General features: G+C 55.9%; 53 protein-coding genes, 1 pseudogene and 3 other annotated features (2 of these 57 running past the window's edge). Of the genes and pseudogenes, 8 read left to right on the forward strand and 46 right to left on the reverse strand.

From position 1 onward, the window contains the following. Positions 1 to 83: the 3' end of a prephenate dehydratase gene (pheA, locus tag CAFE_RS17070; RefSeq protein WP_156991281.1), read on the forward strand. It extends 1,033 nt beyond the left edge of the window; 83 of the gene's 1,116 nt are visible here — the last part of the coding sequence; the start codon falls outside the window, past its left edge; it ends in the stop codon at positions 81 to 83. A gap of 284 nt (positions 84 to 367) precedes the next feature. Beyond that, positions 368 to 2,122, forward strand: coding sequence for a methyl-accepting chemotaxis protein (locus CAFE_RS17075; protein ID WP_066650192.1), 1,755 nt, complete (start codon positions 368 to 370; stop codon positions 2,120 to 2,122). Positions 2,123 to 2,217: 95 nt separating this feature from the next. Here CAFE_RS17075 and prmA read toward each other — a convergent pair whose 3' ends face one another. After that, complete coding sequence (gene prmA, locus CAFE_RS17080) at positions 2,218 to 3,144, reverse strand: 50S ribosomal protein L11 methyltransferase (RefSeq protein WP_156991282.1); 927 nt, start codon at positions 3,142 to 3,144, stop codon at positions 2,218 to 2,220. A 121-nt stretch (positions 3,145 to 3,265) separates the two neighbouring features. On the opposite strand from prmA, the gene CAFE_RS17085 reads away from it, so the two are divergent. Together CAFE_RS17085 and CAFE_RS17090 are read left to right on the forward strand one after the other, a co-directional pair. Then, the gene (locus CAFE_RS17085; RefSeq protein WP_066650188.1) at positions 3,266 to 4,651 is read left to right on the forward strand and encodes an MATE family efflux transporter; all 1,386 of its coding nucleotides are present in this window, start codon (positions 3,266 to 3,268) and stop codon (positions 4,649 to 4,651) included. A gap of 56 nt (positions 4,652 to 4,707) precedes the next feature. Continuing rightward, positions 4,708 to 5,514, forward strand: a complete 807-nt coding sequence (locus tag CAFE_RS17090) for a putative ABC transporter permease (RefSeq protein WP_156991283.1) — start codon at positions 4,708 to 4,710, stop codon at positions 5,512 to 5,514. Between the two features lie 7 nt (positions 5,515 to 5,521). Here CAFE_RS17090 and CAFE_RS17095 read toward each other — a convergent pair whose 3' ends face one another. The 4 genes from CAFE_RS17095 to ilvB all read right to left on the reverse strand — a co-directional run bounded on the left by CAFE_RS17095 (position 5,522) and on the right by ilvB (position 9,373). After that, a complete protein-coding gene (locus CAFE_RS17095; RefSeq protein ID WP_156991284.1) occupies positions 5,522 to 5,995 on the reverse strand; it encodes a GNAT family N-acetyltransferase in 474 nt (157 codons plus the stop codon). A gap of 74 nt (positions 5,996 to 6,069) precedes the next feature. Then, positions 6,070 to 6,450 (reverse strand): RidA family protein, encoded by a 381-nt coding sequence (locus tag CAFE_RS17100; RefSeq protein WP_066650182.1) that lies wholly within the window; start codon positions 6,448 to 6,450, stop codon positions 6,070 to 6,072. A 14-nt stretch (positions 6,451 to 6,464) separates the two neighbouring features. Then, positions 6,465 to 7,694, reverse strand: coding sequence for a threonine ammonia-lyase (gene ilvA, locus CAFE_RS17105; RefSeq protein WP_233452850.1), 1,230 nt, complete (start codon positions 7,692 to 7,694; stop codon positions 6,465 to 6,467). A 2-nt stretch (positions 7,695 to 7,696) separates the two neighbouring features. Continuing rightward, the gene (gene ilvB / locus CAFE_RS17110; protein ID WP_156991285.1) at positions 7,697 to 9,373 is read right to left on the reverse strand and encodes a biosynthetic-type acetolactate synthase large subunit; all 1,677 of its coding nucleotides are present in this window, start codon (positions 9,371 to 9,373) and stop codon (positions 7,697 to 7,699) included. A 52-nt stretch (positions 9,374 to 9,425) separates the two neighbouring features. Then, positions 9,426 to 9,666: a binding site (T-box leader), on the reverse strand. A gap of 201 nt (positions 9,667 to 9,867) precedes the next feature. After that, positions 9,868 to 10,121, forward strand: a binding site (T-box leader). 90 nt (positions 10,122 to 10,211) lie between these two features. Between ilvB and CAFE_RS17115 the strand changes: the two genes are divergently transcribed. Further along, positions 10,212 to 11,906 carry a carbon starvation CstA family protein gene (locus CAFE_RS17115; protein WP_156991286.1) on the forward strand — a complete coding sequence of 565 codons (1,695 nt, stop codon included), beginning with the start codon at positions 10,212 to 10,214 and terminating at the stop codon, positions 11,904 to 11,906. 71 nt (positions 11,907 to 11,977) lie between these two features. On the opposite strand, the gene ybaK is transcribed toward CAFE_RS17115, so the two are convergent. The 18 genes and pseudogenes from ybaK to CAFE_RS17205 form a co-directional block, all read right to left on the reverse strand. Then, positions 11,978 to 12,463 (reverse strand): Cys-tRNA(Pro) deacylase, encoded by a 486-nt coding sequence (gene ybaK, locus CAFE_RS17120; RefSeq protein ID WP_156991287.1) that lies wholly within the window; start codon positions 12,461 to 12,463, stop codon positions 11,978 to 11,980. A 31-nt stretch (positions 12,464 to 12,494) separates the two neighbouring features. Further along, entirely contained in the window at positions 12,495 to 13,715 is a 1,221-nt protein-coding gene (locus CAFE_RS17125) for an NRAMP family divalent metal transporter (protein WP_156991288.1), read from the reverse strand. Positions 13,716 to 13,770: 55 nt separating this feature from the next. Next, positions 13,771 to 15,177 carry a cysteine--tRNA ligase gene (gene cysS, locus CAFE_RS17130; RefSeq protein ID WP_156991289.1) on the reverse strand — a complete coding sequence of 469 codons (1,407 nt, stop codon included), beginning with the start codon at positions 15,175 to 15,177 and terminating at the stop codon, positions 13,771 to 13,773. Positions 15,178 to 15,191: 14 nt separating this feature from the next. After that, positions 15,192 to 15,866: a serine O-acetyltransferase gene (gene cysE, locus CAFE_RS17135; protein WP_066650170.1), complete on the reverse strand. Its 675-nt coding sequence runs from the start codon at positions 15,864 to 15,866 to the stop codon at positions 15,192 to 15,194. A gap of 44 nt (positions 15,867 to 15,910) precedes the next feature. Next, positions 15,911 to 16,117 (reverse strand) — a binding site (T-box leader). A 79-nt stretch (positions 16,118 to 16,196) separates the two neighbouring features. After that, on the reverse strand, positions 16,197 to 16,799 hold the full coding sequence (gene pgsA / locus CAFE_RS17140) for a CDP-diacylglycerol--glycerol-3-phosphate 3-phosphatidyltransferase (RefSeq protein WP_066650169.1): 603 nt from the start codon (positions 16,797 to 16,799) through the stop codon (positions 16,197 to 16,199). Positions 16,800 to 16,811: 12 nt separating this feature from the next. Next, a complete protein-coding gene (gene rimO / locus CAFE_RS17145; RefSeq protein ID WP_156991290.1) occupies positions 16,812 to 18,140 on the reverse strand; it encodes a 30S ribosomal protein S12 methylthiotransferase RimO in 1,329 nt (442 codons plus the stop codon). Positions 18,141 to 18,158: 18 nt separating this feature from the next. Then, positions 18,159 to 18,584: a pyridoxamine 5'-phosphate oxidase family protein gene (locus tag CAFE_RS17150; protein WP_207708897.1), complete on the reverse strand. Its 426-nt coding sequence runs from the start codon at positions 18,582 to 18,584 to the stop codon at positions 18,159 to 18,161. Further along, positions 18,538 to 19,188, reverse strand: a complete 651-nt coding sequence (locus CAFE_RS17155; protein ID WP_066650158.1) for a regulatory protein RecX — start codon at positions 19,186 to 19,188, stop codon at positions 18,538 to 18,540. The genes CAFE_RS17150 and CAFE_RS17155 overlap by 47 nt, the downstream gene beginning before the upstream one ends. Next, positions 19,185 to 20,333, reverse strand: a complete 1,149-nt coding sequence (recA, locus tag CAFE_RS17160) for a recombinase RecA (protein ID WP_083210284.1) — start codon at positions 20,331 to 20,333, stop codon at positions 19,185 to 19,187. Before recA ends, CAFE_RS17155 begins: the two co-directional genes overlap by 4 nt. Before the next feature lie 89 nt (positions 20,334 to 20,422). Continuing rightward, positions 20,423 to 21,277: a peptide chain release factor N(5)-glutamine methyltransferase gene (gene prmC / locus CAFE_RS17165; RefSeq protein WP_156991291.1), complete on the reverse strand. Its 855-nt coding sequence runs from the start codon at positions 21,275 to 21,277 to the stop codon at positions 20,423 to 20,425. Further along, positions 21,274 to 22,242 carry a DUF1385 domain-containing protein gene (locus CAFE_RS17170; RefSeq protein WP_066650153.1) on the reverse strand — a complete coding sequence of 323 codons (969 nt, stop codon included), beginning with the start codon at positions 22,240 to 22,242 and terminating at the stop codon, positions 21,274 to 21,276. The genes prmC and CAFE_RS17170 overlap by 4 nt, the downstream gene beginning before the upstream one ends. A gap of 27 nt (positions 22,243 to 22,269) precedes the next feature. Beyond that, complete coding sequence (locus CAFE_RS17175) at positions 22,270 to 23,703, reverse strand: sensor histidine kinase (protein WP_066650152.1); 1,434 nt, start codon at positions 23,701 to 23,703, stop codon at positions 22,270 to 22,272. A 47-nt stretch (positions 23,704 to 23,750) separates the two neighbouring features. Then, positions 23,751 to 24,461, reverse strand: a complete 711-nt coding sequence (locus tag CAFE_RS17180; RefSeq protein WP_156991292.1) for a response regulator transcription factor — start codon at positions 24,459 to 24,461, stop codon at positions 23,751 to 23,753. Between the two features lie 21 nt (positions 24,462 to 24,482). Further along, positions 24,483 to 25,832 carry an FG-GAP repeat domain-containing protein gene (locus CAFE_RS17185; protein ID WP_166525173.1) on the reverse strand — a complete coding sequence of 450 codons (1,350 nt, stop codon included), beginning with the start codon at positions 25,830 to 25,832 and terminating at the stop codon, positions 24,483 to 24,485. A 269-nt stretch (positions 25,833 to 26,101) separates the two neighbouring features. Beyond that, complete coding sequence (locus tag CAFE_RS17190; RefSeq protein ID WP_156991294.1) at positions 26,102 to 26,479, reverse strand: hypothetical protein; 378 nt, start codon at positions 26,477 to 26,479, stop codon at positions 26,102 to 26,104. Positions 26,480 to 26,603: 124 nt separating this feature from the next. Further along, entirely contained in the window at positions 26,604 to 27,026 is a 423-nt protein-coding gene (locus CAFE_RS17195; RefSeq protein ID WP_156991295.1) for a hypothetical protein, read from the reverse strand. Continuing rightward, the gene (locus tag CAFE_RS17200; RefSeq protein WP_066650136.1) at positions 27,023 to 27,427 is read right to left on the reverse strand and encodes a PadR family transcriptional regulator; all 405 of its coding nucleotides are present in this window, start codon (positions 27,425 to 27,427) and stop codon (positions 27,023 to 27,025) included. The genes CAFE_RS17195 and CAFE_RS17200 overlap by 4 nt, the downstream gene beginning before the upstream one ends. 321 nt (positions 27,428 to 27,748) lie before the next feature. Beyond that, positions 27,749 to 27,949 (reverse strand): annotated as a pseudogene (locus tag CAFE_RS17205) (IS110 family transposase); the annotation flags it as partial. A 285-nt stretch (positions 27,950 to 28,234) separates the two neighbouring features. Here CAFE_RS17205 and CAFE_RS17210 point away from each other — a divergent pair. Together CAFE_RS17210 and CAFE_RS17215 are read left to right on the forward strand one after the other, a co-directional pair. Further along, positions 28,235 to 28,690 (forward strand): hypothetical protein, encoded by a 456-nt coding sequence (locus CAFE_RS17210; protein ID WP_156991296.1) that lies wholly within the window; start codon positions 28,235 to 28,237, stop codon positions 28,688 to 28,690. Between the two features lie 16 nt (positions 28,691 to 28,706). Next, positions 28,707 to 29,123 (forward strand): hypothetical protein, encoded by a 417-nt coding sequence (locus CAFE_RS17215; protein WP_083210023.1) that lies wholly within the window; start codon positions 28,707 to 28,709, stop codon positions 29,121 to 29,123. Between the two features lie 44 nt (positions 29,124 to 29,167). Here CAFE_RS17215 and CAFE_RS17220 read toward each other — a convergent pair whose 3' ends face one another. From CAFE_RS17220 to CAFE_RS19810, 9 genes are all read right to left on the reverse strand, one after another. Beyond that, positions 29,168 to 30,439 carry a M14 family metallopeptidase gene (locus tag CAFE_RS17220; RefSeq protein WP_139104048.1) on the reverse strand — a complete coding sequence of 424 codons (1,272 nt, stop codon included), beginning with the start codon at positions 30,437 to 30,439 and terminating at the stop codon, positions 29,168 to 29,170. Between the two features lie 57 nt (positions 30,440 to 30,496). Continuing rightward, complete coding sequence (gene pfkB / locus CAFE_RS17225; protein ID WP_066644646.1) at positions 30,497 to 31,429, reverse strand: 1-phosphofructokinase; 933 nt, start codon at positions 31,427 to 31,429, stop codon at positions 30,497 to 30,499. Between the two features lie 248 nt (positions 31,430 to 31,677). Further along, positions 31,678 to 33,189, reverse strand: coding sequence for a 4-alpha-glucanotransferase (gene malQ / locus CAFE_RS17230; protein WP_156991297.1), 1,512 nt, complete (start codon positions 33,187 to 33,189; stop codon positions 31,678 to 31,680). Positions 33,190 to 33,215: 26 nt separating this feature from the next. Further along, positions 33,216 to 34,052 carry a carbohydrate ABC transporter permease gene (locus tag CAFE_RS17235; protein WP_066644618.1) on the reverse strand — a complete coding sequence of 279 codons (837 nt, stop codon included), beginning with the start codon at positions 34,050 to 34,052 and terminating at the stop codon, positions 33,216 to 33,218. Then, positions 34,052 to 34,897, reverse strand: a complete 846-nt coding sequence (locus tag CAFE_RS17240; protein ID WP_066644617.1) for a carbohydrate ABC transporter permease — start codon at positions 34,895 to 34,897, stop codon at positions 34,052 to 34,054. Before CAFE_RS17240 ends, CAFE_RS17235 begins: the two co-directional genes overlap by 1 nt. Positions 34,898 to 34,979: 82 nt before the next feature. Then, positions 34,980 to 36,386 (reverse strand): ABC transporter substrate-binding protein, encoded by a 1,407-nt coding sequence (locus tag CAFE_RS17245; protein WP_066644616.1) that lies wholly within the window; start codon positions 36,384 to 36,386, stop codon positions 34,980 to 34,982. A gap of 300 nt (positions 36,387 to 36,686) precedes the next feature. After that, complete coding sequence (locus CAFE_RS17250) at positions 36,687 to 39,053, reverse strand: glycogen/starch/alpha-glucan phosphorylase (RefSeq protein ID WP_233452851.1); 2,367 nt, start codon at positions 39,051 to 39,053, stop codon at positions 36,687 to 36,689. Between the two features lie 194 nt (positions 39,054 to 39,247). Beyond that, complete coding sequence (locus CAFE_RS17255; protein ID WP_156991298.1) at positions 39,248 to 40,243, reverse strand: LacI family DNA-binding transcriptional regulator; 996 nt, start codon at positions 40,241 to 40,243, stop codon at positions 39,248 to 39,250. Positions 40,244 to 40,406: 163 nt separating this feature from the next. Further along, positions 40,407 to 41,519, reverse strand: a complete 1,113-nt coding sequence (locus CAFE_RS19810; protein WP_207708898.1) for a uridine kinase family protein — start codon at positions 41,517 to 41,519, stop codon at positions 40,407 to 40,409. A gap of 132 nt (positions 41,520 to 41,651) precedes the next feature. On the opposite strand from CAFE_RS19810, the gene CAFE_RS17265 reads away from it, so the two are divergent. Next, a complete protein-coding gene (locus CAFE_RS17265) occupies positions 41,652 to 42,620 on the forward strand; it encodes an FkbM family methyltransferase (RefSeq protein ID WP_228724946.1) in 969 nt (322 codons plus the stop codon). A 72-nt stretch (positions 42,621 to 42,692) separates the two neighbouring features. Here the strand turns inward: CAFE_RS17265 and CAFE_RS17270 are convergent, their stop codons facing one another. The 14 genes from CAFE_RS17270 to CAFE_RS17335 all read right to left on the reverse strand — a co-directional run. Then, positions 42,693 to 43,328, reverse strand: coding sequence for a GH25 family lysozyme (locus CAFE_RS17270; RefSeq protein WP_156991299.1), 636 nt, complete (start codon positions 43,326 to 43,328; stop codon positions 42,693 to 42,695). Then, positions 43,319 to 43,879, reverse strand: coding sequence for a GH25 family lysozyme (locus CAFE_RS17275; protein WP_156991300.1), 561 nt, complete (start codon positions 43,877 to 43,879; stop codon positions 43,319 to 43,321). Before CAFE_RS17275 ends, CAFE_RS17270 begins: the two co-directional genes overlap by 10 nt. 170 nt (positions 43,880 to 44,049) lie before the next feature. Next, a complete protein-coding gene (locus tag CAFE_RS17280) occupies positions 44,050 to 44,511 on the reverse strand; it encodes a GNAT family N-acetyltransferase (protein WP_321173041.1) in 462 nt (153 codons plus the stop codon). Positions 44,512 to 44,514: 3 nt separating this feature from the next. After that, a complete protein-coding gene (locus CAFE_RS17285; RefSeq protein WP_066644591.1) occupies positions 44,515 to 45,807 on the reverse strand; it encodes an MFS transporter in 1,293 nt (430 codons plus the stop codon). Positions 45,808 to 45,992: 185 nt separating this feature from the next. Beyond that, positions 45,993 to 47,504 (reverse strand): AAA family ATPase, encoded by a 1,512-nt coding sequence (locus CAFE_RS17290; RefSeq protein ID WP_156991301.1) that lies wholly within the window; start codon positions 47,502 to 47,504, stop codon positions 45,993 to 45,995. Then, positions 47,494 to 48,861 carry a vWA domain-containing protein gene (locus CAFE_RS17295; protein WP_330594083.1) on the reverse strand — a complete coding sequence of 456 codons (1,368 nt, stop codon included), beginning with the start codon at positions 48,859 to 48,861 and terminating at the stop codon, positions 47,494 to 47,496. Before CAFE_RS17295 ends, CAFE_RS17290 begins: the two co-directional genes overlap by 11 nt. 24 nt (positions 48,862 to 48,885) lie before the next feature. Next, a complete protein-coding gene (locus tag CAFE_RS17300; protein WP_156991302.1) occupies positions 48,886 to 49,851 on the reverse strand; it encodes a leucine-rich repeat protein in 966 nt (321 codons plus the stop codon). Between the two features lies 1 nt (position 49,852). Then, on the reverse strand, positions 49,853 to 50,872 hold the full coding sequence (locus CAFE_RS17305; protein ID WP_156991303.1) for a M42 family metallopeptidase: 1,020 nt from the start codon (positions 50,870 to 50,872) through the stop codon (positions 49,853 to 49,855). Positions 50,873 to 51,009: 137 nt separating this feature from the next. After that, entirely contained in the window at positions 51,010 to 52,119 is a 1,110-nt protein-coding gene (locus CAFE_RS20525; RefSeq protein WP_083210022.1) for a GGDEF domain-containing protein, read from the reverse strand. A gap of 309 nt (positions 52,120 to 52,428) precedes the next feature. Next, positions 52,429 to 53,310: a 3-hydroxy-5-phosphonooxypentane-2,4-dione thiolase gene (lsrF, locus tag CAFE_RS17315; protein ID WP_066644560.1), complete on the reverse strand. Its 882-nt coding sequence runs from the start codon at positions 53,308 to 53,310 to the stop codon at positions 52,429 to 52,431. Positions 53,311 to 53,395: 85 nt separating this feature from the next. Further along, the gene (locus CAFE_RS17320; protein ID WP_156991304.1) at positions 53,396 to 54,529 is read right to left on the reverse strand and encodes a substrate-binding domain-containing protein; all 1,134 of its coding nucleotides are present in this window, start codon (positions 54,527 to 54,529) and stop codon (positions 53,396 to 53,398) included. 62 nt (positions 54,530 to 54,591) lie between these two features. Further along, positions 54,592 to 55,632, reverse strand: coding sequence for an ABC transporter permease (locus tag CAFE_RS17325; RefSeq protein ID WP_066644541.1), 1,041 nt, complete (start codon positions 55,630 to 55,632; stop codon positions 54,592 to 54,594). Beyond that, positions 55,629 to 56,639 carry an ABC transporter permease gene (locus CAFE_RS17330; protein ID WP_066644539.1) on the reverse strand — a complete coding sequence of 337 codons (1,011 nt, stop codon included), beginning with the start codon at positions 56,637 to 56,639 and terminating at the stop codon, positions 55,629 to 55,631. The genes CAFE_RS17325 and CAFE_RS17330 overlap by 4 nt, the downstream gene beginning before the upstream one ends. Then, positions 56,636 to 57,671: the 3' portion of a sugar ABC transporter ATP-binding protein gene (locus tag CAFE_RS17335; RefSeq protein ID WP_066644536.1), read on the reverse strand. It continues 503 nt past the right edge of the window; only the last 1,036 of its 1,539 coding nucleotides appear in the window; its start codon lies off the right edge, out of view — the gene reads right to left on this strand; it ends in the stop codon at positions 56,636 to 56,638. The genes CAFE_RS17330 and CAFE_RS17335 overlap by 4 nt, the downstream gene beginning before the upstream one ends.

Consider the following 57,671-nt stretch of genomic DNA (forward strand, 5'->3'; position numbering starts at 1 on the left):
CGAAAACCCTGGACCTGCTCTGCGCGCTTTCGGAGGAGCTTACCCGCTTCTCCTTCCTCGGCAATTACTCTGAATTAGAATAAAGTACAAAATTATCATGCAATTTGGCAGAAAAGGTCCCTGTATTTTTTACAGGGGTCTTTTTTTATTATTTTCTTCTACAAAATTCTTATCCGTAATTTGTTATTTTTCCGAATTGAATTATTATTAATATTTTACTAAAATAGAATAACAAAATAAAGCGCATTTGTAAGTAACCACTAATTTATGCGGTAATCAAGGAAGCATTTCGTCGTAATTCGGTCTTTATTGCAACGATCCCATCAACAAACATCGCTGAATTTAATTGCAAGGAGTCTGACGCCTTATGAAAAGCAGATTCAAAAAGCTGCGTCTGAAATCAAAGCTGGTATTGTCCTTCAGCATTCTGATTTCGTGTATTATCCTGATTCAGTCTTTCCTGTCTTATCAAAGTCTGAACGCGGCGTACAAAACGATTTCCGACTCGACCATGCAGGGGCTCGACACTTTGATCAAAACCGAGGTTCAGAGCATGATCGGGGTGCTGACCGCAAATTACAACCGCTACAAATCGGGAAAGATCTCTGAGCAGGAAGCTCTGGAAACCGCCAAAACGCTCGTGCGCAACACGCGCTACAACAACGGCGGCGGATATTTCTGGGCCGATATGTCCGACGGCAAATGCGTGGTGCATATGAATGCCGATTATGAGGGACAAATGCGCCTGGGCAATCAGGATGAAAAGGGAAACTACTATATTAAGAACCTGATCTCAGCCGGCGACAAGGGCGGCGGCTTTACCGATTTCTGGTTTACCAAACCGGGCAAATCCGGCAATTTTCAAAAACGGGCCTACACGCAGAAATTCGAGCCGTACGGCTGGTACATCAGCACCGGGAATTACCAGGAGGACATGACCCCGCTGGTTCAGGCGGAGCTGAACGACTGCAACCGGAAAAAGACCAACGCAATGCTGCTGCTCCTCATTTCGAGCATCGCGGCGGCGATTCTGAGCATTCTGCTCATCCTCTCCGTCGCCGGCTCCATTACCAAACCTCTGAAGCTCATCACCGAGCGTCTCCGCCTGCTGTCGCAGGGCGACCTCCACACGCCCGTTCCCGTGATCGATACGGAAGACGAAACAGGCATTCTCGCCAAAACCGCGCAGGCGACCATCGACCGGCTCCACGGCTCCATCACCGATATTACAGAGCATCTTTCAAACATGTCCCAGGGCGATTTCAGCATGGATCAGTCCTATGAATACGTCGAGGATTTCAGGCCGATCGGCGAGGCACTTTCGCGCATCACCGACTCGCTGAGCCAGACGCTTTCGTCCATTCACGATTCCGCTGAGCAGGTCTCCGGAAATTCGAATCAGGTTTCCGCCGGAGCAAAAGAGCTGGCGCAGGGCGCGACCAACCAGGCCGCCTCCATTCAGGAGCTTTCCGCCACCATTGCCGAAATCAGCCGCCAGGTGACGCAAAACGCAAAGAACGCCGAGACCGCGAGCAGAATTTCAAACAAAGCCGGCGAGTCGCTCAAGGCCGGCAACGAAAAGACGGAGCAGATGCTGGCCGCCATGAAGGAAATCAGCGAGACCTCCGAAAAAATCGGCCAGGTCGTAAAGACGATCAGCGATATCGCGTTCCAGACCAACATCCTCGCATTAAACGCCGCTGTGGAAGCCGCCCGCGCGGGAGAAGCCGGAAAAGGCTTTTCCGTTGTAGCCGACGAGGTTCGGAGTTTGGCGGCGAAAAGCTCGCAGGCCGTGAAAAACACCACCGACCTGATCGGCAGCACCGTGGCGGCCGTCGGGCGGGGCGTGGAGATTGCCGAAGACACCGCAAAAACCATCAACTCCGTGATCGGCGATTCTTCGGAATCCATCCGGCTGATCAACAGCATCGCGAAGGCCTCCGAGCTTCAGGCGCAGGCCGTCACCCAGGTGACGCAGGGCATCGACCGCATTTCCGGCGTCGTGCAGAACAACTCCGCCGCCGTGGAGGAAAGCGCGGCGACCAGTGAGAAGCTGAACGAGCAGGCCCGGGAGATGGAGAATCTGCTGACCCGTTTTCGCCTGAAAGCACAGTACGTCTGAGCTTCTTCCATACAAAGCGCCCGCCGGGAAATCCGGCGGGCGTTTCCAGTTTATTTTGCGCTCCGGCATACCCATCATCCGCCGCGAAAGCTATTTTAAATCTCTTCTTTTTGCTTCACGGCAAGCGCCACCCAGCCGCGCTCCTCTTTGCGGCCAATCACCGTAAAGGAATCCTTAAGTCCATCCAGAACATCCTGCTCCCGCTCGTCGATGATGCCGCTTAAAATCAGCACCGCGCCGGGGGCCATAAAATTCCCGATGTTTTTGAGCAGTTCCAGAATCACGTCGGCCACAATGTTTGCCGCGACAACCTCGTACGTTCCCTCCACCTGTTCGGTCAGGCTGCCGCAAATGCCGGTGAACCGGTCTTCCACATGGTTGCGTTCCGCATTCTGACCCGCTGTCTTGACCGCGAGCGGGTCGATATCCACCCCGACGGCGCGTTCCGCGCCGAGCAGCAGACCCGCAACGGAGAGGATTCCGCTGCCGCAGCCGACGTCCAGCATCGCGCATCCGGGCGTGACAAATTCCTCCAGAAGCTCCATGCACAGGCGCGTGGTCTCGTGCGTGCCGGTTCCGAACGCGATGCCCGGCTCCAGGTCCAGCACCACGCGGCCCTCCGGATTTTCGGTCTGCTCCCAGTCCGGCCGGATCAGCAGCTTCTTCCCGACCGGAATCGGGTGAAAATACTGCTTCCAGTTATTCATCCAATCCTCCTGCGCACAGGAGGCCGTTTCAATTTGATGCCGGATTCCCTCGGACGCGTACCGCTCGCTTAAAAACGCGATCGCCTCGGCGGGGCTGTCTTCCGGCGCGATATAAACATGCACGACCGCTTTCGAGCGGTCTTTTTTTAACAGCTCCTCGTCGATCAGGTCGATGTGCGCGATCTGCCCGACCTCCTCCCTCAAATGGGAATAGTCCTCCATATAAATTCCGTACGGCACCGTCATCTGCGCGATGTCGCCCGCCGCGTCCGCATCGGCCGCGTCCACCGTGATTTTTACTTCCGTCCAGTCCATTCGTTTCCTCCGCGTTTCTGATGATCTCTCTACCATTATAACGGAGCCCCCAAAAAAAATACAGACTTATTTTGCCCAATACGCGAATACATTTGAGTAAAAGATAAAAAGGTGGACTCAGATGAATCAAAAACGCGTATTCCTCAAAAATGCGGTCTTTATGACTTTGGGTTCCGTCGTTCTGCGGTTTTCAGGCCTGTGGTTCCGTTCCTGCATCTGCTCCTGGATCGGCGCGAGCGGAGTCGGGGTTTACCAGCTGATTTTCTCCATTTTCTCGCTCGGCATCACGGCCTGCACCTCCGGAATCGGTCTGGCGGTCACGCGCATGGTCGCGGAGGGAAAAGGCTCGCGGCGGTACCTGCGGGGCTGCCTGTGCTTCGCGCTGGCCATGAGCTTTGCCGCGGGCGCGGTTCTGCTCGCCGTTTCTGACTTTGCGGCCTGCCGCCTGATCGGCGCCCCGAAGGCCGCCGCGCCGCTGCGCCTTCTCGCGCCCGGTCTTCCGTTTATCGCAGCCTGCGCGTGCCTGAAAGGGTATTTTTTCGCCAACCGCAATATCATTGTTCCCATGATCGGCGAACTGTGGGAGCAGGTCGCGACAATCGGGATTTCCTATCTTCTTCTGACCCGCACCTCCCTGCCGGAGCTGGATTCGCTCATGATCGGCAACACCCTGGGCGAGGTAGCCGCGTGCGCCTATGTTGCCGCCGCGTTTCTTCTCTATGTCCGCCGGCACGGCTTTGCAGAGGAGGACGGAACAAGAACGCGTGTGCTGCACAATATTTTACATATCGCGGGCCCGATGCTGGTCGGCTCTTTTCTGCGCAGCTCCCTGTTCAGCGCGGAAAATCTGCTGATCCCGGCCGGCCTGCGCAAATACGGCGCCGGCGGAACCGCGGCGCTGGCGCAGTACGGCGTGATGCAGGGCATGGTGATGCCGGTGATTTATTTTCCGATGTCCTTTGTCAGCTCGGTCGCCATGCTGCTGATTCCCGAAATTGCCGAAGCGGCGGCGCGGGGAAAGCGAAATACGGTGCGCTACTCCGCGGAACACGCGTTCCGGACCACGCTGATGTTCGGTTTTCTGATCAGCGCGGGAATGATCGTTTTCGCGGACGAAATCGGCAGAATCTTTTTCGGAAACGAACAGGCGGGAAACATCCTCCGCATTATGGCCCCGATCGTCCCTCTGATGTATCTGGACAATGTGGTGGACAACATGCTCAAGGGGCTTGACCAGCAGATGTATTCCCTCAAGTACAACTTCAGCGATTCCATGATGCGCGTCGCCCTGATCAGCGCCCTGATCCCCGTCTACGGGATCCGCGCCTACCTCGCCATCCTGTTTTTCAGCGAAATTTACAACGCCTCGCTCAGCATCAGCCGCCTTCTGAAGGTGACGGAGCTGAAGGTGGATATCCTCGGCTGGATCGTCTTTCCCGCGGTGTCGGGCGCGCTGCTCTATTACGTGCTGACTCTTCTGAAAAAGACGGTAACTTTTTTTATTTGACAAACTCCTCCCGAATCGTTACACTTTACTTTGAATCCAAGGTAGGAGAAAAACAAATGAACGATATCCGGATCCTGTTTCTTCTGTTTCTGCTGTACAGCTTTCTGGGCTGGGCGGCCGAAAGCATTTACTGCTCCGTTCCCGCGGGCAAACCGATCAACCGCGGGTTTCTGACCGGACCGTTCTGCCCGATCTACGGCGCCGGGGCCATTCTTACCGTTCTGATCCTCTCGCCGCTGAAGGACCGCATTTTCCTTTTGTTCCTTTTCGGCGCTCTTCTGGCCAGCCTGGTCGAATACGGGACGGGCTTTCTGCTGGAGGCGCTGTTCCACACCAAATACTGGGATTATTCCGATCAGCGGTTCCAGCTGCAGGGGCGGGTCTGCCTGAAAAACAGCCTGATGTTCGGAATCATGAGCGTCGCCGCCGTCTATTATTTTCAGCCTTTGCTGCTCGGTTTTCTGGGGCTGATTCCCGCAAAGGTTCTTCCGTTCCTTTCGGGCGGGCTGGCGCTTTATCTGCTGGCGGATACCGTGCTGTCCGTCATGGAAATCACCACCCTGAACGGAAAGCTGGCCGAGCTGCAGCAGGTTCTGGACGAAATCAAGGAAAAGGCGCACACGGCGAGCGTGGAAAAGCTGGAAGTCCTTCAGGACTCGATCGCCGCGCGTCTGGATGAAAATACAAAAGCGCGCCTGAGCGCGCTTTATGAGCGGAAAGAAAAGCTGGAATCCGATTTTCACCTGTTTCAGCGCCGCATCATCCGCGCATTCCCAACCATGCGCACCGTAAAAAGCAACGAATCGCTTCAGCGCATCCGCGACCGTGTGCAAAATTACAGCAGATTCATCCGCCGGGGCTGATCGCTTTTTAGAAAAGCAGCTCAAACCTGATTTCATGCCGGATCGGGATTCCATCATCCCCGGTCGGCGGGATCTCAGGTTTGATTTTTCGCGCCCGATCGACCGCACCCCGGTAGAACCCCGTCATGTCGAAACCGCGTTTCTGGTAAAAACGCATCGTCCGGGTATTGTCGTTTGTGGTATAGAGGTATACCGCGCGGCAGCCTTTCTCCTTCGCCGCTTGGACGGCGGCGGAAAGCAGCGCCGTTCCGGTTCCCCGGTTTTCGTTCACGCTGTCCAGCGAAACGACTTCACACGCTCCGTTTTCCGCAAGGTATGTGACGGCCCCCGTGATTTTTCCGTTTTCCACCGCGAGAAAGCCGTCCGGCTCCGTGAGGGAAATCGCCCTGCCGCCCGACACCATGACGTCCGACCCCCACTGCCCAACGAGAAACGCGGTCGCTTCCCCGCGATTCAGTTCCGTAATCTGATTGAGTTCCATCTGTTTCCTCCGTTCCGTAATGGACGATTTCAGGCCCGATGCCCTCGGAATTCCTGAAGAAAACGCTTCCCCCTTTATTCGCCCAGCACCGCGACGGCTTCCACTTCAACGAGCGCGCCCTTCGGCAGCTCTCGCACCGCGACGCAGGAGCGGGCCGGTTTGCCTGTAAAGTATTTGGCGTATACGGCGTTGAACGCCACGAAATCATTCATGTCCTTTAAAAAGCATGTTGTTTTGACCACGTCGCCGAATCCCGCGCCCGCGGCCTTGAGAATTTCGCCCACATTTTGAATGGACTGTTCGGCCTGCGCGGAAATATCCCCCTGCGCAATCGTTCCGGTTTCCGGAACAATGGGAATCTGCCCGCTCGTAAACACCAGATTCCCTGCGACGACCGCCTGGGAATACGGGCCGATCGCTTCCGGCGCCTTGCCGGTATATACGGTTTTTTTCATGATAAGTTCTCCTTTCAGCTGTCCAGAATGCGGTACCCCGCGCGCACGACGGCGTCGCGGATTCGGTTCAGATGGTCGCGGTCCCGTGTTTCCACGCCGATGGACAGCGTGCAGGCGGTGATATCCGCCTCGTCGCCGGAGTGGTCGTGGCGCACGGAAATAACATTCCCGCCCAGCTCCGCAATGACGGCGGAAACCTCCCGCAGCTCGCCGGGCTTGTCGACCAGCTCGATCACCAGCCTGCCCTGCCGGCCCGCGCGGGTCAGTCCGCGGCTGATCACGCGCGACAGGATGGTCACGTCGATATTGCCGCCGGAAACCAGGCAGACGGTTTTTTTGCCCCGCACGTCCACGCGGTTGAACATTGCGGCCGCAACCGCGACGGCGCCCGCGCCCTCCGCAATCAGCCGGTGCTGTTCCATCAGTGCCAGAATTGCCGCCGCCGTTTCATCGTCCGTCACGGTGACGATTTCGTCTACATATTTTTCGCACATCCCGTAAGTCAGCTGCCCCGGGCATTTAACGGCGATTCCGTCCGCAAAGGTTGAAACGCGCGGGAGCGGCTCTATTTTTTTGTTCCGGAGCGCCCGCGCCATGGAGGGTGCGCCGGTTACCTGCACACCGTATACCCTGCACTGGGGCCGCAGAGATTTGACCGCGCAGGCGACGCCGGAAATCAGCCCGCCCCCGCCGACCGGAACGATCACCGCGTCGGCGTCCGGCAGCTGTTCCATGATTTCAAGGCCCACGGTTCCCTGCCCGGCGATCACATCCGGGTCGTCGAACGGGTGGATGAACACCGCGCCGCTTTCCTTCTGGAGCCGGCAGGCCTCGCGGTAGGCGTCGTCGTACACGCCTTTGACCAATCGGACCTGAGCCCCGTAGGACTTTGTGGCCTCCACCTTGGAAATCGGAGCGCCCTCCGGGATGCAGATCAGTGCCGGGATTCCGCTTTTTGCGGCGGCAAGCGCCACGCCCTGCGCGTGGTTTCCGGCGGAGCACGCGATCACGCCTTTTTTCTTTTCCTCTTCGGACAGGCGGCTGATTTTATGGTACGCCCCCCTGACCTTAAAGGACCCGGTAACCTGCAGGTTTTCGGGCTTGAGATATACCTGTCCCTCCGGATGAATACGGGGGGCCTCTACCAGGTCCGTCCTGCGGACCACGCCCTCCAGGGCGCGGGCAGCTTCCTTGATTTGCTCGAGCGTCATCTCATCCACATCCTGTCGTGTATATTTTACCATCTTCATTCGTCCATTGCCAGGATCGGCTCTTCCACCGAACCGGTCGAAGGAACCATCGGCAAAACATTCAGGTCTTTGCCGACCGGGCAGTTCACCAGCACGGGTTCGCCGCAGTTCAGAGCTTCGCTGAGCACCTGCTCAATTTCCGATTTGCAATGAATCGTCATCGCGCGCACGCCGAACGCCTGAGCCAATTTTTCGCAGTCGATCGCGTCTTCTACGTCTGATGCGGAAAACCGTCCGCCGTAGAACAGCTTCTGCCACTGGCGCACCATGCCGAGGGTGGAGTTGGAAAAAATCAGCTCTAAAACCGGAATCCGTTCCCTTGAAAGCGTGGAAAGCTCCGCGCAGTTCATCCGGAAGCTGCCGTCCCCCGCAATGTTGACGACCGTGCGTTCCGGCATCGCCGTTTTCGCGCCGATCGCCGCGCCGAGGCCGAAGCCCATGGTGCCCAGCCCGCCGGAAGTCAGAAAGGTTCTGGGATTCCGGAAAGAAGCGAACTGCGCCGCCCACATCTGGTGCTGGCCGACTTCCGTGGTCAGAATCGCCTCCGGCCCGGCAAGGCGGCAAAGCGCTTCCATCACGTCCTGCGGCAGAACGTCCTCCGCCCCCTGCCCTTGCTGCCGCATCGGGTAATCCCGTTTCCACTGTTCGGCGCATTGCATCCAGGTTTCATGCCGCCGCTGCGTCAAAAGGGGCAGCAGCTCCCCCAGAACAGCTTTCACGTCTCCCTGAAGCCGCAGGTCCACCCCCACGTTCTTGCCGAATTCCTTCGGGTCGATATCGATTTGAAGAATGCGGCAGTTTCTGGCGAACCGCCCCGCGTCGCACAGCACGCGGTCTGAAAAGCGGGTTCCGACCGCAATCAGCAAATCGCAGTTTTTCATCGCCTCGGCCGAGGCCTTCGTCCCATGCATCCCCAGCATGCCGAGGTAGCGGGCATCCTTCTGGTCGAAGCCTCCCTGGCACATCAGGGAACAGGAAACCGGAGCGTCAAGCGTCTCTGCCAGACGAGCGAATTCCCGTTCCGCATCCGCGGCAATCACTCCGCCGCCTCCGTAAAGGAGCGGCCTTTCGCTTTCCGACAGCATCGCGGCGGCGCGCCGAAGAGATTCCCGGGAGGGCGGCGGAGACTGCTCCGGGCTGCGGCGCGGCGCGGGAACATATTCCGCCGTCTGTGCGGAAACATCCTTCGGGATGTCGATCAGCACAGGGCCTTTCCGCCCGGAATTTGCAAGGAAAAAGGCCTCGCGCACTACGTTCGCCAGCTCCGAAACATCCTGCACCGGAATGCTTTTTTTCGTCACCGGACGGGTGATGGCAGTGATCTCCACCTCCTGAAAGCTGTTTTTGCCCAGGAGGGGCCTTGCGACATTTCCGGTAATCGCGACCATCGGAACGGAATCCGCATAGGCCGTCGCGATGCCGGTGACAAGGTTCGTCGCGCCGGGGCCGGAGGTTGCGATACAGACCCCCGTTTTTCCGCTCGCACGGGCATATCCGTCCGCCGCGTGGGCGGCCGCCTGTTCGTGCGCCGTGCGGACGTGCCGGATTTTGGCGCGGTATTCAAACAGGGCGTCGTAAAGGTTCAGCACTGCTCCGCCGGGGTAGCCGAAAACGGTATCCACCCCCTGCTCCAGCAGGCATTCCATCAGGATTCGGGCTCCGGTCAGCATCATCAAAACTCCTCCTTCTCTCTCGCCGCGCGGCAATAAAAAAAGCTTTCGCCTCCAAAGAGGCGAAAGCTGAAAGCTCCGCGGTACCACTCTTATCCGCCGCCAAAACGGCGGCATCTCGTCACGCATCCAACAATGCGCCCTCCTGTAACGGGGAGTTCCGGGACGGCTTACTCGGCAAACCTTTCAGCCTCCTGCTCAAGGGCGATTTCGTGCAGACTCCGCGCCGCCTCGCACCACCCGGCAGCTCTCTGAATGCGGAGGGACCCGCAGTCCTTCCCTATCAACGCAATTTAAAATATATTTTTATTATCATATTTGACTTTCGGCGATTTGTCAACAGAATTTTCTTTTATTTTTTAACGAAGAAGCAATTTCGTCGAACTTCACAAATTTCATTGAATGTAATGTGCTTTTCTGCGAATAATTTCTAAAATGCAAAAAAATAATTGACAACGGAAAATCCCCGTGCTAAGATGATGCACAACAGAATATCAAAAAATGCAGTGAGCGGGCAAAAGTACGGTTCCAACTCCTTTTCAGAGAGCCGCTGGGGGTGTGAAGCGGCAGGAAGTTCCGATATGACATCACCCGTTAGCAGCCGGTTTGAAAGGCACCCGCCGATTAGATCCGGACGGTTCCGACCCGTTAGAATCGGACGTATTTGGTGGGCCCGCCTGATACGGTTGAGGTGGCCGCGACGACGCGGCAAGCAGAGTGGTAACGCGGAGAACAATCCTTCGTCTCTGATTTAAAAAATCAGAGACGGGGGATTTTTTAGTTTCCTGCGCAAACGGTATTCTGACGAACCTGTGACGATTGAGGAAGGAAGCAAAGCATTATGAGCGGATTGGCTATCATCATCGTTTCCATTGCCGTTTTGGGCGGCGGCTATCTTTTTTACGGCAGATGGCTTGTAAAAAAATGGGGGATCGACCCGGACGCAAAAACCCCCGCCTATGTTCATGAGGACGGGCAGGATTATGTTCCGGCCCCAAGGGGAATTGTATTTTCCCACCAGTTTTCCACCATTGCGGGCGCGGGCCCTGTCACGGGACCGATCATCGCGGCGATGTTCGGCTGGCTGCCGGCGCTTTTATGGATTCTGGTCGGCGGCGTGTTTTTCGGCGCGGTTCAGGACTTCGGCGCATTGTACGCCTCCGTGAAAAACGAGGGCAAATCGATCGGCCTGATTATTGAGCAGTATATCGGCAAAACCGGCAAGCGACTGTTCCTCACCTTTTGCTGGATTTTCTCGCTGCTGGTCATCGCCGCCTTCGGCGACATGGTCGCCTCCACGTTTAACGCTTTTTCCGTGGCCGGCCAGGTCAGCAGACCAAGCGCCGCCGCTGGCTCCATTTCCCTGTTTTACATTCTCGGCGCGGTTCTGTTCGGCCTTTTCATGAAATATGTTAAGCCCAACCAGGGCGTTTTATTCCTCGTCGGGCTTGCTCTGTTTTTCGCCATGATGGCCGCCGGGATGGCACTGCCGGTCTATCTTGACAAAGCGCAGTGGCGTCTGGTTGTGTTCGCCTATATTTTCTTCGCCGCGGTGGTTCCGATGTGGATTCTGATGCAGCCGCGCGACTACCTGAGTTCTTTCCTGCTCATCAGCATGATCCTCGGCGCGGTCGTCGGGATTTTTATGACGAATCCCAGCATGAACCTGCCGGCTTTCACCTCCTTTAACGTCAAGGGGACAATGCTGTTCCCCATGCTGTTTGTCACCATCGCCTGCGGCGCGATTTCCGGGTTTCACAGCCTTGTTTCATCGGGGACCTCCTCCAAGCAGGTGAAAAATGAAAAAGATATGCTCGGCATCGGCTACGGCGCAATGATCGTCGAATCGCTGCTTGCGGTCGCCGCCATTGTGGTTGCGGGCGCCGCCGCCACGAACGGGAAGCTGCCCGGCGGCACGCCGTTCCAGATTTTCTCCGCGGGCGTCGCCGGATTCTTCATGAAGTTCGGCATGTCGGAATATGTCGCGACCTGCAGCATGACGATGTGTGTTTCCGCGCTCTGCCTGACGACTCTCGACTCCGTCGCCCGCATCGGCCGCATGTCGATGCAGGAGCTGCTTTACGACGAGGACGGCAAGGCGCACACCCCGGTTACAAAGTTTCTGACCGACAAGTATGTCTCCACCATTATCACGCTGATTTTCGGCTTTGCCCTTTCGCTCGGCGGATACAATAACATCTGGGCTTTGTTCGGTTCGGCCAACCAGCTGCTCGGCGCTCTCGTGCTGATTGCGCTGGCGGTGTTCCTGAAAACAACGGGCCGTCAGGGCTGGATGCTCTACATCCCGATGTCCATGATGCTGGTCGTCACCATGACCGCGCTGGTTATGGCGGTCGTCAATATTTTCCGTAAAATCGGCGCGGGGCAATTCGTGTTCCTGACCGACGGGCTCCAGCTGATCGTCGCGGTGCTGCTGATGTCGCTGGCGGTTATGGTTGCGTTCCACTGCCTGCAGAAGCTGTTCGGAAAAGAACCCAGCAAGACTACACCATCCGTCGCTGAAAAAGCGACCTGATTTTCCTCCAATATTGAGAAAACCGGCGAGCGGGTACACCCCGCCGCCGGTTTTCCATTCGGTTCGCCGATTCACGGACGGATCGCGACGGGCGCGGTCTTCGCGCCGGCGACGCGCATCAGGTCCTTCGGCGAGAGCTCCACCTGCGTGCCGATTTTTCCGCCGCTGACGATCATGGTCTCCAGCGCTTCGCAGCTTGCGTCCAGAACGGTGACATACTGTTTTTTCATCCCGACCGGGGAACAGCCGCCGCGGATATATCCGGTAACCTTGTTGATCTCCGTCACATGAATCATTTCGACGGATTTTTCCCCGACGCTTTTCGCCGCCGCTTTCAGGTTCAGCTCTTCCGCAACCGGTACCACAAAAACAAAAAAACCGCCGGAAGCGCCGCGGGTCACCAGGGTTTTATACACCCGATCAACATCCTGCCCCAGCTTTGCCGCGACGGAAACGCCGTCGATTTTGCCGTCGTGATTCTCATAATAGTACGGATGGTAAGCGACCTTTTCCGCTTCCAGAATCCGCATGACGTTCGTCTTGTTTTCCTTCGCCATTTAAAAATCCCCTTTTGCTGTTTCCCCTCTATTATACCGCCGCCCTGAGAAAAGTAAAGACGCAGACCGCCGTCAGAACGGCGACGCAGAACCACGCGCGGATTTTCTGCGCCCCCGTGTTCGCGCACTCGCCCATCACCTGCCGGCTGGAGGTCAGAAGAGTCAGAAAAACTAACACCGGCGTCATCAGAACGCCGCCCGCGACCTGAACAAAAACGGCGGCCCAGTTCAGCGGCAGGCCCGGAATCAAAACCGCGCCGGCCGCCGCCAGCACGCTGATTCCGTAAACGGCATAGAACCCGGGCGCGTCGCGGACGCTGTCGTTCAGGCTGTTCGACCAGCCGAACGCTTCCGCTACGCTGAACGACGACGACAGGGATACGGTGATTGCGGCAAGAAGCCCGGAGTTAAACAAACCCAGCGCAAACAGAATCCCCGCGAGCGGGCCAACCCGCGCGGAGAGCGCGGAAACCAGCTCGGCCGGCCCGGCCGCCTCCAGATTCGGCACCGTCCCGAAAACGGAGGATCCGACGAAAATCAGCGCCGCCGCGACGGCAACCTGACAGACGCATCCCGCCAGAACGTCTTTTCTGCCGTCCCGGATGCGGTGCGACCGGGCGCCGTGGTCCGCGTAGGCGGAGTTCTGATAAAAAATCATCCACGGCGCAACCGCGTTTCCGATCAGCGCCGCCGCGTACCAGCGGAAATCCCCGCCCGAGGAAAGGCGAAGGCTTTCCATCGCGCCGACGCCGGACTTCACGGCGAATGCCAGAAAAAGGAACACCAGATTATACATTCCGATCAAAAGGCCCATGCGTTCTTTTTTCCGGTACCCGCTGAGCAAAGTAATCGAAAAAACCAGAACGGTGCTGATCAGCACCGCCGGAACACGGGGCAGACCGACCAGATGAAGGCCCGCGGACATCCCGACAAATTCCGTCAGCAGTGTCAGGAGGTTTTCCATCATCAGCGCGACGATCTGGCAGACCATCCATCCACGCCCGTACCGCTCCCGCAGCAGCCGGGTAAAACCCGCGTTTGAAACGACTCCAAGCCTCATCGCCATTTCCTGAACGGTGTATGTAACCGGCATCAGGCAAAGCGTCAGCGGAACAAATACGGCAGGGCCGAACTTTGCGCCCGTCAGGGCATAGGATAAAATTCCGCCCGCGTCGTTGTCGGCCATCGCGGCCAGCATGCCCGGCCCAAGAAACAGGAACAGGAAAAAGGGACCGCGTTTCCTGTTAAACATGAAAACACCCCCATGGGCAGTTTATGCCCGCGGGGGTGTTTGTGCTCCTGTGTAATTATCCTTCGATTTTCCACTTCACGCCCTGCGGCGTGTCTTCCAGCACCACACGGCGGGCTTTCAGCTCGTCGCGGATACGGTCCGCCGTCGCCCAGTCCTTTTCGGCGCGCGCTTTTGTCCGTTCGGCGATCAGCCGCTCGATCTCCTCATCGGCGCCGGTCTCTTTTTTCGCGTACAGCAGGCCCAGCACCTCCGCGAGATCGTTGAATAAATCGAGGGCGGTGCGGCACAGGTCTTTGGACGGATTCTTTTCCGCCGTCAGGTTTGTGTTGATGTCCTTCGCAAGGTCGAACAGCGCGGAAATCGCGTCCGCCGTGTTCAGGTCGTCCTCCATCGCCTCAATGAAACGGTCCTGGCGGGACTCGAACAGGCGGCGCAGTTCCCGTTCGCCCTCCCGTTCCCCGGCCGGAGCGTGTCCGAGCAGGAATTCAAGATTTTCACGGCAGTGATAAAGCCGGTCCAGAGCGGATTTGCACTGCTCGATGATCTCGATGCTGTAATTGATCGGCGTGCGGTAATGCGAGGAAATCATCAGGTAGCGGATCGGCTCATACCCGTATTTTTCGGCTACGTCCCGCACGGTAAAGAAATTGCCGAGCGATTTCGACATCTTTTTGTTGTCCACATTGATGTAGCCGTTGTGCATCCAGTAGTGTGCGAACGGCACGCCGTTGCAGCACTCGCTCTGCGCGATTTCGTTTTCGTGGTGCGGGAAGATCAGGTCCTGCCCGCCGCAGTGGATATCGATCGTTTTGCCGAGGTACCGGCGCGCCATGGCGGAGCACTCGATGTGCCAGCCGGGCCTTCCGTGCCCCCAGGGGGAGATCCAGCTTGGCTCCCCGGGCTTTGAACCCTTCCACAGGGCGAAATCGAGCGGGTCCTCCTTGTGTTCGCCGACCGCGATGCGCGCACCGGATTTCAGGTCGTCCAGCGGCTGGTGCGACAGCTTGCCGTAACCGGAATCCTTCAGCGTGCGGAAATAAACGTCCCCGTTTTCCGCCGGATAGGCATAGCCTTTTTCGACCAGGTCGGAAATAATGGAGATGATTTCATCGATATTCTCCGTCGCGAGCGGATGAACCGTCGCGGGGCGCACGTTCAGCCCCGCCGCGTCCGTCCGGTATTCCTCGATGTACTGCTGCGACACCGTGAGATAATCGGTTTTTTCCTCGTTCGCCTTCCGGATAATCTTGTCGTCGATGTCGGTGAAATTCTGCACAAAGGTTACTTTCATCCCCCGGTACTCCAGGTACCGGCGGAGCACGTCGAACACGCAGATCGGTCTCGCGTTCCCGATGTGGATATAATTATACACGGTCGGGCCGCAGGCGTAGATTTTTGCCTCTCCGGGCTCAATCGGAACAAATTCCTCTTTCCGCCTTGTCAGCGTGTTGTAAATTTTCATTTGATTGTCCTCCTTTATGAGCTTTTCGCCGCTCTTTTTCCGCCCTGATGCGAGACGGTTTTTTCCATCATGTCAAGCTGCGCATGGATCTTCCGAAGCTCCACCCCCATGTAGCAAAGCTGCTGGGAGACCGGGTCGCCGATGTGGATCTGATCCAGATTGGCCGGGCGCACTCCGTCCAGGCGAACGATGCGCGCCGGCACGCCGACCGCTGTGGCGTTCGCCGGGACTTCTTCCAGAACGACCGCCCCCGCCGCCACGCGCGCGTTGTCGCCCACATGGAAGGGACCGAGGATCTTCGCTCCGGCGCCGACCAGCACGTTGCTGCCCAGCGTCGGGTGGCGCTTGCCGTGGTCTTTGCCGGTTCCGCCAAGCGTAACGCCCTGATACAGGGTGCAGTAGTCGCCGATTTCAGAAGTTTCTCCGATCACCACGCCCATGCCGTGATCGATAAAAAGCCCTTTGCCGATTTTTGCGCCCGGGTGAATTTCAATCCCCGTTTTATGCCGCGACCTCTGGGAAAGATACCGGGCGATGAATTTGTGATTGCGCTCATAAAACCAGTGGGCGATTCGATAGGAACGGACCGCCTTGAACCCGGAATAGAGGAAAAACACCTCCAGCCGGGAACGCGCGGCGGGGTCGCGGTCGATGATGGAATCAAGGTCTGCCTTGAGACTGGAAAACATAAAAACCTCCTGTGGAAAAAAGCCGCCTCCGTCCCCAAACAGGGGACGGAGGCGGCGTCTGCCGCGGTTCCACTCCGCTTTATTTCTCATGAATGCCGGTAACGGGGCTGCCCGTGCGGGGATACTGAAAGTTCCCCCCGCATGCTCGCGGACGCATTTCGTTCCTCCGCATGGCAAAAAGCGCTTTCAGCCGATGACGCTTTCTCTCTTTTGCAGCCTGAGGAATTACTTCTTCCGGTCGTCGCATGTTCCGTTTGTTTCATAATAGCCGGAATCGATCCCGGCGTTACACAGTATAGTACAAAAAAAGCATTCTGTAAACACCCTGCTTTATTTTGTGGTGTCAATCAGCTGAATATTCTGCATCAAATAGATCATTCCGGAAACCACCGCGAAAACGGCGGAAATCAATACCAAAAAACTGCCGAGCCACGTCAGGATGAAGGCGCCGTCCGAACCGAAAACGGTGAACTCCGGCAGAATTCCGTCGCGGACCAGCTCCAGAAGAAACTGGAACAACAGCACCGCCGTGATCGCCACGACCTGGCTGACCGTTTTCGCCTTTCCCCACTTGTTCGCCGCAAGGACGCGTCCGTTTTCGGCGGCGATCAGACGGATCCCCGTTACCATGAATTCCCGCGCAAGGATAATAACGACTACCCAGGAATCCGCCAGGCCGAACTGCACAAAGCAAACCAGTGCGGACAAAACCAGAATTTTATCCGCGAGCGGGTCCATAAACTTGCCAAAATCGGTGATCTGATTCGTTTTCCTTGCGATTTTGCCGTCCAGCCGGTCGGTGTAGGAAGCCGCGGCAAACAAAATCAACGCCCAGAAATAATGCAGGCCGATGTAATCCTGGGCCAGAAGCGCGACGAGGAAAAACGGAACGATGCAAATTCTCGCGATGGTCAGCTTATTGGGCAGATTCAAGACAACTCCCCCTTACTCCACGGCGCGCCCGGCCGGGTCGCCGTCGATGCAGTCGGTGATTTTTACGTCGGCAAACCGGCCCGGCTCCGGCTTACGGCGCGCCGAAAACCAGACTCTTCCGTCGATGTCCGGCGCGTCCGCCGTGCCGCGCCCGTAACAAAGGCCCGCTTCCCGGTCAAAGCCCTCCGTCAGCACCCGAAGGGTTTTCCCGACCAGAGCTTCCGCCTGCTCCTGCATAATATTCATCTGGAGCTCCATGACAAGCTCCGCGCGGCGGCGCTTGACTTCCTCTTCCAGCTGGCCCGGCAGCTCCGCCGCCGCGGTGCCTTCCTCCTGCGAGTAGGCAAAGCACCCGAGCCGTTCAAACCGGATTTCGCGGACAAACCCGCAAAGCTCCTCAAAATCCTCTTCCGTTTCGCCGGGGAACCCGGCGATCAGGGTCGACCGCAGAATGATTCCGGGAACCGCGCCCCGGATTTTGTGCATCAGCGCGGTCAGGGAGGCGCGGTCGCCGACCCGGCGCATTGCTTTCAGAATTCTGCCGCTGCAGTGCTGGAGCGGTAAATCAAGGTATTTTACGATTTTTTCTTCCGATGCCATCGTCTGAAGCAACTCGTCGGTGATGGAATCCGGGTAAGCGTACAGAACACGGATCCATTCCGGCCCGTCGATCCGGCAAAGGCGGCGCAGAAGCTCCGGCAGCATCAGCTTGTGATACAGGTCGTACCCGTAACGGGACGTGTCCTGCGCAATCAGGATCAGCTCTTTTGCCCCGCCGGCGGCGAGCGATCGAGCTTCCTGCTCAATTTCCTCCATTGCGCGGGAACGGTACGGGCCGCGGATCGCCGGAATCGCGCAGTAGGAGCAGCGATTGTCGCACCCCTCCGCGATTTTCAGGTAAGCCGAGTATCGCGGGGTCAGCAGACTGCGCTCTCCGCACAGAGGCAGCTTTGTCTTTTCCGGGAACAGCTCTGTTTTGTCCCCTTCAAGCGCCTTTTGAACGACCTGGGCAATATTGCTGTTCGCCCCGATGCCCGCGACCCCGTCAACCTCCGGCAGCTCGCGGAGAATCTGCTCCCGGTAGCGTTCCGCCAGGCAGCCGGTCACAACGATCGCCCTGACTTGCCCTTCGGCCTTTTTCTTCGCAAGCTCCAGAATTTCACCGATGGATTCCTGCTTCGCCGCGTCGATAAATCCGCAGGTATTTACGATCGCGACATCCGCTTCCGCCGCGTCCTTTTTCAGTTCATAGCCCGCTTTCAGCAAAATCGCGAGCATCAGCTCCGCGTCCACCTGATTTTTGGGGCATCCAAGGTTCACAAGTCCTACCGAATATGCCATATCTTCTCCTGATTTTGTTCAGACGATAAAATCCTCCGAATGAAAATTACTATAATATCTGCCAGCCATCGCCGTGAATTTCAGCACGCAGTAGTCGGGGTCCGCGACGCCCTCCGGATAGTATCTGTCATCGCCTTCCTGCCAGATCATCGCCTTGGACTCCGCATCCTCCAAAACCTGCATGGTGCCTTTGAGCATCACGCCGCGAAAAAAACGCTTGTCGCAGAAATAAATGCAGGCCTTGGGATTTTCACGGTATTGCGCCGCACGAAGCGACGATGTGTTGGTCGTAAAATAAAACGCCCGGATTCCCTCGCGTTTTCTGGGGGAGAACATCGCCTTCACGTTCGGAAAGCCGTCCGCGTCGGCGGAACCGACGTACGCCGTTTTCTGTTTGTCAATCAGATTGCCGATCGTCTTCTCCGCATCCCGCAAAGCTGTCATCCTCTTCCTCAAATTTTCTGAGCCCGCTTTTGATGTCATCCCACCGGTAACCTAACCTTTGCAGCGCCGCCACAACGCGGCGCCGCCCCTTTTCGTCGCCCAGAAGGCGGGCGTATTTCTTTTGGAGAAGCCTTTGGACGGCTTCGACCGGGTCCGGCTCGCTTTCTTCCACAATGCGCTCCGCCAGATCGCGTTCGATCCCCCGTTTCGCCAGCTCCCATTTTACACGGGAAGCGGAGCAGCCCTTGCGTCCGAACAGTTCCGCTGCAAGGTTCCGGGCATACTCCTCATCATTGACCATCCCGAGTTCAACCAGTCGCGAGGCGGCCCGCTCGGCCGCCTCGCGCGAAACGGTTCGGGCAATTTTGTCTGCAAGCTCCTTTTGGGAGTGGGCGCGGTGTTCCAGAAGATAAAGGGCCTTTTCCTGCGCGCGCCGCGCGTCGCTTTTCCGAATCAGCTCGTGCAGCCGCTCATCCGACAGTTCCGCGCCCGGTTTCAGCCCGGAGAGGACAAAGGTCTCCGTATCCACGCTGACGGCGTATTCCCCGTCGACAAAGAGGGCCGTCAGGCCCTTTCTGCGGGGTTCCGCCGCGGAGAGCATCATTCGTCGTCCGCCTCAATGTCAATATCGGAATTGGCGCCCGCTTTCCCGTTTCCGGCGTCCTCTTCCTTGACGGCGGTTTCCACGGGATGAATTTTCGATCCGGGCGTCGGCTTATTAAACAGCTCCGTCATATGCTGCCGAATCTGTTTCTCCAGTTCTTCCGCCGTATCCGGATGTTCCGCAAAAAAGTTTTTCGCGTTTTCGCGCCCCTGCCCGATTCTGATGTCCTGATAGGAAAACCACGCGCCGCTTTTCTGCACAAGGTCAAGCTGAACGCCGAGGTCCAGCAGCTCTCCGTCGTGCGAAATCCCCTGTCCGTACATCACGTCGAACTCCGCGGAGCGGAACGGCGGCGCAATCTTGTTCTTGACCACCTTCGCCCTCGTATGCGAACCGATCATTTCCGTTCCGTTTTTCAAGGTTTCGACCTTGCGGATATCGATTCTGACGGAAGCGTAGAATTTCAGCGCTCTGCCGCCCGGGGTCACCTCGGGGTTGCCGTACATCACGCCGACTTTCTCGCGCAGCTGATTGATAAAGATCGCCACGCAGTTTGATTTGGAAATCGCGCCCGCCAGCTTGCGAAGGGCCTGGGACATCAGGCGGGCCTGCAGGCCGACGTGGCTGTCGCCCATTTCGCCCTCGATTTCCACCCGCGGTACCAGCGCCGCCACCGAATCCACCACGATAACGTCGATCGCGCCGGAGCGCACCAGTGCCTCCGTGATTTCCAGCGCCTGCTCGCCGGTGTCCGGCTGAGAGACCAGCAGGGAGTCCACATCCACGCCGAGCGCGCGCGCGTAAACCGGGTCCAGTGCGTGTTCCACGTCGATGAACGCGGCGTTGCCGCCGTTTTTCTGCCCCTGCGCGATGCAGTGCAGCGCCAGCGTGGTTTTGCCGGAGCTTTCCGGCCCATAGATTTCTATGATCCTGCCGCGCGGCAGGCCGCCGATTCCAAGCGCCAGGTCAAGCCCGAGCGAGCCGGTCGGAATCGCCTCGACATGCATGGCCTCGTTCTGTCCCAGGCGCATGACCGCCCCTTTGCCGTACTGCTTTTCGATCTGCGCCAGCGCCGTTTCCAGCGCCTTCTTTTTATCGGTTCCCTTGCCGACCAGCTTTTCCGGCATCTTTTTTCCCGCCGCCATACTGAATTCCTCCCGTCAGGCTCTTTCATTTCTTCCAATTCATTATAATCGATCGTCCGGGGAAAAGCAAGGACTTTACGAACAAATGTTTATCTCGCTTTTCTTGCGGAAACGACCCGGTCAATGTTGTTAAAATCCTTGTAAAAGCGGATTTCGGAGAGACCGGCATCCGCAAAGAGGGCGGCAACCCGCCGTGCCTGATCCTCTCCGCACTCCACGCACAGAACGCCGCCCGGCCTTAGCCGGGGCGCCCAGATTTTCGCGATCGCGCGGTAGAAGTCAAGGCCGTCCTCACCGCCGTCCAGCGCTTCGCGCGGTTCCCGCCGGACCTCCGGCTGAAGGCCGGGCAGCTCCTCCGCACGGACATAGGGCGGGTTGGAAACGATGCAGTCCAGGTCCCGGAACCGCTCCGCGGAAGCGGGATTCAAAACATCGAGGCGAACGGCCCGAATATTCGAAAGCCCTTGCCGCTCCAGATTGAGGTTCAAATAATGAAACGCGGGCTCCAGCCATTCCGCCGCGCCGACCTTCGCGCCGGGGAATCGCGCCGCGAGCGTGAGCGCCACCGCCCCCGTGCCGGAGCACAGATCAAGAATTTCCGGTTCGGAGGAGTCCTCAAGCAGTTCCGCGGCGGTGCCGACCAAAAGTTCCGTCTCCTCACGGGGAATCAGCACGCCCTCCCCAACCAGCAGGTTCCTCCCGCAGAACGGCCACTCCCCCAAAATATACTGAAGCGGCCGCCCGTTGATGCGTTCGCGCAGAAATCCCCGGAGCTGTTCCGTTTTGACGGGGTCGGCCGCCTGAGCCGAGCGGAGAATCCGTTCCTGCCGGTCCAGCCCGAACGCTTTTTGAAACAGGCATCCGGCTTCAAAATCCGGGCCGTCGATCCCCGCGTCGAACAGAGCGCGCCGCCCCTCCCGGTAAACCTCGCCGACCGTGCTCATGAATCGCTTTTCAGCGCGATTTTGTCCTCTCCGTTTTCGGGAATGACTTCCTTCATCGCGGCAATCGCGGCTTCCATCATTGAGTCGTCCGGCTCCTTGGTCGTGATGCGCTGTACCCAGAGCCCGGGCGCCGCGATGATCCTCGTCAGCATGTTTTCGTTTCTGCCGCAGTAACGAATCAGTTCATACCCGATGCCCATGACCAGCGGAATGCACAGGATTTTGACCGCTGTGCGGAGCAGCGGATTGGAAAACGGGATGAACAGGCCGATGAAAATGCCGACCAGCAGCATCAGCACCAGAAAGCTTGTGCCGCAGCGCGGGTGGAACCGGCGGTGCCGCCGCACATTTTCCACGGTGAGCTCCTCGCCGCTTTCATAGCAGAAAATCGTTTTATGCTCCGCTCCGTGGTACTGGAACAGGCGGCGGATGTCCTTCATCTGCGAAATCGCCGTCATGTACGCGAGAAGGATCACCATTCTCATCAACCCTTCCACAGGCGAGCGCCAAACGGCAAAGTCCGGCCCTGCTGCCCCCGGAATCAGGTTGAAAAGCCAGGTGGGCAGAATGTAAAACAGCGCGATAGCCAGCAGGATGCCGAAAACGGTCCCGATGGTCATCACGATATTTGTGATCTGGTCGCCGAACTTGTCGTTCAGCCATTTGTCGAACTTGGATTCCTCCCCCTCTTCCACCTCCTCCATGCCGGAAATTTCGGCGGAGCGGGACAGGGCGCGGTATCCGACCGCAATGGAATCCACAAAGGCGGCCACGCCGCGAAGAAAGGGCAGTTTTAAAAGCGGATGACGGGTGCGCGGATCTTTCGCCGGCAGCTCTTCCAGCGTGATTTCACCGTCCGGCTGACGCACGGCAAGGACCGTTTTTTTCGGGCCTCGCATCATGATTCCCTCGATCAGGGCCTGTCCCCCGATGGATGTAATGCACTTGATCTTCTCTCTGGGCATAAACTCCTGGTTTCCTTTCTAAGTAAGTTATGTCTCCTGCAGTTCGTTTTCCAGTTTATCATAGGTGGGAATTCTGATGGTTACCGCCGTGCCGATGTTTTCATGGCTTTCAACTTCAAGGCTGCCGGAATGCAGATTCATAATTTCATCCGCGAGCGCGAGGCCGATGCCCGACCCGCGCACGGTCTGGTTTGCCTTGTAGAATTTCTTTTTCACGTTCGGAAGATGCTCCGCAGGGATTCCGCAGCCGTTGTCGCTGATGACGACGCGGATGAAGCCGTCCTCCTCGTCGGCGGTCACGCTGATGGTGCCGCCCTCGCTGGTATATTTCAGCGCGTTGTCCAGAACATTGACGAACACCTGGCGCAGCCGGTTGATGTCGCCCAGCACGGGGGAAAGCATTTCCGGCTCTTCATACAAAAGGAATTTACGCTCCGACGAAGCTCGCTCACTGAACATATAGACGGCTTCGCCCAGCTCCGCCAGAAGATCGATTTTGTCCATGGTCAGCGTCATGCGGCCGCTCTGCATACGGGAAAAATCCAGCAGCTCCTCCACGATTCCGGAAAGGCGCTCCGACTCGCGCACAATGATGCTCATGCCCCGGCTGAACGTCTGCCGGTCGGTGTCCCCTGCCTGAATCGTCTCCGCCCAGCCCTTGATGGCGGTCAGCGGCGTTCGCAGCTCATGGGAAACCGAGGAGATAAAGTCGTTTTTCATCTTTTCGCTCTGGCCCAGTTCGTCCGCCATGTCGTTGATGGTGTCGCAGAGCCTGCCGATCTCATCGTCGTTCGTTTTCCGGATGCGGGCCTTGAAATCGCCCTGCGCGATCAGCCTCGCGGTCGCGCCGATCCGCTTGATCGGAACGATAATCGACCGCATGAAATAATAGCTGGACAGAATGACAAACAGCAGGATCAGCAGGCCCGCGATCATCAGCGCGCCCACCACGATGAAGATCTGCCGGTCCGCATCCTCAAGGGAAACGACATACCGGATGGCCCCGACCGTATTGCCCAGATTACTGCGCATCACGCGGGTAACCGCCATGACCTTTTCCCCGCTGGAAAGGCGGCCCGTCCAGGTACCGTAACCGCCCGAGCTTTTCAGCGCGGCCTCATAATCCGGAATTTCCTGGTCCTCATCCGGCGCGAAGCCGATGGAAGTGCTCAGGATTTTTCCGGAGGAGCTGATGACCATCAGCTCCATGCTTTCCTTGTTCGGAAAATTTTCCACATAGCTGCGCGCCGCGGTGGAAAATTCCGTGGGGGATTCCCTGCCGTAGCTGGAAAACATATTCGTCAGCTCATCGCTCCGGCCGTTCAAGGCGGAGCGGATTCCGTTGTAGACATAACCCTGAATCACCGCGGAAAGGGTTGCGATCAGCGTCACCACGATCAGCAGAATCACCCCAAGGCTGTTTAACAGCCAGCGCTTTGTGATGCTGCTTTTCTGGATCATGCCGGTCCCTCCTTTCTCCGCGGATCAATTCCCGATTGATGGCGGGCTCAGCCCGCCCCTTCCCATTTATACCCAAGCCCCCAAACCGTAATGATATGCCTGGGGTTGGACGGTTCGTCCTCCACCTTCATTCTCAGCCTGCGGATGTTCACGTCCACGATTTTTTCCTCCCCGTAGTACGCGTCTCCCCAGACATGCTTTAAAATGTCCGTGCGGTCCAGCGCGGTGCCGGGATTGCTGAAGAAATACTCCATGATCTGAAACTCCACCTGCGTCAGCTCCACGGGCGTTCCCCGCCGCAGAAGCGTGCGGTTGCGCAGGCTGAGCACAAATTCGCCGGAGCGGATTTCATCGCGCAGACCGCCGCTGCTCCTTGACTGCTCCAGCGCGACGCGCCGGTAAACCGCGTCCACCCGCGCAACCAGCTCGCTGGGGGAAAAGGGCTTTGTCACATAATCGTCCGCCCCCATCATCAACCCGCTGACCTTATCCATTTCCTGCGTTTTGGCCGTCAGCATGATAATGCCGATCGAACCGCTCCTGCGGCGGAGCTCCTTGCAGACCGCAAGTCCGTCAAACTGCCCCGGCATCATAATGTCCAGAACCGCAATGTCGATTTCATTCCCTTCCCGATCGTAGATCTGAAGGGCCTCCTCGCCGTTGGCCGCCTCGCGTGTCTCATAACCGGCGCGCTTTAGGTTAATCACGACAAATTCGCGGATCGCCTGCTCGTCTTCCGCCACCAGTATCGTTTTCATTGGGTCTTCCTCCCGACCTAATTAATCTTTTGAAATCACCTGAAACGCTTCCAGGACTTCACTTTTGGTCATGGAAAGCGGGTTGTCCGGCGAAGGCAGGCTTGCCGCGAAAACCGAATTGTCGCTTTCCAACAGTTCAAAATAATTTTTGGTGCCCTCCCCCTGCTCCCACTCCTTGCGCGTGAAGGTCTGAATGGTCAGCAGCGGCGAACCGGTAAACCCGGCCTTGTTTTTCTGCGTCGTCAGCCATTCGTAAACCGTCACCGTACGGGAGCTCGGATCCAGCTTTGCAGTCGTCTTTCCCCGCCACATATCGGGAATCGAAAACCAGTATCCGTCCGAATAGTTGATGAACATGCTCATCACGCGGAACAGGGTGCTGGTATCCGTGTCATAGCGGAACCAGCTGGTCAGATAGGCCGAATCGTCGGAGGTTTTTCCGCTGTAGCCCGGCATCAGGGTTACCATTGGAACTTCGATGATCCGGTCGCCGTTGATATCCTTGCTGACGACGGAAGTATTCCGTTCGGTGCTTTTGGCGGTCTTTGTTTTCGGGTCGTAAAACGGCGAGCGGAGCGTCCCCGTTTTTTTATCCCAGTAAAGAAGCTCCGTCACCATGGTGTCCGCCGATTTGATTCCGTCGAGGACAATGCCGACCTGCTTCGCATTAATCAGCCCCGTCAGGACGGACACATACTTGGTGGCCCCGGAGTCCAGCGGAGCCGAACCCATCTGTTCAATCGACCCGTCCTTGACGCGCAGCAGCTGCGCGGAGGCCGGCTGATCGCCGACCGATACGCTCGCGGTAAAGACTTCATCGCGCCCGTCCCCGTCAAAGTCCATCACCGCCATTTCGGTATAGCTCTGGCTGAGCTTCAGCTCCTGCATCTGGTCGTTTTTGTTGTAGTAAACACAGATGTCCCCCGTGTTGTTCAGGCTGCTGCCCCAGCCGACGACCACCTCGTCCTTTCCGTCGCCGTCCAGGTCGCCGAAGCAGACCCGGTCCACCTTGGAGGCCGGATTGTTAAAGGTACCCATGCTTTCCCATGTTCCGTTGGTTCTGCGCATGAACATAATGTTGATTCCGGCCGTGTCGTCTCCCTTTTGATAAAAGGCGATCGCCTCGTCATTCCTGTTTCCGTAAATATCGTGCTTGATAATCGCGGAGCGGTAGTCCCCCGCGGAGGGATATTTCAGCGTCATTTTTCCGCCGGCCGTGCTTTCCAGCAGATTCTGAATGTCCGCCTCGTTTTCACCGGTCGGCTTCGGCGCGTGCATCAGCGACTGGGCGTCCAGCCCGACGAAGGAACAGCCGGACAAAGAGGCGAGCATCAAAAACAGAGCCGTTAAAACGGCGGCTTTCCACTTCATGCGGCAATTTCCTCCCTTCCGGCATGAATTGAATTTATTATAACATAATTCATAGTAAAAAACAGTATCAAAACTGTAAACAGACACACCCCGCCCAAGGCGCGCCAAATACGGACGGCATTTAAAATATACGCCGCCAAGCAGCTGTGCGTCACCTGCCGAACCGCTATAAGAAAAGTAATCTTTTAGGAGCTGAAAAGCTGAAAACACCCCCTGCAATCCGGTCATCCGGAGATGCAAGAGGTGTTTGTTTCTATATGTGTTTTCCCTTAAGAAATTGTGCCGGAGGGCGAGCAGGTTAAAGAAATGTCAACATCTACCGTTTGAATCGGAATCACGCCGGACCACTGTGTCAATGTCGAAGAAAGACTTGCAGTGTCCTTATACGCTTTAAGAGATTCGCTGCCATACGACCAGCCGCTTACCGTGGAATGGCTTGCGCTTTTGCTTATGACCCATGCGGAAGAACCGTCGTAACCAAAGCTTGCCTGTAAAGTGACGGTAGCTACGGTCGATCCGTTTGCCTTGTAGGTCTTTGTCCGGGTAGCGCTTCGCGTGGAAAAGGTAACCAGTGCTGCGGTCGCCGAATTGAATATCGTAGTTTTCGTCTCTACGGTAAAACCGTTCCCCAAATTCTCCGTCGTCACAGAAGTGGATTGGGCCTTCTGAGAAATGATGGTTTCCTAAGCGTAACTTGGAACAGAAACGCAAAGTGCCAATGCGACGACCAGGGCCCAAGAAAATAGCTTTTTCATACTCAAGACCTCCGTTTTAATTTTTTGAGGACGCAGCCATAGATGACGGTGCGTCAGTTTCCTGTCTGATGATCGTAACGGTTCCTTCTGAAATCACAGTCGCGCGTCTGACCCAGCTTATGTAAACAATAACGCCAACAAGAACGATAATGGCCAGCGTGAGCAATGCAACAGCCAAACGTCTTTGTCTTCGCCGAACTTTACGAAATCTTTCAACTTCTGTTTTATCCGGAAGCGTATTCAGAAATGTTTCCGCCAATTCTTCGGGCCTGCCTACATTTATGACGATATCATCAAAAGTTGCATCCGGCTGATTTTCCAAAAAATCGGCAACAAGGCGGCGTGCCTCCGCCATGAAATCAGTCTGCGACTTTCTGGAACAGAACAGATGCTTCCGAATTCCCTTATAGTAGTGTTTCAAATCGTCTTCCAGACTCATACCTTATCTTCCTCCCCACGGAAAAGAGTCCCGTCCTGCGACAATATTTTGTCGACGACTTTCGTGACCGTCCGGTATTCCTCGATGATTTTCTCCAGATAGCTTTGTCCTTCTTCTGTAATAGAAAAATAGATTCGCATTCGGTTATCTTCCGAAAGGACCTTGTTAGATTCTGCGATATAGCCGAATTTCTCAAGCCGGTAAATCGCAATATAAAGCGTATTGAAAGTGAGAACTCCTTCGCTGAATCGTTCCATTTCGCGCATCATTTCATAGGTATACATGGGCTTTTGGCGTAAAAGGAACAATACCAGCATTTCAGTGGTCGCTTTTTTCAGCGACTCTTTGATTCCGGCAGGCGTGCCGCTTATTGAGGAAGAATCCCGTTTTTCTTTTGTCAACCGACCAACCTCCAAGGTCTAACTTGCTATGACATTATCATATCATAAAATTATTCAAAAAACAAATATATTTATCATTGACAATCATTAGAACAGATGATATGATGTTAATGAAGAAAATTACAATCTATATCAATCGGGTGCAGAGAGGGTGAGTCCATTGGACCCTGTGACGGGGTGAAAAATTCCTCTTTTATGTTCCATCCATTCAGCGGCGAAATTATAACCGGGCTTTGAAAGTGGTCCTAAGCCTGCAAATAAAAAGTCAAGCCCTAGTTGAGAAAAAAACTGCAGTTAAATGCAGGAAAGGCAAAAAGGCGGTGCCACAGGCTCATAATGCCGTCCAGTATGCTCCAAGATCACGCGCGTTTCCCCCTCCAGACTTTGCAGTAAATTTGCCAACTTGCTGAGTTCGCTGGAGGTGTGGCGTACTTCATAGGGTTTTACCACCAACTCTCCAAAAGGACGGATCACTGACACCATGCTTTTCCCTTTGGAAACATCAATTCCGACTGCTTTCATAACCCACGCTCCTATTACAGATTTACAATTGGCGAGCCATCCTTTCTCACTGCCGATTCTATCTGTTTGATGACACGAACGCGCCGGACGGCGGCTCTACCTGCACAAATCGAACGCTGCGAACAAGAGGATGGCTGACTGACTTACGTACGGACGCAAAGTCCTTGGAGGTATCCGTCAGACCCATTGCTCTCTTATTCTAACAGCTTAGGCAACGAGATGGAAAAAGACATGGCTGGATTACCATGTCTTCCACCAAATATATAGTAACAGGAGGTTTTTATAATGGTTGTTTTAAAGAAAAAATTTAAGCCGGTCGTCTTTATATTCCTCATAGGGGTTTTATTATCATTTTTTACGGTATCTGCTTTCGCCGATAGTCTAGTGTCCAGTGACGAAACTTATTTTTCAACCTATGGCCATGATTATGAAGGGAGGTCCTTTCTGTCAATGCACACCTCAGACCATACTGCATCTGCAGGAGCAGAAACAGGCAACCAATTAAATGAGCGAGTTCCAACCGGTTATCTCGCCGTTGTGGCCAGACTATTTAACAATGATGATGATCTTATATATTCAACGGGCTTTCAATATAGCGATGGCCCGGCTATAGCGCTTCAAGTTAGCACTAATTCTTCTACAACCAGAACAACTTATTACAGTCAAGCAATTTCCGGCGCTTTTAACGGCGATGGTTATGACTATTATTTGGTTAATCGCACCCCTTCCCTTACAAACTAACAAAGGAGATTTTATCGTGAGAAAAAAAATATCCGCAAGAAAACCCATTCATTTGATCGCCTCTCTGGGAGCGGGACTTCTTCTCGGTGCATTTTTAGCGGTTTTTTCATTGATTCATGTTGACGCAAGAACATCCGCAGCCTCCGTCTACCAGAAAAATGCGGCAGGGCAAACCTACGGGTCCGAAAAGCTGGCAACTTCTTTTGAAACGGAACCGGATTTGATCGCCGCAGTCGGAACCAACGGGGCAAAAGGCTATGTGAAAGCAACGGATTTATACGGGGAACTCCCCAAAACACCGGAAGAGGCCGTATCAAAGCAAAAGCTGCGTAAAAGCAAGGCGGCCCGGCGGATTCCGCTCTATGAGAAAGACGGTACAACTGTTATCGGTGAATTTGAACTTTCTTCCGGAAACGCGACTCTCATTCAATAAAACAGCCTCCGGCGCGGTTTCACGCCGGAGGCTCTCTCTGTTCTTCAGACGGTCGATGTGTAAAGCAGCATCGGCAGATTCGTCGCATAGATGGTGTCGAACTGGGAAATCGGGAGCGGGTTGGTCCCCGTGCCGACTTCCACCGTGTAGCCGGGTCTGCGGTACTCCTGGGTAAACCAGTCCTTGTAGCCGGAGTAGGAAGTGACTCCGGCGGCCTCCTCAAGCCCGTAGCCCGTGATTTCCGCCATCTGTTCGCCGATGACTTTCGCTTCCTGCGGAGCCATGTTCATAAAGTTCCAGTAAATGACGCGCCCCTGCGAATGGTAGGCGATGACCAGCCGGAAGTTATGGTTCTGCGTAAACCGGACGACCGCGCGGGACTCCGGCTCCGAAAGGGGATACGGCCCGGGGTAACGGGTCGGTCCGGGGCCGGTGATTCCAAGAGCCTCGGCCGCTTCTTTTCCAAGCTGCCAGGCGGCGTCATAGTTATGGTTCAGGTCGACCCCGTGAATATTTGCTTCCCAGTCCTTTGAAAAATCCGTGCTGCCGCTGTTCCAGCGGACCAGGTCGCCGGAATAGGGGTTTCCCCGCTGAAGCCCGTCGATCACCAGATTCACACCGTCCGGGTTGACCATCGGCATCAGATAAATGCTGCTACGCTGCCACATCGAATTGATATCGTAGCCCTCAAGCTCCCCGCCGTAGGCATACGCCCGCAGAACGTCCTCCGCGAATTTCATTAAAACAGGCGTGGTGATCCATTCCAGCGCGTGGTGCGCCGCATTGTAGAATACCTGATTCGACCCTCTGCCGAGGCGCAGCGTGTAAAGGGTTTTGCCGAGCACGCTGTTCCCGGAATTGGTCACTTCCAGAAACGGATAGCGCGCTTTCAGCCCCTGTATGCTGTGCGTCAGGACCTCGTAGGTAAAAGCGGTGTCGGTCGGCACCACGTCGAAATCATACGGCACCACGATCCGGCGGCCCACCGGGAGGCTTTCCGGAATCAACTCCGGATTCGCCGTGGACAGTGCCTGTACGGAGGTGCCGTATTTTTGCGCAATTCCATAAAAGGTATCGCCTCGCCGCACCGTATACAGGTCGTAACCCAGCAGAAAGCGTTCGAGGACGCGCCCGGTCGCGGGCCCGATCACCCCGTCCGGCACAAGTCCGAATTGCCGCTGAAAGCGTTCCACCGCTTCCCGTGTTGCCGGACCGAAAGACCCGTCAACCTCCCCTGAAAAATAGCCGGACCGTTTCAGCACCGACTGTATTTCCATCACGTCGCTGCCGGACATTCCCTCCTGAAGGGTCCTCAATCTCATCACCCCAAAAATGATTCTTTTTCTATCATTTGTATTGGGGGAGAAAGGCGATTATTCTATTTTTTCTACCGAAATCAGCGGCAGCATCTGTAAGAATCCTTTCCGCGTACACATCTGGGTTCCCTCCAGAACCAGCGAACCGTGCGCGGCGGCGACCCCGTACCGCAGGACTTCCGGAATCGGCATTCCGCGAACGAGCGCGTAGCTCATGCCGGCAACCATGGAATCGCCCGCTCCCTGAAGTCCCCGCACGGGGACGTCCGCGCCGGCTGAAAACCAGGCGTCGTCCTCCGTAACCAGCAGGGCGCCCTCTTTCCCCAGCGATACACAGACCATTCCGACTCCGAGCTTAACGACGCGCCGCGCAACCCGGAGCGCGTCGGCACGCGATGCAATCCGCTCGCCGAACGCTTCCTCCAATTCGTCGCGGTTCGGTTTAATCAGGTACGGACTCCCCTTGATTCCCTCCAGCAAAAGCTCCCCGCCGGCGTCGATCACCGTGCGCACCCCATGCCGCTCGGCCCGCTCCGCCAGCAGACGGTAATAATTTTCGGGAACTCCGGGCGGAGTGCTGCCGTCCAGAACCAGCAGCGAAGCCTTCGGCAGATTCCGTTCCAGCGTCCGTTCGAATCGCTCCAGAGCGTCCGGCCCGACTTCCGCGCCGGCTTCGTTCAGCTCGGTCATGACCCCCGCCCCGGCGTCAAATATTTTAATGTTGGTGCGCAGAGTGCCGCCGACTTCCGTCAGCTCGCCCGAAAGTCCCTTTTCACAAAGCGCCCGCGGCAAAAACTCCCCGCTTCCGCGGAAATTGAACCCCAGGCACCGCGTGTCTTCCCCAAGATTTTTGAGCGCGGCGCTGACGTTGATCCCCTTTCCGGCCGCGTCGCAGCGCGAAGCGGAAACGCGGTTTGTTTTGCCCGGAACAAAACCTTCCACCTGAACGGTGCGATCGATGCACGGATTCAATGTTACAGTTATGACCATTTTAACCCCCCGATTTTTGAGGCTGCGTTTCTGCCGTTCCCTGAAACAGCCGGATTCCTCTATACTATTCTCAAAACCAGCCCGGTTAATCAAAGGTTTCCCGGAAAAGGACCCAAAAAGCGGCACCTCCGCAACGGAGGCGCCGCTCATATCGCAAATCTTTCGAAATCATTTTGACAGGCGCGGAGTTTTCCCCGAAGGGCCCGGCCCCCGCGCCCGCCGCATATGGGAAAGACATATGCCGAAAATCAGGTGGACGCCGGTTCTTTCGCGCGCCCGAACAAAACGGACAGCGAACGGATTTGTTCCGCGAGCTGCGGCGTCAGGGCCTCTTTCTGAACCCGCCAGCGCCAGTTTCCGCCGACCGTGCCCGGAATATTCATGCGGGCTCCGGCGCCCAGGCACAGATAATCCTGCATTGGAATGACGCAGGTGTCCGCCACGCTTCCGAGCGCCGCGCGGATCATGCCGTAGGTAAATTCCGTTTCGCCTTTGCCGCGAACGTTCAGGTACCGCCGCGCGTACTCCACGTCCCGGGGCGGCGCGCTGTGCTGCCAGTCCGCGGTTGTCGTGTTGTCGTGCGTGCCGGTGTAAACCACGCAGTTTCGCCCGTATTGATAAGGCAGATAGTCGCTTTTTTCACGCGAGTCAAACGCAAACTGGAGAACCTTCATGCCCGGAAAACCGCTTTCCCGCAGAAGAAGCCGCACGTCGTCGGTTAAAAATCCCAGGTCTTCCGCAATAATCCGGATGCCCGGAATTTTTTCCTTCATCACGTTGACAAACCGGATTCCCGGTCCCTTGCGCCAGCGGCCGCCGGTTGCGTCGCGGTCGCCCGCGGGCACGGCGTAATAGCTTTCAAAGCCACGGAAATGGTCGATCCGGACCACGTCGTAAACACGCGCCGCAAAGCTGAGCCGCCGCACCCACCAGGCGTATCCGTCCCGCTCCAGACGGTCCCAGTCGTAAAGAGGGTTCCCCCACAGCTGCCCCGTTGGGGCGAACGCGTCCGGCGGGCACCCGGAGACCTCCGTGGGATTCAGCGCTTCATCCACCTGGAACAGCTCCGGGTGGGTCCACAAATCGGAGGAATCCGGAGAAACGTAAATCGGAATATCGCCGATCAGTTCAATCCCGTTTTGATGCGCGTAGTTTGTGAGCGCGCCCCACTGGGTGAAAAACAGGTATTGAATCGCCTTCCATAAATGGATTTGACCGCCGAGGTGCGATTCAGCCTCTTCAATCTCGTCCCGCACCCTCAGGCGGAGCGGTTCGGGCCAGTCGTGGAACGACACCATGCCGTTTTCGGCCTTCAGCGCCATAAACAGCGCATAGTCGTCAAGCCAGTCGGCATTCCTCTTACAAAACGCCAGGAACCGCGCGTCCGTGGGATTCAGTCTGCCCGCGGCATGGCCCAGCAGCGGCACGCGGTTTTCGTAAAGCGCGCCGTAATCCACAAACTCAGGATCGTCGCCGAACCGGGCGGCTGAAATTTCCTGTTCGGTCAAAAGACCGTCCTCCGCAAGCAGGTCCAGATCGATCAGATAAGGATTCGCCGCAAACGCGGAAAAGCTCTGATAGGGGCTGTCGCCGCAGCCGGTCGGCCCGACGGGGAGAATCTGCCAGTAATGCTGGCCCGCGTCTTTCAGAAAATCGATAAATTGATAAGCTTCCTTTCCCAGACTTCCGATCCCGTGGCGGGAGGGCAGACTGCTCACAGGCAGCAAAATTCCACTGGTACGAATAAAAGAACCCTCCAATATTGTTCAATTAGCGGATGTGGGGTTCAGCCTTTGACGGCGCCCGCAACGACACCCCGTATAATATATTTCTGGCAGGAAAGGTAAAACACAATCACCGGTATCATGGAAAGAACCAGCACCGCCATCATCGCCCCCATATCCTTGGAGCCGTAGCCTCCGCGGAGATACTGGACCGCGATCGGAATGGTGCGGTACTTCTGCCCGATCACCAGATAAGGAAGAAGATAATCGTTCCAGGTCCACATGGCGATCAGAATCGCGACCGTTATGACCACGGGCTGCAGAATGGGGAACACCACGCGGAAAAACACCTGAATCGGATTGCAGCCGTCGATCATGGCCGCCTCCTCAATATCGATGGGCACGGACTTGATAAAGCCGCTGAACATAAACACGGAAAGCCCCGCGCCGAATCCGACGTACAGCACGACCACGCCGGTCGGCGTGTCAAGATGAAGCATATCCGCCATTTTCGACATGGTGAACATGACCATCTGAAACGGTACGATCATGGAAAAGATCAGCAGGTAATAAAGCGCGCTGGAATAGGTCGACTTGATGCGGGTGATATACCACGCGGCCATGGAATTGAAAAGGCAGATCAACAGAACGGCGAACACCGTAATATACAGGGAATAGCCGAACGCGTTGAAAAAAGCGGTTTTGTCGACGCCGTTGAAATAATTGTCCAGCCCGACAAACATGCTGCCGGTCGGCGGAAGAAACGCGGTTTCCGAAATGTAGAACCTTCCCTTGAAGGAATTCATCAGAACGACCAGCACCGGGGCCAGAAACAGAGCCGCCAGGATGAAAAGCGCCAGAAAAACGACGCGGTTTGAAGCAGTATTTCTGCGTTCCATCAGTTTTCCACCTCCCTGCTTCTGGTCAGTCTGAGCTGAATGAAGGCGATGACCGTGACCAGCAGGAAGAAGATAACCGCCTTGGCCTGACCGATTCCCTCGGAATGAATCGAACCGTAAAACGTATTGTAAATGTTGAGCGCCAGCATTTCGGACTGTTTGCCCGGCGCGCCCGCAGTCAGGGCAAGGTTCTGGTCAAAGAGCTTGAACGAGTTGGTCAGCGTCAGGAACAGGCAGATCGTAATGGACGGCATCACCATCGGAACGGTGACATGGAACAGCTCCTGAATCGGGGTCGCTCCGTCCACGGCCGCCGCGTCCCGCAGCTCCGTCGGGACATTCTGAATCCCGGCGATGTAGATGATCATCATGTACCCGATCATCTGCCAGTTCATCAGCACGACCAGTCCCCAGAAGCCGTATTTCGGGTCGGTGGTCAGCGTTACGCCGGACTGGTATAAAATCCCGTTGATGATCAGCTGCCAGATGTACCCGAGCACGATGCCGCCGATGAGATTCGGCATGAAAAACACCGTGCGGAACCCGTTGGTCCACCGGACGCCGCGCGTAAGCAGCAGCGCCAGAAGAAACGCGAGAAGATTAATGGAGATCACCGAGATGACGGTGAATTTTGTGGTAAACCAGAGGGAATTCAGAAAATCCCCGCCGGAAGTAAATGCCTTTATGTAGTTTTCGATTCCAACCCATTTGGAGTCCGTCACCGCAGTAAATTCGGTGAACGACAGGTAAACGCCCATCAGAAACGGCGCGAGAAACGCAATGATAAACGCGAGCAAGGTCGGGAACGTGAAAAAAGCCACATATTTTTTCAGAACTTTTTGCATCTGTCTTTCCCCCGTTAAAAAATAGTGAGTGAGCTCTCCGGGGTGCTGCACTCACTATTTACAAGCATGCCTTAAGAATTGGTTATGATTTTGCCTTTTCCGTCTTCCAGTCGCTCACGACCACGGATTTTACGTCGTCCCATTTTTTGCTGCCCTGCGCGTATTCCAGAAGCGCGGCGCCGACGTTGTTCTTGTAATCCTGGCTCGGGAAGCACTCAAAGGTCCAAGGAACTGTTTTAATATCCTTTTTGGCCATCCAGGTGGTTACTTCCTTTGCAAGCGGATCATCCGGGCGCTCGCTGTCGGAGAAGGAATCAAACGCAGCAATGAAGCCGAGTTTGTTCGTGACGTAATCCTTGCCTTTGTCGCTGGTGTAAAGCCAGTTGAGGAAATCCTCGGAAGCCTTCTGCTTGTCTGCCGAAACCTTGCTGTTGATGCAGAAATAATTTTCGGTGCCGATGCACAGGCCCTGATTCTCCTCGCCCTTCACGCCGGTATAGATCGGCATGAATTTGATGTCGTCCGCCTTGACCACATTGCCGGAAACGCCGCTGATCTGCGCCCAGGCCCAGTTGCCGTTCTGTACCATCGCGGCTTTGCCGAGGGCGAACTCCGCCATGGAATCGTCAACCGATTTGCTGCCGAGCAGGCCGGGTTTTGTCGCGGAGTTGTTCAGGTACAGGTCGAATATGTTCTTGTAGTTGTCCGCGTATTTGAATGTGATCTCCTTCGCGGCCAGACCGGTTACCACGGTGTTCGCGTCCTGATCGCCGTCCTTAAACTCGTAGTACATCGGCAGGTTCAGCAGATGGGTCTGCCATCTCCAATCCTCGCCGGAAGCAAGGGAGGTCGATGCGAAGACGCCGTCAATGCCAAGGTCTTTCTTATGTTTTGTCATGTCCTCGACAACGGATTTCAGCGTTGCGAAGTTGTTGATCTGATCCGCCGAGGAAACGGACGCCGCTTTGTCGGAAAGGGCAAAGTATTTTTTCATGATTGCGTTGTTATAAATAATGCCGTAGCCCTCTACCACGTAGGGGATTCCGTAAACGCCGTCGCCGCTCGTCACCGCCAGGCTTTTGTCCATCAGGTGGCTGTAAAGCTCGGAGTCCTTCAGGTCCGCGCAGTAGTCCTTCCAGGTTTCGTAGCCGACCGGGCCGTTGATCTGAAAGATCGTCGGCGCGTCCGATTTCGCGATTTCGGATTTCAGGGTCTGTTCATAGGTGCCGCTCGCCGCGGTAACCACATTGACCTTGACTCCGGTTTCCTTTTCATAATCCGCCGCAATATCCTTATAAACGTCCGCGATTTCCGGTTTGAAATTCAGAAAATAGATTTCCTTTGCGCCGCCGCTTGCTGTGGAATTTGTCCCCTGAGACGAAGCCGCCTGAGAAGAGGAAGCGGTACCGTTGTTGCTGCATGCCGCCAGCGAAGCCGCCGCGGTCAGCGCCGCAACCGTCAGAGCCAGTATCCTTTTCAACTTTTTCATAGAAATCCTCCTTAAAAATTTATGATCGGCCGACCGGCAGTCCGACCGGCTTTCATAATTTTCTTCGCCTGAACGACCGGTGAACGCAACTCCGAGGCGAAGCAGAAAGCTCGAATATTTTTCGAAATATGTTTTCGCTTTCTAAATAGAGAATACCATTTTGCACTGTAATTGTCAATAACTTTTTTGCCTATTTTAGAAACCGTTCGTATATAATGCTGTTTTTGGGCGTTCGAAAGAACTGTTTTAATTTTTATTCGGGGCTGATTTGGCCTTTTTTCGGTCAGATTCCCGAAATATTTATGTTTTTTGTACCTGCCAGATTTCTTCGGCATATCCCGTCACGGTGCGGTCACTCGAAAATTTTCCCGAATGTACCAGGTTCATAAACTCTTTTCGCGCAAACGCCGCTTGATCGAGATAGTCGCTGTTCGCACGGAGCCTTGCCTCGCGATAGGAGTCGAAATCGTAGAGCAGGAAGTATTGGTCGGGCCTGTGCCAGGAGGCGCCCTCCAGAAGGGAGTCGGACAGCTCTTTGAAAATGCCGCATCCGCCGTCGTCCAGCGTGCCGTCCGTCAAAGCGTCCAGCGCGCGTTTGGCGTTCGGATTGTTTTTCAGCAGCGCCTTCGGATCGTAGCTTTCCCGGATCCGGTCCAGTTCTTCCACACGGGCGCCGAAAATATAGTTGTTCTCAAAGCCGGATTCCCGTACAATCTCGATATTCGCCCCGTCATAGGTACCCAGCGTCGGCGTGCCGTTGAGCATGAATTTCATGTTGCCGGTGCCAGAGGCCTCCGTGCCCGCCGTCGAAATCTGCTCCGAGAGGTCGGCGGCGCAGACCAGCTTTTCCGCGTAGGATACATTGTAGTTCTGTACGAACACCACGCGGATCAGGTCGCGGACGGCGGGGTCAGAATCGACCAGGCGGGCAATCTCGTTGATCAGCTTGATGATCCCCTTCGCGCGGGCGTATCCGGGCGCGGCCTTTGCGCCGAACAGGAACGCCGTGGGGGTAAAGGATTTCAGGCTGCCGTCCTTGATCCCAAAATAAAGATCCAGGATGGACAGTGCGTTTAAGAACTGGCGCTTGTACTCATGCAGCCGCTTGACCTGAATATCGAACAGAAAATCGTCCGGGATACTCACGCTTTCCTTTTTCAGGATATAGTCCGAAAGCTGCCGTTTCTTCTCCCGCTTCACCGCGGCGAATTGCTCCAGAACCGCCGGGTCGTCCGCAAAGCGCTCCAGCCGGCTCAGCAGATTCAGGTCTGTAACCCAGTCCTTTGTGCCCAGCAGACGGGTGACCAGCGCGGAAAGCTCCGGGTTGCAAAGGGCGAGCCAGCGCCGCTGCGTAATACCGTTCGTCTCGTTCCGGATCAGGCCCGGGGAGATTTCGTTCCATTCCTTCAAAACGCTGTTTTTCAGAATTTCGGTGTGCAGCTCGGCGACGCCGTTGACCGCGCAGGAGCCGTAGATCGCCAGGTTTGCCATATGCGCCGCTCCGTCGCGGATGACCCCGCAGGCCTTCAGATTTTTCGCGGCGGCGCCCCCCGCCGCGAGGAAACTCTTTTTCTGGTATTCGTCGATCCGCCGCAGCACCGCGCAGACACGCGGCACTGCCTTTTCGTACAACTCAAGGTCCCAGGTTTCCAGCGCTTCCGCCATGACGGTATGGTTGGTATACCGGAACGTTTTCTGCGCCGTTTGAAACGCGGGTTCAAAGTCCATTCCGTGTTCCTCGCACAGAATCCGGACCAGCTCGCAAACGGCGGAAGTCGGGTGCGTGTCGTTGAGCTGAATGGCGGTGAACTCCGGCAGCCGGGTAAAATCCTCGCCGTACCTTTCCACGAATCGTCTGAGAAGGTCTTGAACGGAAGCGCTGCAGAAGAAGTACTGCTGGCGGATGCGCAGCAGCTTTCCCTCGTCCGTGCTGTCGTTCGGGTACAGTACGCGGGAAAGGTCCTCCGCCCTGTTTTTCCCCTCCACGGCCCCGTCATAGTCCTGATCGTTGAATTTCGAAAAATCGAATCCTTCAACCGGTTCGCTCTGCCACAGCCGGAGCGTGTTGATCCGCCTGCCGCCGTAACCGATGACGGGCATGTCGTAAGGAACGGCCCGAACCGAAAAATCCCCGAAATCCACGTCTGCCGCGTCTCTGTCTTTTCGGATGGACCAAGGATCCCCGAAGCGGGTCCAGTCGTCCGCGGTTTCCGTCTGGAACCCGTCCTTCAGGCCCTGCCGGAACAGGCCGTAACGGTAGCGGATCCCGTACCCGTCCAGCGGATACCCGAGGGTCGCGGCGGAATCCAGAAAGCAGGCCGCAAGCCTGCCGAGGCCGCCGTTCCCGAGCGCGGCGTCCTCGATCTCTTCCAGAGAGTTCAGGTCGGAGCCGTTTTCCCGCAGAACCTGTCTGACTTCTTCCGTCATCCCCAGAGCAAGCAGATTATTGAAAATCAGCCTTCCGACCAAAAACTCCGCTGAAAAATAATAAGCGCGTTTTTGTTCCTGATAAATTTTTTTACTTTCCGCCCAAGCCGGCGCAATGCGGTTCATCAGGCATTTTGTAAGCGCGTTGTGCAGCTCGAACGGCTTTGCGCCCGCAATCGAGCAGCCGCACTGCGCAAGCAGCTCCCGGTTCAGATCCTCTGCCAGTGAACTTTTCTTCAATGCGAAACCCTCCCGTTTTTCTTAATGTCTGAAAGCGCTATCAGAATACCACATATTTTCGAAATTTTCAAGTGGTTTTATCGAAAATCACTTGTCCCTTCCGAGCATTCCGGTCTCCTCCGCCGCCGCGGCTCCGTGACGCAAAAAAACTGAAACGGAAAAATCCGTTCCAGTTCGTGATTTTTCTAAATGGATCAGGCTTTCGGCTTTCCGGTGGACTCCCTTACCACAAGTTCCGGCATTAAAAGCAGGCGGTTTACATGATTTCCATTCATGATCTGTTCCATCACCATGCAGACATTTTTCCCGATGGCGAGGCGGTTCTGCCGGATCGTCGTCAGGGACGGCGTTGTGTAAGACGCCAGCGGCAGATCGTCGAACCCGGCGACGCTGACGTCGTCCGGGACGCGAAGTCCCATGCGGTACAGCTCGCGAAGAACGCCGTGGGCGAGAAGGTCGCTCGCGCACACGATCGCGGTCGCGCCCTCACGGATAAAATAGCCGACAAACTTGTCGGCGCAATCCGCCATATAATCCCCGTGCGCCACCAGTTCCTCCCTTACGGTCAACCCGCACTTTTCCATTCCCATGCGGAAGCCGTCAAGGCGCTCCTGGGAAACACGGCTGATCGTCTCGCCGTTGAGCATCGCGATATTCCGATGGCCAAGCTCGGCCAGATGCTCCACAACGTGAAAAATCCCCTGCTGATTGTCCACGCCGACGCAGGCGACGTTTTTGTTGTAAACGACGTTGTCCAGCAGAACGGTCGGAATCTTTGTTTTTTGCATCTGCGCAATAAAATCATTGTGCAGGGTAAAGCCGAGCAGAAACCCCGCCGCGTAATGGTTTGCCGTCATGTAATCGTCGTAGTTGTATTCCGATTCCTGATTCATGGCGAGCGGAACGATGGAAACATCCCATTTTTTCGCCGCGGCCTCCAGCTTAAAGCCCACAATAATATCATAGCCGAATTGTTCAATTCGCTCGTAGCCCATATTTTCAATGAAAACACAAATTCTGGTCGGATCCGCTCCCGCGCGGTTCTGTTTGGGGATATACCCCATCTTCAGAGCGGTGTTCAGAATCAGCTGCCTGGTTTTGTTGCTGACGTCGCTGGCTCCGCTCAGCCCTTTCGAGACAGTGCTGACGGACAGGTTCAGCTCGTTCGCGATATCCTTGATAGTAGCCACTGCGTTTTCACATCCGATTTCTAATTTTACGAAATTTTCGAAACTAGCCTTATTTTATCACAGGACGGTGCCTCTGTCAATCAGCGCAGGAAAAATCACCGTTCTTCAGGCTGAGTGCATCCTCTCGAAAGAGATTCGAAAACGCGCGGTTATTCTCATTTCGTCAGGCAAAATCCTCAAATCCGGATGTATCCAGAATCAGGTCGCATAAATCGCCGATTTTCATTTCTTCCAGATACCGTTCCTCAGCCGGAATCCACCTTTCGAGAAAATCATGCAGCCTTTTTCCGTCGCTGCGAAGAAAGATCCTTCTCTGCTGCACATTCGGCAGGCAGGTCAGAAAGACGCGATAATCGAAAAAGCTCCTGAAATCCGGGTGAAGGGAATAGCTCCCCTCAACAACCGCGAGGGGCTTCGGCTCCACCTCTACCGGCGGCAGCATCGTCCCTTTTTGACAGGAATAGGGGCAATAGCGGATTTTTCGCCCTTCGCGCAGCGGAAGCAGAACCTCTTTCAGAAGGCGCTCACGGTCAATATTTCCTCCGGGCCGTTCCATCCAGTCCGGATCGCGGCGCTCCGGGGGAACATAGAAGTCGTCGATATGAAACACATTACAGCCGAACATCTCCCGAAGAAGGCCGGCCAGATAAGACTTTCCGCTCCCGCACCTTCCGTCCAGCGCAAGAAGAACGGGCCGCCGCGCATTAACATTGTGAGAAGCGGTCAGCTTCATGACGGCCCTGAAAACCGGCAGATAAGCATAATAGGCAGCCTTTGCGACCCGGTAATGCGGAGAGTAGTATTTCTGATATTCCGGGCTGTGACCGATCGGTTCGCACCCGGAGGAAACGTACCGCGAGAGAAAAGCGTCCATCTCCTCCCCGCCGACGGTGAGCTGCCCTTTCGCGGCCATATTCCTGAGCAGGCTCAGTTTTTTCTGAAACCGCATCCGGTTTCCTTCGTATGTTCTCGCCGTCGCGGATTGCATCCGGTTCAGCAAGGGGAGGAATTCCTCCGTTTGCTGGCCGGGCTCCAGGAAAACCCGGCAAAGTTCGTTTCCGATCGGTTCCATCCGAGGCCCTCGGCCTGTGTTCCCCTTTGGTGCCGGCAGGGAAAAAAATTCTTCCTTCAGCCGGTCCAGACTTTGTCCCGGATCCTTTAAAAAGTGGGAACACCCGAATTCATTCTGATACAGGAGCTTTACATAATCAGCGGGCTTCATATGAGGATACGCCCTGCTGTGCCACAGGATTACTTCGGTTAGCTCCTCTTCCATAATATCCCTCCAAGAGTCATTCTAATTTATTATAGCATAGGCGCGGGGGCATGTCGACCTGACCGTAAATACTTGTCACTAAAATAACAGCCGCCGCATAGAATGGCATACCTATTTTCGGGAGGAATCACAATGTCGAAAACAAATGGGAAAACGGATACCCAGGTTGACCGGGAGTTTAAAGCTCTGGCGGACTTTCTCAGCCCTTTCAACGAAAAAGAAGTACAGGACGCAGTGGAAAGGAACCTGGCGTTCTTTAAGCAGAATGACGAACGAAACTACCAGGCGGCCATCGCTTATTACAATAAGTATAAGCTCTGGGGACTTTACGCCCCGCAGTACGGTATCCGCGAGCTGGCGGAAAACCGGGCGCAGGCGCTGAACGGCCACATGGAGGACTTCGAGTGGCTTTATCAACGACTCGGCGATTACCGTTCCCGCGTGATCCTGACCAATATTCTGTATTACTGGCTGATGTCGAAATACCCTCGCATCGCGCAGATTCAGGACCATACGTTTCCGCAGTACTTCGACCTCGACCTGGTCCGCTGCGATAAAAACGAGGTGTTCGTGGACATCGGCGCCTACACCGGCGACACCGTTCTCAGTTATATCAGAACCTTCGGAGAGGATTGCTACAAACGAATTTACTGTTACGAAATTCTGCCCGCGGACATAGATCTGATCAAAAAAAACGTGGAGCAGAACAAGCTGAAAAACGTTGAGATCAGAAATAAAGGAGCCGCCGACAAGCCCGGTACGCTTTATTTGAACAGACCGTCGGATTCCGTTTCCTCCATCGCGCAACTTGTGGAAACAGGCGACATAGAAGTTCCGACCGTTGCCATTGACGACGACATCAAAGAGCCGGTCACGTTCATCAAAATGGATATCGAGGGGGCGGAAGAACAGGCCCTCCTGGGCTGCCGCCGGCAGATTGCGGACCATCACCCGAAGCTGGCCCTCAGCGTCTATCACAATCACAAGGATCTATGGAAGCTGGCGAAAATGATCGAGGGATATGACCCCAGCTACCGTTTTTATCTGCGTTATTACGGGAACGCCCTGCTGCCGACCGAATATCTTCTTTACGCCGTCTGAGGAAAAAACTCTGGCAATAAAAAACGCGCCCGCCGTTTTCCGGCGATGGCGCGGTTTTTTGATTTCAAAGGCTCAAACGACCGTCACGACGCAGCGGCGCACGGGCTTTTCGCCTGAAACGGTTGAATACAGAGAAGTGGCGCCGGCGCCCGCCGCCGTAATCTTCACATACCAGCACCCCCCGGCGTTTTTCCGGGATACGACCTTTACCGCCGCGGAATTGCCGCTGGAAAAGGCCGGAAGCCCGGAAATGCCGTTCGGCGTAAACTTGAAGGTATAGCTTTTTCCCTTTTGCAGGGTAATCGCGGACGGGCTGTCGGAAAGCAGCGAGATATCCCGGGCCTGCGGCGCGGGATTCGGATAATCACGGTAGGAATAATCCAAGTCCACCTGGGTGGAAACACCCGGCACGGTGCCGGTATGGGAGTACTGCCAGACGGTATAATTCCCGCTGTAGCGCGGCGCGCTCACGTCCACATGGGCGACCCATTTATCGTAAGGCGCAAGGGCGGAGCCGGTCAGTTTATTGCCGAGCATGTCGGCATAGCTGTACACACCGGCCCGATACCCGGCGTCCGCGACCGTCTTGCAGAACGCCGCGGCGATGGCAGATACCTGCTCCGCAGGCAATGCGTACTGCGAGTCTTCCTCAATATCCAGGAACACCGGGTAGTCAAGGGCTTTTCCATTCAGGATGCTCAGGCACACGTTTGCTTCCTTTCCCGCGTCCGCCTCGTCGAGGGCATAGCTGCGGTAGTAAAAACGCCGACCTTAAGCCCGGCGGCCTTTGCTCCGTTGTAATTCGCTTCAAAGGCGGTATCCGCCTGCGAAAGCTCGTCGCCGTACTCGGCGCGCAGAATTGCAAAGCCGACGCCGCTGTTTTTCACCGTGTTCCAGTCGACCGTTTCCTGTTTCTGGGAAACGTCGATTCCCTTCACGCCGACCCGAACCGTACAGCTTACGCTGCGGCCGTCCCCCGTTGTCGCCGTGACCAGAGCGGCCCCGGGCCCCGCCGCTTTCACCGTGCCGTGCGAAACCGAGGCGACGGCGGGGTTATTCGTATTCCAAAGCATCCCGTAGGTAACATCCGCGCCCCGGAACGACACGGTCAGCTGAGCGCTGTCCCCCACGGCAAGGTTCATGCCGGAAGCGCTGATTGCCGGAAGCATCACGTTCGCCGTCGACGCGGCGGAAGCCGGAATTACGGCGGACAGCGCCAGCGCCAGCGTTATAAGCAGGGAAATCCATTTTTTCTTCATGATATCATCTCTGTTTCTGATTTTTCATTCGCACCCATTATACGCGCGGAGGAACCCACTGTCAATATCATCCAGATTAGCGCAAAAGTCCTACTTGGAATTTGCCTTCCGCTTGTACCCGCTTCCCCATTTCAGCATTGCGTCCAGCACGGGCTTCAAACTGTAGCCCGTTATTCCTCCCGAATCATCTGGCAGTAAGGCAAATCCTCGAACCCAAGCCTGCGGTACAGGGAAATCGCCTTTTGGTTTGTGGGTTCCGCTTCCAGCCGCACCCGTTTGACATCCGGCGGCAAATGCTCTTTCAGATAAACGAAAAATTCATGTCCCAGCCCGCAGCCTCGGAAATCCGGCTTTACATAGAGCTCCTCAACCCAAACGACCATGCCGCCCGCCTCCTGCGAAAAGGTTTTGGCAAGCAGCGCGTAGCCTGCCGTTTGATTCCCGTACTCCAGAAAATAGGCTTCCGCGTACTCCCGCGAACGCATCAGTTCCTGAAACGCGGCTTCAAAATGCCGCCGGGGTATCTTGTGGCAGACCGCGTCGGAAGAGTAAAAATCCTCCGCCATTTCGAGATATGCCTCCCGGTCGTCTTTTCTGATTTTTCTTACCATAGTCGGCGTTTTTACCCCCATTCTTTATTTTTCCCGAAGGCTTTTCAGATTCCGGCTCCGATACCAGCATACGCTCAGCAAAAATCCCAAAACCCCGGTGCACAAAAACATGACCGCCATTCCGCTGCCGCTGCCGGAGCCCACAAGTTTTTGAAGGGTAACGGCCAGCGGCGACCGGCTTTTCATAAATGGCTCAAACACGTAATCGGCCAAAGCACCCCCCAACAGTGTTCCCAGCGGGATGGTACCGAACTGAACGGCATTTCTGACCGCGAAAACCCGCCCCTGAATTTCCTCCGGCACCGTGTGATATAAAATGACATTCTGGCCCGCCGCGACAAACGGAATAGGGACGCTCGCGGCAAGCGCCGCGACAATCCAAACCGGCACCGTCCGCCCCAGTCCCATCAGGACGTCGCCGAACAGGAAAGAAAACGCGGCGGAAAAATAGATCAGGCGGATTTTATTTTCGGGCAATTTTACAAAGGAGACAATCAGTCCCCCAAGGACACCGCCAAACCCAATCAATCCGCTGACAACGCCCAGTGTCATTTCGTTCTGCCCGCTTCTCGAAAGGATCATGGCAGGCAGGATGTTTTCATATGTAATGTTGGAAAAGAAATTCATGACCGCCATGCTGAAAATAAGCGAAAGCAGACCCCTGCGGCTAACCAGAAAACGAAACCCCTCCCGGCAGTCCGTTAAGAGGTGCCGCCGCTCGGTCTGCTCGCGATGTGCCCGGTGCTCCGGAATTCGGATCCGGAACAGAAGAACCGAAAAGGCAAAGAAAAAAGTCAGCAGGTCAAACGCAAGCACTCCCGCAAGGCCAAAGAACGAACTGGCGAACGCAGCCAGCGTGGGCGTCGCAACGGTAATCATGGATTTTGAAAACGAATTCATTCCGCTGACTTTTTCATACTGTTCCCGGGGAACCAGCCTCCCAACCGCGACAGCCGTCGCCGGAAGCTGAAACGCGTTCATCGCCCCGGTAACCGCGTTGACCAGATAAATCTGCCAGATTTCAAATTTGCCCGTGAAAAATAAAGCCAGCACGGTCAGAGAACACAGCGACGCGATCGAATCCGTCCAGAGGAGAATTGGTTTCTTCCTGTGCCGGTCGGTGAATGCCCCCGCGAATAAACTGACGGCGACATACGGCAAATAGGAAAAGAAGGTTAACAGCGACACGGTCATCGCGGATTGCGTCCGTGCATAAGCCCACAAAATCAACGCGAATCCGGTCATGGAGCTGCCCAGCTCCGATATGGATTGACTGAGCCAGAACAGCAAAAATGTTCGATCCTGATTTTTTTTCACTCGGTTCCATCCTTTTCAGTAATCTTTATATACCAAAAAGTACAAAACCCGACGCGGACGATCCTGTAATTGCGCTCTGTACCGGCATCGCCCTTTGTCAGACCTTGTACAGAGTGAAAGCATTCATCATAAGAAACGGCGCACGCCGCATGGTTCTCACCTCCGATTTTCGGCAATCTCCCCGTTCAGGTGGAAAGGCCGTCGATTTCCGTTAAGATTTCCCGTCTTTTGTCGCCGAGCAGCAGTTTGCGGTTCCAGCGGTCGTACGGCTCGCTGCCGTTTTCCAGAATAAATTTAGAGCTGTAAAACCCGACCGTCAGCTCCGTGACAAACACGACCATCTCCTGGCTTTCGCCGAACGCCACCGCCATAAAATCAAACGCGCGGTGCAGCATGGCGGAGACCCGGTCGATTTCCATACTTCTGCACCCCGTTTGCTCCGCAAACCTCTCTTTGACGAATGCGAACGCGGCTTCCGGCGTTTCAGGTTCTGCGGTGATCAGTTCCCGCGCGTATTGTTCCAGCAGGCGGACGCAGCCGTATTCCGCCGCTTCCTCATCCCGCCCGGTCTGCCCGTTTTCCCTTCGCCGGTTCAGCGAATCCTCCGCTTCCCGCGCAAGCTGCCGGAGCGCGGTCCCCGGCTCGGCGGCCTGATCCTCCAACTGCTTCTTCCATTCCTTCAACCGGCCGAAGACCGCTTCCGTCAGCCGGTCGGTCAGGAACGCCTCGCGGAATTTTTCATTCAGGCGGCTCAGCAGCAGCCCGATCACGCTCAGCTTTTCGTCAAACTGCGCCTTTTGCAGCATCGCGACCGCGCGCTCCGAAATGTTCCCGTTCAGTATTTCATCGACACGGTAATCTTCCCGGTATTTGTTGTAAAGCTCATAATAGTTGGCGAAGTCCTTGGCGGCCGCCGGGTTTTGGATATACTGCAAGACAAGGTCCTGTCCGACATCAAGCCCGAGGCTTTCGCACATCTTCATCATTTCGGAAAGGTCTTCCCATCCTCGCGCCGTCGCGAACGCGACTCCGTCGGGCGTCGTTTCAATCCGGTAGAAATTTTCTTTGCGGATTTCCAGATAGGACAGGATGGCCCCGTGAACCGACTGGCGGTAAGCGTACTCCTTCCAGACGGAAAAGTCCGGTTCCACGTCGATTTTCCGCACCCGGTCCAGCGTTACAATGTCAAATTCCCGCGCGGAGCGGTTGTATTCCGGCGGATTCCCCGCGGCGACGATGATCCAGCCCCGCGGCACCTTCTGGTTGCCGAACGTCTTCCCCTGCAAAAACTGCAGCATGGTGGGGGCCAGCGTTTCGGAAACGCAGTTGATCTCGTCGATGAACAGGATGCCCTCCTGGATGCCCGTCCGCTCCATTTTGTCATAGACGGAAGCGATGATTTCGCTCATGGTGTATTCCGTGACGGAGTACTCCCTGCCGCCATAGGATTTTTTCTGAATGAACGGCAGTCCGACGGCGCTCTGCCGCGTATGGTGCGTAATGGTGTAGGCGACCAGCGCCACCCCACATTCCCGCGCGACCTGCTCGATGATCTGTGTTTTGCCGACGCCGGGAGGCCCCATTAACAGCACCGGACGCTGACGAACCGGCTCAATGCGGTAATTGCCGTTTTCATCCCGCTGCAGGTACGCCCTGACGGTATTCTGAATCTCTTCTTTCGCCTGTTTAATATTCATAGTGGGGCAAATCCTCCCAGTCCTCGTCTTGGTTTTCCTCCGCCGCGCCCGTTCCCTTCTCCAGATCGCCCGGCTCCAGAATCAGCTTCATCGCCCACGGCGGCACGTCGGCGTCGGTGAAGTCCTCCCGCAGAAAGACAAACGCGGCGTCATAAGGCGGCCGCTGCTTCGGGAAGACGCCCCGGCCGTCGGTAAAATAGATGAGGCCTTTCAAACAGCGGAACTCCTTTTGCCGCAGCAGCTCGTCCACATAGCGGAAAACCGGACGGAAATCGGTGCCGCCGCTGCCGATCAGCTCGAAATGCTCCATGTAGCCGCGCAGTTCCTCTTCATTTGTGATTTTACGGTCGGAGCGGACGGTTTCATCGCACTGGATGATATGGATATTGATCTTTCTGAAAAAGCTCTCCGTATCTTTTAAGATCGAATAGGTCTGTTCGAGAAACGAACGCACCAGCGCGCCGGAGCAGGACATCGAGGTGTCGACCGCAATGACGAACTCCTCGACTTTTCGGGTTTCGCGCGTTTCCTGCGGTTCTATCAGCGGCAGATTGCCGTAAAGGCGCATCCCGTAGGAATAGAAGCCCGGGTCGAAGGAATCCGGGTCCAGCCGCAGCTCTTCCCTCAGCACGGCGAATTTCTGAAGAAAGCGGCGGTAATCGTACCGTTCCCGGTTTTCCACCCGAACCTGCGAAAGCAGGGCTTTTGCGTGCTCGGCGGGGTCCTGCGCAAGCGTTTCCATGGCGGTCTGCATCTTCCGGCTGATGTCTTCCCATTTCTGCCGGGGATTCGGCGCGCCGGCGGGCGGGCGCTTTCCCGGATCCGGCCAGAAGGAGTGATCGTCGATTCGGAATTCCCGTTCCAACTGGACGCGCGCGTCGTCGGTCAGGCGCATTTTCCGCAGCATTTCATAGATTTTTTCCGCGGTTGGGACTTGGAACGTTTCCCGCATCGTACCGTAAAAATTCCTCCGGAACCAGGAGGGCGGCTGCCGCACGCAGCGCTGCGAAATGCCGTCCAGAACGGATTCCATCGCGATGTCGCAGGAAAGGTCCCACAGTCCGCGGTCCTGCCCCGGCTTTTTCCAAAGGTGGCGGAACACACAGTGCAGCACCTGATGCAGATACACACGGTTGACCAGAACCGGATTGCGGCGGTAACTGTAAAACAGACGGTCCGGGTCGTAAAACAGGCTCGTTCCGTCCGTTCCCATAAACCGCGCGCCGGGCGTCATTTGATAGGAAAGCGCGCTGAGCGCGACGTCAAAAAAGCGCATTTGAAGATACAGCTCCGTCCGCGACGCCGTCAGAATCTGTCCGCCGATTTTCTGCACCCGCTCCAATGTTTCGTTTTCCACCTGCGACCCTCCTTTCCAAAAGCCCTACAGGTCAAACGTCTTTTTCTTCGCGGCAAACCGCTCGTGCCGTTCCTGAAGCAAAACGCTGAGGCACCGCGCCCGTTCCAGCCGCGCGGCTTCCTCGGCCGCGCGGCCGATGCTTTCCGCTGTGAAAGCTCCGCGCTCCGCCAGGAAAGAAAGGCCCTCCGGGTCGTCGTCACGGATAAGGAGACTTGCGGCGTCCGCCGATTGTTCCTTCAGAAAGGCAAGGTACCGTCCCTTCGCGGCCGCCGTCAGGCGAACCGGACGGCGGAGCCTTTCCAAAGCGATTCTCAGCAGCGTTTCCGGGTTGGTCTCGCTCCGGGCGATTGGAAACTGGGCGTCGTAGCTTTCCGCGTCGAGTTTGTCCTCCCGAAAGCACTGCCGGTAGCGAAAGCCCGCCCCGTGGATAAAATGCTCAAAGATGCGCGCGGGGCCGTTTTCGACGGACTCTTCATAGTATTCCGGAAAAATCCAGACGGAATCGCCCTCTTTGGAGCGGAACACGGCGCGCACCTCCTGTTGGATATCTTCCAGAAGGCCGGGCAGACAGGTCGGCGCGGCCGAAGGAGCCGCAACCAGAATTTCTTTGAGGCCCCGACAGTTCATAAAAGCCCCGTTGCCGACCAGCGCCGGCCCCGCGCAAAGGCCGACGCGCGAAAGACCGACGCAGTTATAAAACGCGTATTCCCCGATGGACCGGATTCCGGGCGGCAGCAAAAGTTCCCGCAGGGATTCCCCTCCCAGACACCGCTCGCGGCCGGGCGCCTCCGGTTCGCCGTCCGTGGCTTCCAGAAGCTTCGTCCCCGCGGGCAGGTGCGCCTGCGCGGCCTCATTGGAGGAAAACGCGTAAGGAGCGATCCCTGTCACTGGCAGTCCGCCGATTTTCTCCGGAATACGGACGTTGCTTCCGGTTCCGGTGCAGGAAAGGATGGAAGCGCCTCCCGGCACGGGGTAATACCGTATTTTCATGTCAGTCCTTTCCGAGGTAACGCTCCAGCAGCCTGAGCGTATTTTTTACGCCGTCGGTATGGGAGCGCTCGTACCCGTGGGAAGCATAGACCCCGGCCCCGATCAATCCGTGCTTCAGGTCGTAGCCCGCCGCAAGCGCGGCGTCCGCGTCGGAGCCGTAAAAGGGATAAATATCCACGGCATAGTCAAGTTTTTCCCGCTCCGCGCAACGAACCAGCTCCGTCGTAACCTCGTAATCGTACGGCCCGCGGGAATCCTTGGCGCAGATGCTGACCATGCGCTCGGTGCAGGCAAGACCCTTTCCCACGCAGCCCATGTCGACGCTGATGATTTCCTTCGCGTCGGCGGGCAGGGCGCCGCAGGCCCCGTGGCCCACTTCCTCATAAACCGTGATAAAGGCGTAAACCTTCCGGTTCAGGATAAGCTTTTTTTCGCTGATTCGCTTCGCAAGGCCCAGAAGGATCGCGACGGACAGCTTGTCGTCGAGAAAACGGCTTTTGATATATCCGCTTTTGGTCACCACCGTGCGCGGGTCGAAGCAGACGAAATCACCGGTATGGATTCCAAGCGCCTCGGTATCCTTTTTCTCCTTCACGTCCTCGTCGATCACGACCTCCATCTCTTCAAAGGTCCTGCTTTGTTCGGAGAATTTTTTGTTGACGTGAATGGACGGGTCGTTCATCTGAAGGGTTCCCTCATAGGTCTTTCCGCCGCGCGTGCGGATGCGGCAGGTTTCGGTTTCACAGTTGTTCGCGTTCAGGCCGCCGATGTTTGTGATGCGCAGTCTGCCGTTTTTCTTCACCTCCGCAACCATGCCGCCGAGCGTGTCGATATGCGCCGAAAGAATCACCGGATTCCCCTCGCCGCCCAGGCCGCACACAACGCACCCCTTGTTGGTCAGGTACGGCTTGAAGCCAAGCTTTTCAAACTGCTCCATCGTGTACCGGGTCACGTCGTTGGTAAATCCGCTCGGGCTGTCGATCGAAGTCAGTTGTTTTAACTGGTCCAGAATATATTTCATCTCATCGCTCCCTGATTTTTATTCATTTTCCTACTGATTCTGTACGAGATTCTTTTGCTTATTTTTCCCCGGATTTGCAATCAGCCTGTTAACGGAGAACGGCTTTCCGTGCGCCGGAAAAATCCGCAGCGCACGGTTCAGTCTTCCTGCCGAACCTCCTGAAAAACCTCGACCCGGTTTTTGCCCTTGTCTTTCGCGGCGTACAGAGCTGTGTCCGCATGGTTGAAAAGCTCTTCCGAAGTCCATCCGATTTTCCACGCCGCCAGCCCGATGCTGACGGTAATGGGTTCCCGGGTAAACTCATAGGTCAGTTTTTCAAATTCGAGCCTGATTTTCTCCAGAAAGAGGCCGGCTTCGTCCGCCGCGTCGCCCGTAAAAATCACCGCGAATTCCTCGCCGCCGAACCTTGCCGTAAAGCGGTTCGAATCCACGTTTTGTTTCATCAGTTCCGCAATCGCATGAATCACGCTGTCGCCGTTTAAATGGCCGAACGTGTCGTTGACCTTTTTGAAATCGTCGATGTCCATCACCGCCAGAGCGATCTTATCCCCTGTTTCGGCGGAAGATCTTACCATGCAGTCCAGCGTATTCATAAAGATCGTGTTGCCGTAAAGGCCGGTTTTCTGGTCCCTGTTCAGCTGGTCCTGCATTTTCAGCTGGCTGAGGTAGCTCCGCGCGAGGATCCCGCTTTTCTCCTCCTGAAACTCTATGATGACGTTGCAGACTTTTTTGCACAGAAAAACTATGACAAAAGCGATGATGGCCTCCTCCGCAAAAAAATGATCCATGCCGAATTCGGGCGGAGAAAACCTTCTGAAAATCAGCGAAACCGTCAAAAACAAATAGCAGACTCGGCTGACGCGGTTGGTCAGCTTTTGATCGCTGTAAATCACCGTCGTAAAAATAGGGATGCCGAAAATGCCGAACGTGATGGAAAAAATATAATGAACGCTTGCCGCGACCATGCAGATAAACGCCAGCTGAACCGGCGGGATATAGTTCACCAGCCCGGAATCCGGCCTTCGCTTCAAAAGCAGATATCCCGATAGAATCGCACCCGTATTCGCGGCGGCCGGAATCAGAAGATAACGGAACAGATACCTTCTCATTGACGGCAGGGTCAGGCCGTTTTCCCGGATGATAAAGTACATGAAGAACTCCACCAGAATCATGATGCACGCGATCATGATATTGGCGCGAAACAGCAGCACTCTCCAGTTTCGATATGTTTTTTCAAAATGCTCCACGTTTTCAATACCTTTTTATGACGTTCCCGACCGGATTTCCGCACGCGATCGATCTGGAAAAATCCTCGGCACAGAGTTTTCGAAACATCCGCAAATACCGCGCGGCGTTTCCACTATTATATTCCCATACTGGACCAATTACAACCAGATAAACTCAATTCGGACAAAGCCGCCTGAAATGCTGCCGAACGCCAAAGCTCACCCGGTCTCACCGGCGCCGCCGTCGCTTTCGGTACACGAACAGAGGCACGCCCAAAAGCAAAAACTTTTGAGCGTGCCTGCCGACGGTCTTTTTCGATTTTGATCCGGTTATCCGTGAATCGCGTCCTGATAGAATTCATAAGCCTCTTTGTCGTTGAAGCCCTCGTGGACAACCTTGCGGATGGCCTCTGCCATCTCAACGGGATGTTCGCTCTGGAAAATGTTGCGGCCCATATCAAGGCCGCGGGCGCCGCCGCTGATGGCTTTGTACGCCAGGGTCAGCGCCTCGTTTTCGGGCAGCTTTTTTCCGCCCGCCACAACAAGGGGAACCGGGCATCCGGCCACAACTTCTTCAAACTTTTCACAATAATAGGTCTTGATGATATTGGCGCCCATTTCCGCCAGAATGCGGGTAGCCAGCTTAAAGAACCGGTCCGTGCGCTCCATCTGCTTGCCGACGGCGACAACGCCCATCGTCGGAATGCTGTGGCGCAGGCCCGCGTTGATCATCTGCGAGAGATTGTCGATGCTGGAAAGCTGCCCGTCGGCGCCGATGAAGGTCTGCACCGCCATGCAGTCCGCGTTCATTCGGACCGCGTCCTCAAGATCGACCGCGTTCACTTCATGCGAAAGGTCGTCGTTCAGCATGGAGGAACCGGAGGTGACGCGCAGCGCGATCGCCTTGCCGCATTCGGGCGGCACGCAGGAACGCAGCGCGCCGCGGGTTCCCATTAAAACGTCTACGTGGGACATCAGCTTCGGAATCACCAGGTCCAAACGCTCCAGCCCCGCGGTTGATCCCATGAAATAGCCGTGGTCAAAGGCAAACATGACCGTGTTGCCCGTTTTGGGGTCGAAAATATTGGATAAGCGCTTTTTCATACCCCAGTCAAGATTGTTCGCACCCTTAACATGAAAACTGCCTTGATTTGCAAAAGGAACATCTACGGAATAATCCTTCGCAACCTTGAGTCCTTCCTTGTCAGCCATAATTTCAGATCTCCTTTTTTGTTTAGTTGTATTACTGATTCTCTGTAAACGATCTTCTTTTACAGCAAGGTCAGTTCACAGTCAATCAGAAGTTGTATTTGTCTACGTTGGAAGCATTGAAAACAACGCGCTCCGGAAGCAGGACGACGCCGTTGTTGGTATCGGTCGTTTTTGCTCCGGGAACCAGACTGTCGTTCGGCATAACCTCAACTTCGCCGATGCTCGGGATGTTGATCTTGTCGCCGACCTTCACCGTGTTGCCCGCCGCAAGGTACGCCGCCAGGTAGCAGCCCATCGCGCCCTGGATGCCGCAGTCCCACAGACCCCACTGCTCGATGACGTTCGCCTTGCAGTAGTCGCGGATGGAGTTCGGGGAAGCAAAGCCGGTAATTGTGATGTCTTTTTTGGTCAGGCCCGCGTTCTGAGCCGCTTTGCACTGGCCCGGCAATGCCGTTGAGTCGTTGCAGACGATCAGATCGATGTCCTTGTGGGCTTCCAGAATGGACGCGCCGACGGAAACGGCCTTTTCAGCGTCCTGCTCGGAATAGTAGTTGTCGGGAGCCACATTGACCCAGTTCGGATATTTTTCTTTGATATACTTTTCGCCCGCGGCCTGCCAGGAGTTCTGATCCGCCACGGTCGCCTGTGAGTAATGCCAGCAGTATTTGATTGCGTCTTTGGCCACGTCTTTGCCGCGCTTTGTCAGCGAATCGGCGCTCATGTCAACCAGCATTTTGCCGAGGATGTCCGGCGTTCCCTGGGAAACCATCAGCGCGCGGGCGTCCGTGGAGACGTCGGAATCCCATGTGACGACCGTCATGCCCGCGTCCTTCGCTTTTTTCAAAGCGGAGTCAAGGCCGGTCGCGTCGACGGAAGAGATGCAGATTGCGTCCGCGCCGCTGGCGATCGCGTTGTTGACCACCTGTACCTCGTCCGCAACCGCGGCGTTCGGGCTGCCCTGGTAATCAACCGTGAAGCCCCACTGTTTGGAATATTCCTGTGCGCCGGCATTGGCGGATTCAAAGAACGCGTTGCCGGTCAGCTTCGGGATAAAAACGACTGTTTTTCCTTTCACGGATTTGTCTCCCGCGGCCGCGGACGCCCCCGAAGACGCCTTTGACTCCGCGGCGGAACCGGACGAGCCGCCGTTGCCGCCGCAGCCGGCAAGGGACGTTGCCATGATCGATGCTGCAAGTGCAAGTGCAAGAACCTTTTTCATTACAATAACCTCCTACAAAATTTTGTATTAATATGGCTTTTTACACCAAAAGCCGCTTGAAATTAATGCGCCGCGGTCTTCCCCCATCCGCGGGGCATCACGCCGTTCATGAAACGAACCACTTTCGAGTTGCCCGCCAGCGAACGGGCCGTAATCACGATCAGGAGCAGAAGCCCGACGGGGATGTCGAGGTACTGCGTGTTGATCTTAAAGCAAAGCGGAAGGCCGAAGCGGAGGATTCCGATGACCAGCGCCGCGAGCGCGGTGCCGATTACGTTGCCCTTGCCTCCCGTGCTGAGCGTGCCGCCCAGAACAACCGCCGTAATAATCTGAAGAGTAAAGGTTGCGCCGATGTCGCTTTTCGCGGTGTCAAGATAAGAGGTAAGGACAATTCCCGCGATGGCCGCGCTGATTCCGGAAAGCACGTAGGTGCTCATGATCACAAGCCGGCTGTTGATGCCGGAATACTCCGCGGCCCGCGGATTGACTCCCACCAGAAAAACCTTTCTGCCGTACTTTGTTTTATGCAGCAGCAGGTAGGCAATCACCGTCAGAACCGCAAAGATGATGACCTGCTCCGGAATCACGCCGAACAGCTTGAACTGAGAAATCTGTCTGAATGAGTCCGGAAATCCGCTGATTCCTTTATAGCTTTCTGTCGCCGACAGTTTGGCAACGAGGAGAGCCAGCCCCGAATAAAGGAAGCCGCCGCCCAGCGTCACAACCATCGGCTGAACATTGCAGTAAGCCACGAAAAACCCGGAAAGCGCGCCGCACAGGGCGGCCGCGATGACGGCGATCAGGCAGGCGGCCCAGATGTTGAGGCCTCCGTCCTGCCAGACGACGCCGACAATAATGGAGGTAAACCCGACGATCGCGCCGGCCTGAATGTCGATTCCGCCCGTGATCATCACGAACGTAACGAACAGAGAGATAATGCAGATGGAAATAATGTCGTTGACACTGCCCAGCAATATATTAGGATTTAAAAATTTGCTGTTTTTAGCCCCGAAGATGACAAATTCCAGGAAAAGGATCATCAGCAGAGCGAATTCCCAGCTTTTCACGCCCCGTTTCAGGCTTTCCAAGGGTGAATTTTTCATTTCTGATCGTCTCCTTTCTTGGACTGCGCCCGGGCCGCCAGGCGCATATGACGGTTTTTGACCGCGGCGCGGTTTTGAGAGACCGCGTCCACCACCACGATCACGATCAGGAGAATTCCTGTAATGGTATTGTCGTAATCGGAAGAAAAGCCCAGGAACACCAGGATACGGCTGACGGAGGACATGATGACCGCGCCGATGGAAGCCCCGATCAGGCTGCCGAGGCCGCCGGTCAGGCTGATCCCGCCCAGCACACAGGCGGCGATTGCCTTCATTTCATATCCGTTGCCCGCGGTCGGTGTGATAAAACCGATGCGGGAGGAGTAGAGGATGCCCGCGACCGCCGAAAACACACCGCAGAGAACATAAGAGACAAATTTCGTGTTCACGGTCGGAATTCCGATCAGCGTCGCGCCCGCGGCGTTGTCACCGACGGCGATGAAATACTTGCCCCGCCGTGTCTTTGTCAGAATATAATGAGCCAGGATGACAAACGCCAGCACGACGGCATAGAATGCAGTCAGGTCGCCCACAAGCTTGGCTTTGGAAAGCATCGTGAAGGGCGCCGGCAGGTTTTCCACCCATGCGCCGCCGGTATAGACGTAAATCATTCCGCGGAACAGTCCCATGGTGCCGAGCGTAAAGATCAGCGACGGGATGTTCAGAACCGCCACGCCAAAGCCGTTGATGACGCCGGTCACGACGCCCACCATGACTCCGGCAAGGAACGCGACGGCCCAGCTGCTTCCATTGCGCAGAAGCGTGGAGGTCACCGCGGCGGAAAGGCCGAGGATCGCGCCGATGGAAACATCGATTTCCCCGGTCAGGATTACAAACGCGATGCCGACCGCGAGAAGCGTAAAGACAACGCTGTCGTTAAAGCAGTTCAAAAGGCTGGTCGGGGACAGAAACGAGCTGTTTACCATTCCGACTCCCGCGAATAGCGCGATGAGAAACAGAAAACTGGTCATTTCCCGTATTTTCAGGATTTTTTTCACGGTGTTCATACTTCCGCCTTCCTTCCTCCGGTCACGCCAAAGGCGGCGGCCATCAAATTATCCTGGTTGATTTCCTTCTTGTTGAATTCCAGATTGATGTGCCCCTGATAGACCGCTACGGCACGGTCGGCCAATTCAATAATCTCTTCTATGTCGGATGAGATCAGCATAATTGCGACGCCCTGTTCCTTCAGCTGATGAATGATCGTATAGACGTCTCCGCGGGCCGCCGCGTCGATGCCGCGGGTGGGCTCATCCAGAATAATCAGCTTAGGCTGCGTGGAAAGCGCCCGGGCAATCACGATCTTCTGCTGGTTTCCGCCCGAAAGGCTGCCTGTCAGCTGATCCTGCCCCGTGATTTTGATTCTGAAATCGTCGACGTATTTCCGGGTCAGTTCATATTCCGCCTTCCCGTTCAGGAACATTTTTCCCATGGAAGAATCGGAAAGCATCGCCGAGGTCGTATTCGCGGCAATGTCGCTGATTTTAAACAGTCCCAAAAGGTGGCGGTCCTCCGGCACATAATTGATGCCGGCCTCCAGAACCTTTTTGGTCGGCAGTCCCGTGATGTCGCGCCCGTCCAGGATGGCGCTTCCGCCAAGGACCTTATCCATGCCGAAAATGGTGGTGGCCAGTTCGGTTCTTCCGGCTCCGACCACTCCCGCGACGCCCAGAATTTCACCCGGATAGATTTCCAGGTTAATATTGCTGAAACCATAGCCGGAAAAAGACTTCAGTTCGAAAACAGGCTTCAGCTTTTGGTAATCGAGTTCGGCGCGCTCAGCGGTCTGCCGTTTTTCGTTCTGCTCCGCCATGTTCGGCGGCAGCAGGCCCTTTACCAGCATTTCGCGCGTAAAGTCGCCGACCGGCCCGTTTAGGGTAATCACCCCGTCGCACATAATGGCGACATGGGTCGCGATGTCGAACACTTCCGTCAGGCGGTGCGTGATGTAAATAATTCCGATTCCCCTGGCCTTTAAGGTTGCGATGCACTTAAAAAGGCTTTCCACCTCGTCAAAGGTCAGCGCGCTGGTCGGCTCG

This window comes from Caproicibacter fermentans (genome assembly GCF_009746625.1).
Classification (GTDB): Bacteria; Bacillota; Clostridia; order Oscillospirales; family Acutalibacteraceae; genus Caproicibacter; species Caproicibacter fermentans.

Coding starts and splice junctions, on each gene's coding strand:
- CAFE_RS17075 (WP_066650192.1), top strand. CDS start 368: ATGAAAAGCAGATTCAAAAAGCTGCGTCTGAAATCAAAGCTGGTATTG.
- prmA (WP_156991282.1), bottom strand. CDS start 3,144: ATGGACTGGACGGAAGTAAAAATCACGGTGGACGCGGCCGATGCGGAC.
- CAFE_RS17085 (WP_066650188.1), top strand. CDS start 3,266: ATGAATCAAAAACGCGTATTCCTCAAAAATGCGGTCTTTATGACTTTG.
- CAFE_RS17090 (WP_156991283.1), top strand. CDS start 4,708: ATGAACGATATCCGGATCCTGTTTCTTCTGTTTCTGCTGTACAGCTTT.
- CAFE_RS17095 (WP_156991284.1), bottom strand. CDS start 5,995: ATGGAACTCAATCAGATTACGGAACTGAATCGCGGGGAAGCGACCGCG.
- CAFE_RS17100 (WP_066650182.1), bottom strand. CDS start 6,450: ATGAAAAAAACCGTATATACCGGCAAGGCGCCGGAAGCGATCGGCCCG.
- ilvA (WP_233452850.1), bottom strand. CDS start 7,694: ATGGTAAAATATACACGACAGGATGTGGATGAGATGACGCTCGAGCAA.
- ilvB (WP_156991285.1), bottom strand. CDS start 9,373: ATGATGCTGACCGGAGCCCGAATCCTGATGGAATGCCTGCTGGAGCAG.
- CAFE_RS17115 (WP_156991286.1), top strand. CDS start 10,212: ATGAGCGGATTGGCTATCATCATCGTTTCCATTGCCGTTTTGGGCGGC.
- ybaK (WP_156991287.1), bottom strand. CDS start 12,463: ATGGCGAAGGAAAACAAGACGAACGTCATGCGGATTCTGGAAGCGGAA.
- CAFE_RS17125 (WP_156991288.1), bottom strand. CDS start 13,715: ATGTTTAACAGGAAACGCGGTCCCTTTTTCCTGTTCCTGTTTCTTGGG.
- cysS (WP_156991289.1), bottom strand. CDS start 15,177: ATGAAAATTTACAACACGCTGACAAGGCGGAAAGAGGAATTTGTTCCG.
- cysE (WP_066650170.1), bottom strand. CDS start 15,866: ATGTTTTCCAGTCTCAAGGCAGACCTTGATTCCATCATCGACCGCGAC.
- rimO (WP_156991290.1), bottom strand. CDS start 18,140: ATGGCATATTCGGTAGGACTTGTGAACCTTGGATGCCCCAAAAATCAG.
- CAFE_RS17150 (WP_207708897.1), bottom strand. CDS start 18,584: ATGACAGCTTTGCGGGATGCGGAGAAGACGATCGGCAATCTGATTGAC.
- CAFE_RS17155 (WP_066650158.1), bottom strand. CDS start 19,188: ATGATGCTCTCCGCGGCGGAACCCCGCAGAAAGGGCCTGACGGCCCTC.
- recA (WP_083210284.1), bottom strand. CDS start 20,333: ATGGCGGCGGGAAAAAAGATGCCGGAAAAGCTGGTCGGCAAGGGAACC.
- prmC (WP_156991291.1), bottom strand. CDS start 21,277: ATGAGCACGGTCGGCGAGGTTTACCGGGAGGGGCGGCGCGCTCTGTTC.
- CAFE_RS17170 (WP_066650153.1), bottom strand. CDS start 22,242: ATGCCCAGAGAGAAGATCAAGTGCATTACATCCATCGGGGGACAGGCC.
- CAFE_RS17175 (WP_066650152.1), bottom strand. CDS start 23,703: ATGATCCAGAAAAGCAGCATCACAAAGCGCTGGCTGTTAAACAGCCTT.
- CAFE_RS17180 (WP_156991292.1), bottom strand. CDS start 24,461: ATGAAAACGATACTGGTGGCGGAAGACGAGCAGGCGATCCGCGAATTT.
- CAFE_RS17185 (WP_166525173.1), bottom strand. CDS start 25,832: ATGAAGTGGAAAGCCGCCGTTTTAACGGCTCTGTTTTTGATGCTCGCC.
- CAFE_RS17195 (WP_156991295.1), bottom strand. CDS start 27,026: ATGAGTCTGGAAGACGATTTGAAACACTACTATAAGGGAATTCGGAAG.
- CAFE_RS17210 (WP_156991296.1), top strand. CDS start 28,235: ATGGTTGTTTTAAAGAAAAAATTTAAGCCGGTCGTCTTTATATTCCTC.
- pfkB (WP_066644646.1), bottom strand. CDS start 31,429: ATGGTCATAACTGTAACATTGAATCCGTGCATCGATCGCACCGTTCAG.
- CAFE_RS17235 (WP_066644618.1), bottom strand. CDS start 34,052: ATGGAACGCAGAAATACTGCTTCAAACCGCGTCGTTTTTCTGGCGCTT.
- CAFE_RS17240 (WP_066644617.1), bottom strand. CDS start 34,897: ATGCAAAAAGTTCTGAAAAAATATGTGGCTTTTTTCACGTTCCCGACC.
- CAFE_RS17245 (WP_066644616.1), bottom strand. CDS start 36,386: ATGAAAAAGTTGAAAAGGATACTGGCTCTGACGGTTGCGGCGCTGACC.
- CAFE_RS19810 (WP_207708898.1), bottom strand. CDS start 41,519: ATGGAAGAGGAGCTAACCGAAGTAATCCTGTGGCACAGCAGGGCGTAT.
- CAFE_RS17265 (WP_228724946.1), top strand. CDS start 41,652: ATGTCGAAAACAAATGGGAAAACGGATACCCAGGTTGACCGGGAGTTT.
- CAFE_RS17275 (WP_156991300.1), bottom strand. CDS start 43,879: ATGAAGAAAAAATGGATTTCCCTGCTTATAACGCTGGCGCTGGCGCTG.
- CAFE_RS17280 (WP_321173041.1), bottom strand. CDS start 44,511: ATGGGGGTAAAAACGCCGACTATGGTAAGAAAAATCAGAAAAGACGAC.
- CAFE_RS17290 (WP_156991301.1), bottom strand. CDS start 47,504: ATGAATATTAAACAGGCGAAAGAAGAGATTCAGAATACCGTCAGGGCG.
- CAFE_RS17300 (WP_156991302.1), bottom strand. CDS start 49,851: ATGAAAATACGGTATTACCCCGTGCCGGGAGGCGCTTCCATCCTTTCC.
- CAFE_RS17305 (WP_156991303.1), bottom strand. CDS start 50,872: ATGAAATATATTCTGGACCAGTTAAAACAACTGACTTCGATCGACAGC.
- lsrF (WP_066644560.1), bottom strand. CDS start 53,310: ATGGCTGACAAGGAAGGACTCAAGGTTGCGAAGGATTATTCCGTAGAT.
- CAFE_RS17320 (WP_156991304.1), bottom strand. CDS start 54,529: ATGAAAAAGGTTCTTGCACTTGCACTTGCAGCATCGATCATGGCAACG.
- CAFE_RS17325 (WP_066644541.1), bottom strand. CDS start 55,632: ATGAAAAATTCACCCTTGGAAAGCCTGAAACGGGGCGTGAAAAGCTGG.
- CAFE_RS17330 (WP_066644539.1), bottom strand. CDS start 56,639: ATGAACACCGTGAAAAAAATCCTGAAAATACGGGAAATGACCAGTTTT.